The sequence below is a fragment of the Micromonospora sp. BL1 genome (assembly GCF_003667485.1).
GTDB lineage: Bacteria > Actinomycetota > Actinomycetes > Mycobacteriales > Micromonosporaceae > Micromonospora > Micromonospora tulbaghiae.
The window spans coordinates 1-57,140 of the sequence record NZ_RCVK01000351.1; the positions used below are offsets into that span (position 1 = coordinate 1).

Annotated in this window: 53 protein-coding genes and 1 pseudogene (1 of these 54 running past the window's edge); 38 read left to right on the top strand and 16 right to left on the bottom strand. The window is 74.7% G+C overall.

The genetic code is table 11. The annotated features are described in order from the left end of the window. Both EAD96_RS26290 and EAD96_RS26295 read left to right on the top strand, forming a co-directional pair. Positions 1–1,169 (top strand): ATPase (locus EAD96_RS26290; protein WP_121686150.1); only part of this gene is annotated, 1,169 nt, incomplete at its 5' end. Between the two features lie 48 nt (positions 1,170–1,217). Beyond that, a complete protein-coding gene (locus tag EAD96_RS26295) occupies positions 1,218–2,066 on the top strand; it encodes a DUF2567 domain-containing protein (RefSeq protein ID WP_121686151.1) in 849 nt (282 codons plus the stop codon). Here EAD96_RS26295 and EAD96_RS26300 read toward each other — a convergent pair. Continuing rightward, a complete protein-coding gene (locus tag EAD96_RS26300; RefSeq protein WP_120568837.1) occupies positions 2,032–2,736 on the bottom strand; it encodes an LON peptidase substrate-binding domain-containing protein in 705 nt (234 codons plus the stop codon). The two genes, EAD96_RS26295 and EAD96_RS26300, sit on opposite strands and share 35 nt — an antisense overlap. Before the next feature lie 108 nt (positions 2,737–2,844). Between EAD96_RS26300 and hisD the strand changes: the two genes are divergently transcribed. The 12 genes from hisD to hisF all read left to right on the top strand — a co-directional run bounded on the left by hisD (position 2,845) and on the right by hisF (position 10,980). Then, positions 2,845–4,170 carry a histidinol dehydrogenase gene (gene hisD / locus EAD96_RS26305; RefSeq protein ID WP_121686152.1) on the top strand — a complete coding sequence of 442 codons (1,326 nt, stop codon included), beginning with the start codon at positions 2,845–2,847 and terminating at the stop codon, positions 4,168–4,170. Beyond that, complete coding sequence (locus tag EAD96_RS26310; RefSeq protein ID WP_121686153.1) at positions 4,167–5,240, top strand: histidinol-phosphate transaminase; 1,074 nt, start codon at positions 4,167–4,169, stop codon at positions 5,238–5,240. The genes hisD and EAD96_RS26310 overlap by 4 nt, the downstream gene beginning before the upstream one ends. Further along, complete coding sequence (gene hisB, locus EAD96_RS26315; protein ID WP_013287582.1) at positions 5,237–5,848, top strand: imidazoleglycerol-phosphate dehydratase HisB; 612 nt, start codon at positions 5,237–5,239, stop codon at positions 5,846–5,848. Before EAD96_RS26310 ends, hisB begins: the two co-directional genes overlap by 4 nt. Then, a complete protein-coding gene (locus tag EAD96_RS31270) occupies positions 5,848–6,015 on the top strand; it encodes a hypothetical protein (protein WP_013287581.1) in 168 nt (55 codons plus the stop codon). Before hisB ends, EAD96_RS31270 begins: the two co-directional genes overlap by 1 nt. Further along, a complete protein-coding gene (hisH, locus tag EAD96_RS26320) occupies positions 6,015–6,635 on the top strand; it encodes an imidazole glycerol phosphate synthase subunit HisH (RefSeq protein WP_121686154.1) in 621 nt (206 codons plus the stop codon). The genes EAD96_RS31270 and hisH overlap by 1 nt, the downstream gene beginning before the upstream one ends. Positions 6,636–6,681: 46 nt before the next feature. Then, the gene (locus EAD96_RS26325) at positions 6,682–7,002 is read left to right on the top strand and encodes a hypothetical protein (protein WP_013475800.1); all 321 of its coding nucleotides are present in this window, start codon (positions 6,682–6,684) and stop codon (positions 7,000–7,002) included. A 19-nt stretch (positions 7,003–7,021) separates the two neighbouring features. Continuing rightward, positions 7,022–7,750, top strand: coding sequence for a bifunctional 1-(5-phosphoribosyl)-5-((5-phosphoribosylamino)methylideneamino)imidazole-4-carboxamide isomerase/phosphoribosylanthranilate isomerase PriA (priA, locus tag EAD96_RS26330; RefSeq protein ID WP_018785235.1), 729 nt, complete (start codon positions 7,022–7,024; stop codon positions 7,748–7,750). After that, the gene (locus tag EAD96_RS26335; protein WP_120568841.1) at positions 7,747–8,172 is read left to right on the top strand and encodes a RidA family protein; all 426 of its coding nucleotides are present in this window, start codon (positions 7,747–7,749) and stop codon (positions 8,170–8,172) included. Before priA ends, EAD96_RS26335 begins: the two co-directional genes overlap by 4 nt. A gap of 82 nt (positions 8,173–8,254) precedes the next feature. Then, on the top strand, positions 8,255–8,701 hold the full coding sequence (locus tag EAD96_RS26340; protein ID WP_120568842.1) for a MarR family winged helix-turn-helix transcriptional regulator: 447 nt from the start codon (positions 8,255–8,257) through the stop codon (positions 8,699–8,701). 1 nt (position 8,702) lies between these two features. Further along, on the top strand, positions 8,703–9,128 hold the full coding sequence (locus tag EAD96_RS26345) for an organic hydroperoxide resistance protein (RefSeq protein ID WP_121686155.1): 426 nt from the start codon (positions 8,703–8,705) through the stop codon (positions 9,126–9,128). A gap of 5 nt (positions 9,129–9,133) precedes the next feature. Next, positions 9,134–10,126, top strand: a complete 993-nt coding sequence (locus EAD96_RS26350; protein ID WP_199733310.1) for an NADP-dependent oxidoreductase — start codon at positions 9,134–9,136, stop codon at positions 10,124–10,126. 86 nt (positions 10,127–10,212) lie between these two features. Continuing rightward, positions 10,213–10,980, top strand: coding sequence for an imidazole glycerol phosphate synthase subunit HisF (gene hisF, locus EAD96_RS26355; RefSeq protein WP_120568843.1), 768 nt, complete (start codon positions 10,213–10,215; stop codon positions 10,978–10,980). A gap of 8 nt (positions 10,981–10,988) precedes the next feature. On the opposite strand, the gene EAD96_RS26360 is transcribed toward hisF, so the two are convergent. After that, positions 10,989–11,450, bottom strand: coding sequence for a hypothetical protein (locus tag EAD96_RS26360; protein WP_091420710.1), 462 nt, complete (start codon positions 11,448–11,450; stop codon positions 10,989–10,991). 115 nt (positions 11,451–11,565) lie between these two features. Beyond that, the gene (locus EAD96_RS26365; RefSeq protein ID WP_121686157.1) at positions 11,566–12,201 is read right to left on the bottom strand and encodes a YitT family protein; all 636 of its coding nucleotides are present in this window, start codon (positions 12,199–12,201) and stop codon (positions 11,566–11,568) included. Positions 12,202–12,260: 59 nt separating this feature from the next. Here EAD96_RS26365 and EAD96_RS26370 point away from each other — a divergent pair, with 59 nt between their 5' ends. Continuing rightward, on the top strand, positions 12,261–13,712 hold the full coding sequence (locus tag EAD96_RS26370) for a PLP-dependent aminotransferase family protein (protein ID WP_030271948.1): 1,452 nt from the start codon (positions 12,261–12,263) through the stop codon (positions 13,710–13,712). Between the two features lie 75 nt (positions 13,713–13,787). Further along, positions 13,788–15,095: a low temperature requirement protein A gene (locus EAD96_RS26375; protein WP_199733308.1), complete on the top strand. Its 1,308-nt coding sequence runs from the start codon at positions 13,788–13,790 to the stop codon at positions 15,093–15,095. Between the two features lie 63 nt (positions 15,096–15,158). Here EAD96_RS26375 and EAD96_RS26380 read toward each other — a convergent pair whose 3' ends face one another. The 3 genes from EAD96_RS26380 to EAD96_RS26390 form a co-directional block, all read right to left on the bottom strand. Continuing rightward, positions 15,159–16,985 (bottom strand): long-chain fatty acid--CoA ligase, encoded by a 1,827-nt coding sequence (locus EAD96_RS26380; RefSeq protein ID WP_121686159.1) that lies wholly within the window; start codon positions 16,983–16,985, stop codon positions 15,159–15,161. 137 nt (positions 16,986–17,122) lie between these two features. Continuing rightward, a complete protein-coding gene (locus EAD96_RS26385) occupies positions 17,123–18,070 on the bottom strand; it encodes a terpene synthase (protein ID WP_121686160.1) in 948 nt (315 codons plus the stop codon). Positions 18,071–18,199: 129 nt separating this feature from the next. Continuing rightward, on the bottom strand, positions 18,200–18,829 hold the full coding sequence (locus tag EAD96_RS26390) for a TIGR03085 family metal-binding protein (protein ID WP_120573669.1): 630 nt from the start codon (positions 18,827–18,829) through the stop codon (positions 18,200–18,202). Between the two features lie 217 nt (positions 18,830–19,046). Here EAD96_RS26390 and EAD96_RS26395 point away from each other — a divergent pair, with 217 nt between their 5' ends. Further along, the gene (locus EAD96_RS26395) at positions 19,047–20,891 is read left to right on the top strand and encodes an ABC transporter ATP-binding protein (protein ID WP_233586182.1); all 1,845 of its coding nucleotides are present in this window, start codon (positions 19,047–19,049) and stop codon (positions 20,889–20,891) included. 55 nt (positions 20,892–20,946) lie between these two features. Further along, complete coding sequence (locus EAD96_RS26400; protein WP_120568848.1) at positions 20,947–22,737, top strand: ABC transporter ATP-binding protein; 1,791 nt, start codon at positions 20,947–20,949, stop codon at positions 22,735–22,737. Between the two features lie 4 nt (positions 22,738–22,741). Here the strand turns inward: EAD96_RS26400 and rpsD are convergent, their stop codons facing one another. Next, positions 22,742–23,350 (bottom strand): 30S ribosomal protein S4, encoded by a 609-nt coding sequence (gene rpsD / locus EAD96_RS26405; RefSeq protein ID WP_047892216.1) that lies wholly within the window; start codon positions 23,348–23,350, stop codon positions 22,742–22,744. A 67-nt stretch (positions 23,351–23,417) separates the two neighbouring features. Between rpsD and EAD96_RS26410 the strand changes: the two genes are divergently transcribed. After that, positions 23,418–24,149: a DUF2470 domain-containing protein gene (locus tag EAD96_RS26410; protein WP_121686162.1), complete on the top strand. Its 732-nt coding sequence runs from the start codon at positions 23,418–23,420 to the stop codon at positions 24,147–24,149. 40 nt (positions 24,150–24,189) lie between these two features. Here the strand turns inward: EAD96_RS26410 and EAD96_RS26415 are convergent, their stop codons facing one another. From EAD96_RS26415 to EAD96_RS26425, 3 genes are read right to left on the bottom strand one after another with little or no spacing between them, the layout of a single operon-like run. Further along, a complete protein-coding gene (locus EAD96_RS26415) occupies positions 24,190–24,786 on the bottom strand; it encodes a TetR family transcriptional regulator (protein WP_120568850.1) in 597 nt (198 codons plus the stop codon). Continuing rightward, positions 24,783–25,538, bottom strand: coding sequence for an ABC transporter permease (locus EAD96_RS26420; protein ID WP_121686163.1), 756 nt, complete (start codon positions 25,536–25,538; stop codon positions 24,783–24,785). The genes EAD96_RS26415 and EAD96_RS26420 overlap by 4 nt, the downstream gene beginning before the upstream one ends. Beyond that, on the bottom strand, positions 25,535–26,257 hold the full coding sequence (locus tag EAD96_RS26425) for an ABC transporter ATP-binding protein (protein ID WP_121686164.1): 723 nt from the start codon (positions 26,255–26,257) through the stop codon (positions 25,535–25,537). The genes EAD96_RS26420 and EAD96_RS26425 overlap by 4 nt, the downstream gene beginning before the upstream one ends. A gap of 108 nt (positions 26,258–26,365) precedes the next feature. Between EAD96_RS26425 and EAD96_RS26430 the strand changes: the two genes are divergently transcribed. The 5 genes and pseudogenes from EAD96_RS26430 (at position 26,366) to EAD96_RS26445 (ending at position 30,266) form a co-directional block, all read left to right on the top strand. Next, positions 26,366–26,755, top strand: coding sequence for a MerR family transcriptional regulator (locus tag EAD96_RS26430; protein WP_121686165.1), 390 nt, complete (start codon positions 26,366–26,368; stop codon positions 26,753–26,755). Positions 26,756–26,917: 162 nt separating this feature from the next. Next, a pseudogene (locus EAD96_RS31675) lies at positions 26,918–27,568 on the top strand (phosphoribosyl-AMP cyclohydrolase); the annotation flags it as partial. Positions 27,569–27,748: 180 nt separating this feature from the next. Further along, a complete protein-coding gene (gene hisI, locus EAD96_RS31680; RefSeq protein ID WP_121686182.1) occupies positions 27,749–28,162 on the top strand; it encodes a phosphoribosyl-AMP cyclohydrolase in 414 nt (137 codons plus the stop codon). Continuing rightward, complete coding sequence (locus EAD96_RS26440; protein ID WP_121686166.1) at positions 28,159–29,712, top strand: anthranilate synthase component I; 1,554 nt, start codon at positions 28,159–28,161, stop codon at positions 29,710–29,712. The genes hisI and EAD96_RS26440 overlap by 4 nt, the downstream gene beginning before the upstream one ends. Continuing rightward, positions 29,709–30,266 (top strand): Trp biosynthesis-associated membrane protein, encoded by a 558-nt coding sequence (locus tag EAD96_RS26445; protein WP_121686167.1) that lies wholly within the window; start codon positions 29,709–29,711, stop codon positions 30,264–30,266. Before EAD96_RS26440 ends, EAD96_RS26445 begins: the two co-directional genes overlap by 4 nt. Here EAD96_RS26445 and EAD96_RS26450 read toward each other — a convergent pair. Then, on the bottom strand, positions 30,259–30,534 hold the full coding sequence (locus EAD96_RS26450) for a hypothetical protein (RefSeq protein ID WP_120573671.1): 276 nt from the start codon (positions 30,532–30,534) through the stop codon (positions 30,259–30,261). The genes EAD96_RS26445 and EAD96_RS26450 overlap by 8 nt on opposite strands. 445 nt (positions 30,535–30,979) lie before the next feature. On the opposite strand from EAD96_RS26450, the gene trpC reads away from it, so the two are divergent. The 3 genes from trpC to trpA are packed head-to-tail and all read left to right on the top strand — an operon-like array spanning position 30,980 to position 33,852. Further along, positions 30,980–31,783, top strand: coding sequence for an indole-3-glycerol phosphate synthase TrpC (trpC, locus tag EAD96_RS26455; protein WP_194801305.1), 804 nt, complete (start codon positions 30,980–30,982; stop codon positions 31,781–31,783). Positions 31,784–31,817: 34 nt separating this feature from the next. Continuing rightward, positions 31,818–33,044 carry a tryptophan synthase subunit beta gene (trpB, locus tag EAD96_RS26460; RefSeq protein ID WP_121686168.1) on the top strand — a complete coding sequence of 409 codons (1,227 nt, stop codon included), beginning with the start codon at positions 31,818–31,820 and terminating at the stop codon, positions 33,042–33,044. Between the two features lie 4 nt (positions 33,045–33,048). Next, the gene (gene trpA / locus EAD96_RS26465) at positions 33,049–33,852 is read left to right on the top strand and encodes a tryptophan synthase subunit alpha (protein WP_121686169.1); all 804 of its coding nucleotides are present in this window, start codon (positions 33,049–33,051) and stop codon (positions 33,850–33,852) included. 97 nt (positions 33,853–33,949) lie between these two features. Here trpA and EAD96_RS26470 read toward each other — a convergent pair whose 3' ends face one another. Then, complete coding sequence (locus EAD96_RS26470; protein WP_121686170.1) at positions 33,950–34,417, bottom strand: NUDIX hydrolase; 468 nt, start codon at positions 34,415–34,417, stop codon at positions 33,950–33,952. A gap of 102 nt (positions 34,418–34,519) precedes the next feature. Here EAD96_RS26470 and lgt point away from each other — a divergent pair, with 102 nt between their 5' ends. Both lgt and EAD96_RS26480 read left to right on the top strand, forming a co-directional pair. Then, positions 34,520–35,728: a prolipoprotein diacylglyceryl transferase gene (gene lgt / locus EAD96_RS26475; protein WP_121686171.1), complete on the top strand. Its 1,209-nt coding sequence runs from the start codon at positions 34,520–34,522 to the stop codon at positions 35,726–35,728. Between the two features lie 11 nt (positions 35,729–35,739). After that, on the top strand, positions 35,740–36,927 hold the full coding sequence (locus EAD96_RS26480) for an NAD(P)/FAD-dependent oxidoreductase (RefSeq protein ID WP_013287548.1): 1,188 nt from the start codon (positions 35,740–35,742) through the stop codon (positions 36,925–36,927). Positions 36,928–36,988: 61 nt separating this feature from the next. Here the strand turns inward: EAD96_RS26480 and EAD96_RS26485 are convergent, their stop codons facing one another. Beyond that, positions 36,989–37,831 carry a GNAT family N-acetyltransferase gene (locus tag EAD96_RS26485; protein ID WP_121686172.1) on the bottom strand — a complete coding sequence of 281 codons (843 nt, stop codon included), beginning with the start codon at positions 37,829–37,831 and terminating at the stop codon, positions 36,989–36,991. A 145-nt stretch (positions 37,832–37,976) separates the two neighbouring features. Between EAD96_RS26485 and gltB the strand changes: the two genes are divergently transcribed. Together gltB and EAD96_RS26495 are read left to right on the top strand one after the other, a co-directional pair. Then, positions 37,977–42,644, top strand: coding sequence for a glutamate synthase large subunit (gltB, locus tag EAD96_RS26490; protein WP_121686173.1), 4,668 nt, complete (start codon positions 37,977–37,979; stop codon positions 42,642–42,644). Then, complete coding sequence (locus EAD96_RS26495) at positions 42,637–44,142, top strand: glutamate synthase subunit beta (protein WP_121686174.1); 1,506 nt, start codon at positions 42,637–42,639, stop codon at positions 44,140–44,142. Before gltB ends, EAD96_RS26495 begins: the two co-directional genes overlap by 8 nt. 53 nt (positions 44,143–44,195) lie before the next feature. Here EAD96_RS26495 and EAD96_RS26500 read toward each other — a convergent pair whose 3' ends face one another. Further along, positions 44,196–45,731: a M1 family metallopeptidase gene (locus EAD96_RS26500; protein ID WP_121686175.1), complete on the bottom strand. Its 1,536-nt coding sequence runs from the start codon at positions 45,729–45,731 to the stop codon at positions 44,196–44,198. Between the two features lie 197 nt (positions 45,732–45,928). Here EAD96_RS26500 and EAD96_RS26505 point away from each other — a divergent pair, with 197 nt between their 5' ends. Together EAD96_RS26505 and EAD96_RS26510 are read left to right on the top strand one after the other, a co-directional pair. Continuing rightward, a complete protein-coding gene (locus EAD96_RS26505; RefSeq protein WP_121686176.1) occupies positions 45,929–46,714 on the top strand; it encodes an SGNH/GDSL hydrolase family protein in 786 nt (261 codons plus the stop codon). A gap of 115 nt (positions 46,715–46,829) precedes the next feature. Further along, complete coding sequence (locus EAD96_RS26510; RefSeq protein WP_121686183.1) at positions 46,830–49,508, top strand: hypothetical protein; 2,679 nt, start codon at positions 46,830–46,832, stop codon at positions 49,506–49,508. A gap of 172 nt (positions 49,509–49,680) precedes the next feature. Here the strand turns inward: EAD96_RS26510 and EAD96_RS26515 are convergent, their stop codons facing one another. Next, entirely contained in the window at positions 49,681–51,141 is a 1,461-nt protein-coding gene (locus EAD96_RS26515) for an MFS transporter (protein ID WP_121686177.1), read from the bottom strand. 172 nt (positions 51,142–51,313) lie between these two features. Here EAD96_RS26515 and EAD96_RS26520 point away from each other — a divergent pair, with 172 nt between their 5' ends. From EAD96_RS26520 to EAD96_RS26530, 3 genes are all read left to right on the top strand, one after another. Continuing rightward, positions 51,314–51,919 carry a TetR/AcrR family transcriptional regulator gene (locus EAD96_RS26520; RefSeq protein ID WP_121686178.1) on the top strand — a complete coding sequence of 202 codons (606 nt, stop codon included), beginning with the start codon at positions 51,314–51,316 and terminating at the stop codon, positions 51,917–51,919. Positions 51,920–52,002: 83 nt separating this feature from the next. Further along, the gene (locus EAD96_RS26525; RefSeq protein WP_121686184.1) at positions 52,003–52,314 is read left to right on the top strand and encodes a hypothetical protein; all 312 of its coding nucleotides are present in this window, start codon (positions 52,003–52,005) and stop codon (positions 52,312–52,314) included. Then, positions 52,311–52,712 carry a hypothetical protein gene (locus EAD96_RS26530; RefSeq protein ID WP_121686179.1) on the top strand — a complete coding sequence of 134 codons (402 nt, stop codon included), beginning with the start codon at positions 52,311–52,313 and terminating at the stop codon, positions 52,710–52,712. The genes EAD96_RS26525 and EAD96_RS26530 overlap by 4 nt, the downstream gene beginning before the upstream one ends. A 56-nt stretch (positions 52,713–52,768) precedes the next feature. Here the strand turns inward: EAD96_RS26530 and EAD96_RS26535 are convergent, their stop codons facing one another. Continuing rightward, positions 52,769–54,178, bottom strand: coding sequence for an alkaline phosphatase PhoX (locus EAD96_RS26535; RefSeq protein ID WP_121686180.1), 1,410 nt, complete (start codon positions 54,176–54,178; stop codon positions 52,769–52,771). 183 nt (positions 54,179–54,361) lie between these two features. On the opposite strand from EAD96_RS26535, the gene EAD96_RS26540 reads away from it, so the two are divergent. Then, positions 54,362–56,878, top strand: a complete 2,517-nt coding sequence (locus EAD96_RS26540; protein ID WP_121686181.1) for an FtsK/SpoIIIE domain-containing protein — start codon at positions 54,362–54,364, stop codon at positions 56,876–56,878. Then, positions 56,875–57,140: the 5' portion of a hypothetical protein gene (locus EAD96_RS26545; protein ID WP_120568869.1), read on the top strand. 514 nt of this gene lie beyond the right edge of the window; 266 of the gene's 780 nt are visible here — the first part of the coding sequence; it begins with the start codon at positions 56,875–56,877; the stop codon falls past the right edge of the window. The genes EAD96_RS26540 and EAD96_RS26545 overlap by 4 nt, the downstream gene beginning before the upstream one ends.

The following is a 57,140-nucleotide window of genomic DNA, read 5'->3' on the forward strand; positions in this document are numbered from 1 at the left end:
CGCCCGACCCGTCCTGGCGCGCCGACCCGTCGTTCGCGCCCGACCCGTCGTTCGCGCCCGAGCAGCCCTTCACCGCCGAGCCGCGCCCGGAGCCGTCCTGGCGGCCCGACCCGGCCCGTCCGGAGCCGCGCGGCCGGGCCGAGGCGCCGGCCGAGTCCCGGTACTCCCTTCTCGACGGCGGCTACCGGCCCGCGCCGCCCCCGCCGGAGTCCCGCTACGCGCTGCTCGACCGGGGCCGCTACCGGCCGGACACGCCGCCCGCACCGGAGCCGGTGGTGCCCGCGCCCCGCCGCCCGCTGGAGGGCCGCTCCGGCCGGGTCGACGCGGCCCAGGTGCAGTGGCGCGCCCCGGAGCCGGACCCGGAACTCGAACGGGCGACCAGCGTGCTGCGCCGCGAGCTGGGCACCCCCCGGGTGCTCGCGTTCGCCAACCCCAAGGGGGGAGTGCACAAGACCACCGCGACGGTGCTCGCCGCCGCGACCGTGGGCAGCGTACGCGGGCGCGGCGTGCTCGCCTGGGACGACAACGAGCTGCGCGGCACGCTCGGTCTGCGGGCCGGCAGCGCCCGGCACGCCCGCACCATCCGCCACCTGGTCCACGACCTGGCGCAGATCGAGATCCTCGAGGGCAGCACGCTGCTGTCGCACCTCGACGACTACCTGCGGCACGCCTCCGACGGCTCGTACGACGTGCTGGCCGGCGAGGAGAGCCCGCGCTTCGCCCAGCGGCTCGACCAGTTCACCGTCAAGCGGGTGCTGGAGCTGCTGCGCCGCACCCACGAGGTGGTCTGCGTGGACACCGGCAACAACGTGGAGAGCCCGAACTGGCGCACCGTCATGCAGGCCGCCGACCAGCTCGTGGTGACCACGGTGCCGCGCGAGGACGCGGCGTTCAGCGCGGACTGGATGCTCGACCTGCTGCACGAGGTGGGCATGGGCGAGCTGGCCGACAACGCGGTCACGCTGATCTCCTGCCCCACGCCGGGGCGTACCTCGTTGCAGGACGACCTGGAACGGCACTTCGCCACCCGGACCCGCGCGGTCGCCGTGGTGCCCTACGACCCGGCGCTGGAGACCGGCTCCTCGATCGAGTACCACCAGCTCCAGGCCGAGACCCGCAACGCCTGGCTCAAGGCGGCAGCGGTGATGCTGGAACCGTTCGCGCGCTAGGCGCCGACCACCGCCCCGCGCCGTGCCCGGGCCTGAGAGGATCAACGGGTGAGTCCGGACACCCCTGAGCCCGAGCGGGCGCGCGAGCGCACCGACGGCACCGACGCGCGTACCGGCGACGCCCCACGGCCCGGCGATGCGCCGCGTCCCGGCGGCGCGTGGCCCGCGCGCGAGCAGCCGCCCGGCTGGCCCGGTGGCCTGCCGGTGCCCGCCGGCACGCCGGTCACCGCGCCCGGCGCCGACCCGCTCGCCGGGCATCCCGGCGTGGTGGCGGAGCTGCCCGGCGCCACCCGGTCCGGCCGCCCGCTGCTCACCACCCTCGGCGTGGTCGCGCTGCTCACCGCGCTCGGCGTGCCGCTGGGGCTGCTGTGGGCGTGGGCGGCGCCCGAGACGCCGGTACGGCAGACCCCGGCCGGCGCGGTCTACGCGACCACGCAGCCGGAGCAGCCGATCGCCGCGGACGGCTGGTTCAGCCTCCTGACGCTCGGCTTCGGTGTGCTCGCCGCGATCGCCCTGTGGGTGCTGCTGCGCCGTCGGCGCGGCCCGGCCGGCCTGGTCGCGGTGACGCTCGGCGGTCTCGGCGCGGCGGTGGTGGCCTGGCAGGTCGGCCGTCGGATCGGGCTGTCGACGTTCCAGCGGCTGGTGGAGACCGCGCCGCCGGGCACCGCGTTCACCAAGCCGGTCGACCTGCGCGCCGGCGGCGTCGACTGGTACGGCCCGCTGCCGTTGCCGCACGGGAACCTGCTGCTCGCCGCGTTCGGCGCGGCAGTCACGTACACGCTGCTGGCGGGCTGGTCGCGGTGGCCGTCGCTGCGGCCGGAGCCGGAGCCCGACGCGGCCTGGCCGTCGCCTCCGCCCGGGTTCAGTTCGGCGCCGGGGGACCAGCCAGCTCGCTGAGCGGCACCGGCACCGCGCGCACCTGCCGCAGCAACGCCGTCTCCCGGTTGAGCAGGCGCAGCTCGGCGCGCAGCCGGCCGGCGGTGTCGTCGACGGCGAGCAGCCGCTGCCGGTCGGCGACGGTCAGCGCGGCGGTCGCGGCGACCAGGTGCGACAGGACCGTCGGGTCCTCCGGCAACTGCTCGGTGATCTCCTGCTGGTCCGGCCGGATCAGGCCCAGGTACTGCCGGAACACCGAGATCACCCGGGCCGCCAGCAGGTCGGAGACCTCGTCCGGGCCGTCCGGCTCCGGCAGCCACTCCACCTCGGCGGTGAGGTACGGCTCGGCGGAGTCGTCGACCTCGGCGACCCGGAACCGCCGCCGCCCGACGGTGACGATGTCGAAGCCGCCGTCGGCCAGCTCGGTGACCTGCCGCAGCTCGGCGGTGCAGCCGACCTCGTGCAGCGTCACCTCGCCGCCGGCCGGCCCGGAACGCCCCGGCGGCCCGGCCGGCGCGACCTCCCAGCCGGCCTGGATCGCCACCACGCCGAACTCGCGCGGCGCGCCCTCGGGCAGCCCCACGAGGTGGCGCACCAGCGCCTTGTAGCGCTCCTCGAAGATGTGCAGCGGAAGGACCAGCCCGGGGAAGAGGACGGTCCCGAGCGGGAACACCGGCAGCCGTGCGCTCACGTGATCGAGCGTATCGCCAACCCGCCCGCCCGCGCGTGTCCCGGCTCACCGTCCCGGCGTGCGGGCGGGCCCGGCCGGTGACACCGGCGGCGGCCTAGACTCGCAGGCGTGCTGAATCGGATCGACCTGCGCGGCGGGGCCCGTGACCCGCGCCGCCTGCTGCCCCGTGCCCAGCTCGACGTCTCCGTGGCGGTCGAGCGGATCCGCCCGCTCGTGGAGGCGGTCCGGGACCATGGGTACCCGGCGGTCCGGGAGGCGAGCGAACGGTTCGACGGCGTCTCCCCGGAGCGGCTGCGGGTGCCGGTCGAGACGATCCGCGCCGCCGAGGACGAGCTGGACCCGCAGGTCCGCGCCGCGCTGCTGGAGTCGATCACCCGGGCCCGCAAGGTCCACGCCGACCAGCGCCGCACCGACCACACCACGACCGTGGTGCCGGGCGGCACGGTGACCGAGCGGTGGGTGCCGGTCGACCGGGTCGGTCTGTACGTCCCCGGCGGCCTGGCCATGTACCCGTCGACGGTGGTGATGAACGTGGTCCCGGCCCAGGCGGCCGGGGTGCGCTCGCTGGTGGTGGTGAGCCCGCCGCAGAAGGACAACGACGGCCTGCCGGACCGCCGGGTCCTGGCGGCCTGCGCGCTGCTCGGCGTGGACGAGGTGTACGCCGTCGGCGGCGCCCAGGCGGTCGCCATGCTCGCGTACGGCGCGGCCGTCGACCCGGCCGGCGACGAGCGCTGCGAGCCGGTCGACATGATCACCGGTCCGGGCAACATCTGGGTCACCGCCGCGAAGCGGCTGCTGCGCGGCGTGGTCGGCATCGACGCCGAGGCCGGGCCGACCGAGATCGCGATCCTGGCCGACGACACCGCCGACCCGGCGCACGTGGCCGCCGACCTGATCAGCCAGGCCGAGCACGACCCCCTCGCGGCGAGCGTGCTGGTCACCCCGTCCACCGCGCTGGCCGACGCGGTCGACGCCGAGCTGGCCCGGCAGGCACCGGCGGCCAAGCACGCCGAGCGGATCGGCACCGCGCTGCGCGGCGAGCAGAGCGGCGTGGTCCTGGTCGACGACCTGGAGGCGGGGCTGCGGGTGGTCGACGCGTACGCGGCCGAGCACCTGGAGATCCAGACCGAGAACGCCCGAGAATGGGCGCTGCGGGTGCGCAACGCCGGTGCGGTGTTCGTGGGCGCCTGGTCGCCGGTGTCGCTCGGCGACTACTGCGCGGGCTCCAACCACGTGCTGCCCACCGGCGGCTGCGCCCGGCACTCCTCCGGGCTGTCCGTGCAGTCCTTCCTGCGCGGCGTCCACCTGGTCGAATACACGCAGGACGCGCTGCGCGAGGTGGCGCCGCACGTGGTCACGCTGGCGACGGTGGAGGACCTGCCCGCGCACGGCCAGGCGGTCAGCGTCCGGTTCCCCGAGGGCGGCGCGTCGTGACCACGCTCGACGATCTGCCGATCCGCGACGACCTGCGCGGGCGGACGCCGTACGGTGCGCCGCAGCTCGACGTGCCGGTGCGGCTGAACACCAACGAGAACTCCTACCCGGTGCCGGAGCCGGTGGTGGAGGCGATCGGCAAGGCGGTCGCCGCCGAGCTGCGCGACCTCAACCGCTACCCGGACCGGGACGCGGTGGCGCTGCGCGCCGACCTGGCCGCCTACCTCGGTCACGGTCTCACCGCCGACCACGTGTGGGCGGCGAACGGCTCCAACGAGATCCAGCAGCAGCTGCTCCAGGCGTTCGGCGGTCCCGGGCGCACGGCGCTCGGCTTCACGCCGGCGTACTCGATGCACCCGCTGCTGGCGCTCGGCACCGGCACCCGGTGGGTGCCCGCCCGGCGTGGCGAGGACTTCGGGCTCACCGCCGCCGACGCGGTGGCCCAGGTCCGGGAGCACCGGCCGGACGTGGTGTTCCTCTGCTCGCCGAACAACCCGACCGGCACCGCGCTCGACCCGGCCGTGGTCGCCGCCGTGCTGGACGAGGCGCCCGGGATGGTGGTCGTGGACGAGGCGTACGCCGAGTTCGCCCGGCCCGGCACGGTGAGCGCGCTCGCCGTGCTCCCCGGCCACCCGCGGCTGGTGGTGACCCGCACCATGAGCAAGGCGTTCGGGTTCGCCGGCGGGCGGCTCGGCTACCTGGCCGCCGACCCGGCGGTGGTGGACGCGGTGCAGCTGGTCCGGCTGCCGTACCACCTGTCCGCGCTCACCCAGGCCGCGGCCCGCGCGGCGCTGGCGCACCGGGACGCCCTGCTCGGCACCGTGGCCGCGATCATGCAGCAGCGGGACCGGATCGTCGCCGAGCTGCGCGCCCGGGGTCACCGGGTGGCCGACAGCGACGCCAACTTCGTGCTGTTCGCCGTCGAGGGGGACCAGGCGGTGGCCTGGCGTACCCTGCTCGATGCCGGCGTGCTGGTGCGCGACGTCGGCCTGCCCGGCTGGCTGCGCGTCACCGCGGGCACCCCGACCGAGACCGACGCCTTCCTCACCGCGATGGAGACAGTTTCATGAGCCGGATCGCCCGGATCGAGCGGGTCACCAACGAGACGAAGGTGCTCGTCGAGATCGACCTCGACGGCACCGGCAAGGCCGACATCGAGACCGGCGTCGGTTTCTACGACCACATGCTCAACCAGATCGCCCGGCACGGCGGCTTCGACCTGACCGTGCACACCGTCGGCGACCTGGAGATCGACGCGCACCACACGATGGAGGACACCGCGCTCGCGCTGGGCGCCGCGTTCGACCGGGCGCTGGGCGACAAGGCCGGCATCCGGCGGTACGGTTCGGCCACCGTCCCGATGGACGAGGTGCTGGTCCGGGCCGCCGTCGACCTGTCCGGCCGCCCGTACGTGGTGCACGACGAGCCGGCGCTGGCCCCGTACATCGGGCCGGTCTACCCGACGAGCATGACCCGGCACATCTGGGAGTCGTTCGGCCAGTCGGCCCGGATCACGCTGCACGTGGACGTGCTGCGCGCGGCCCGTCCCGGCGGCCACCCGGACGCCCACCACGTGGTCGAGGCGCAGTTCAAGGCCGTCTCCCGCGCGCTGCGCGAGGCCACCGCGATCGATCCGCGTAACGCGGGCGTGGTGCCGTCCACGAAGGGCGCGCTCTGATGAAGGTGCTGCCCACACTTCTGTTGATCCTGGCCGGCCTGCTGGTCGGCGGGACGTGGTCGCTGCTCAAGCAGGGCGCGCCCCGCGCCGCCGTGGTGATCACCGGCCTGCTGGCCGTGCTGGCCACCGTCGCCGGGGTGCTCTGGCTGCTGCCGGGGGAGAGCTGATGGCACGGGTGGTGGTGCTCGACTACGGCTCGGGCAACCTGCGCTCGGCCGAGCGCGCGGTGGCGCGGGCCGGCACCGAGGTGACTGTCACCGACGACCTGGACGCCGCCGCGTCGGCCGACGGTCTGGTGGTGCCGGGCGTGGGCGCGTTCGCCGCGTGCATGGCCGGGATCGAGGCGCTGGGCGCCGGGCCGGTCATCGCCGACCGGGTCGCCGCCGGGCGGCCGGTGCTGGGCATCTGCGTCGGCATGCAGATCCTGTTCGGGCACGGCGAGGAGCACGGCGTGGTCACCAAGGGGCTCGGGCTGCTGCCGGGCGGCGTGACCCGGCTGCCCGCGCGGCGGCTGCCGCACATGGGCTGGAACACCGTGCGGCCACCGGCCGGCTCGGCGCTGTTCGCCGGGCTGCCGGACGACACCCGGTTCTACTTCGTCCACTCCTACGGCGTGACCGACCCGGCGGCGCTGGCCGAGGCGGGTGCCGCGGTGACCACCTCGCACCACGGCGCGGACTTCGTCGCGGCGGTGGAGCGGGGGCCGCTGTCGGCCGCGCAGTTCCACCCGGAGAAGTCGGCCGACGCCGGTGCCGCGCTGCTGCGCAACTGGCTCGGCACGCTGTGACCGGACCGGTCCGGGTCACGCGGGCGGGGCGTCCGCGAGTGCTCGCGTGAGCAAGGAGCGGGCCCGCCGCCGCGCGGCGCGCGAGGCCGAGCAGGAGCGGGCGCGCGCCGTCCGCGCCCGCCGGGTGGCGCGCCGGGAGCGGCGTCGTTCTCTGGTACGCCGGCTGACGCCGTCGCTGCGGCGCGGCCGTACCGGCCGGCTGCGCCGGCACACCCGCCGCGAGCGGGCGACGATCCTGGTGCTCACCGTGGTGGCGGTGGTCGCCATCTGGAATCTGGTGGACGACCTCGCGCTGCGGCTGGTGCTGGTCGTGTTGTTGTTGCTGGTCCTGCCCGCGGTCGTGGTGATCGCGCTGGACCGTCGTTGAGGATCCGAGGAGAGAAGCGTTGAGCCTCACCCTGTTGCCCGCCGTGGACGTCGCCGACGGCCAGGCCGTCCGGCTCGTGCAGGGCGCCGCCGGTAGCGAGACCGCGTACGGCGACCCGCTGGACGCGGCTCTGGCCTGGCAGTCCGACGGCGCGGAGTGGATCCACCTGGTCGACCTGGACGCCGCGTTCGGGCGGGGCTCCAACGCCGCGCTGCTCGCCGAGGTGGTCGGCAAGCTGGACGTGAAGGTGGAGCTGTCCGGCGGCATCCGCGACGACGAGTCGCTGCGGGCGGCGCTCGGCACCGGGGCGGCCCGGGTCAACATCGGCACCGCCGCGCTGGAGGACCCGCAGTGGTGCGACCGGATCTGCGGCGAGTACGGCGACCGGGTGGCGATCGGGCTGGACGTGCGCGGCCGTACCCTGTCGGCGCGCGGCTGGACCCGCGACGGCGGTGACCTCTACGAGGTGCTGGCCCGGCTCGACGCCGCCGGGGCGGCGCGGTACGTGGTCACCGACATCACCAAGGACGGCACCATGCGCGGGCCCAACCTGGACCTGCTGCGCGAGGTGTGCGCCCGCACCGACGCCCCGGTGATCGCCTCCGGCGGCGTGTCCACGCTGGACGACCTGCGGGCGCTGGCCACGCTGGAGCCGGTGGGCGTGGAGGGTGTGATCGCCGGCAAGGCGCTCTACGCGGGCGCGTTCACCGTCGCCGAGGCGCTGGCGACGCTGCGGGCCGGCGCGTGACGGCCGAGCCGGTCCGGACGCCCGTGGACGCCGGGGTGGTGACCCGGCTCGGCTCGGGCGGCCCGTGGGAGGCGCTGTACGGCTACTCCCGGGTGGTCCGGGCCGGCTCGCTGGCGATCACCGCCGGCTGCACCTCCACCGTGGACGGCCGGGTGGCGCACGCGGGCGACGCGGCGGCGCAGACCGCGCAGGCGATCCGGATCGGCCTGGACGCGCTGGCCGAGGTCGGCGCCGGGCCGGGTGACGTGGTGCGGACGCGGATGTACGTGACGGACCGGATCTACGCCGACGAGGTGGGCCGGGCGCACAACGCGGTGTTCGGCCCGGTGCGTCCGGTCGCCACGATGGTGGTCGTGGCCGGGCTGATCGATCCGGATCTCCTGGTCGAGGTCGAGCTGGAGGCGTACCTGCCGGACCGCTGACCGGTCCCCGGCGCGGTCGGCGCCGGCCGTCTCGCGGCCCGATAAGTTGTGCACAACTTGATTGCACGCTACGGTTCAGGGTGTGACCGATGATCTGGTGCTGCGCCGGCAGGTGTGCTTCGCGCTCTACGCGGCGTCGCGCGCCCTGACCGACGTCTACCGGCCCATCCTCGACGAGCACGGACTGACCTACCCGCAGTACCTGGTGCTGCTGGTGCTCTGGGAGCACGACGACGACGCCCCCACGGTCTCCGAGCTCGGCGGTCAGCTCCGGCTCGACTCCGGCACGCTCTCCCCGCTGCTCAAGCGGCTGGAGGCGGCCGGTCTGGTGGTGCGTACCCGCTCGGCCGCCGACGAGCGCCGGGTCGAGGTGGGCCTCACCGACCGGGGCCGGGCGCTGCGGGAGCGGATGGGTGACGTGCCGCGCCGGGTGGCCACCGCGACCGGGCTCACCGAGACCGAACTGGTCTTCCTGCACGGCATCCTCACCCGGGTCACCGAGACGATCCACCGACAGAAGGAGCAGTGACATGCAGGTGCTCTACACCGCCTCCGCCCGCGCCACCGGCGACGGCCGCGACGGTCACGTCCGGACCTCCGACGGCACCGTCGAGCTGGATCTCGCCGTACCGAAGGAGATGGGTGGCGCCGGCGGCGCGGCCAACCCGGAGCAGCTCTTCGCGGCCGGCTACGCGGCCTGCTTCCACTCCGCGCTGCGCGTGGTGGCCCGCCACTCCAAGGCGGACGTCTCCGGCTCGGTCGTCGAGGCCGAGGTCGGCATCGGCCCGAACGGCAGCGGCGGCTACGGCCTGGCCGTGACGCTCGTGGTGGACCTGCCCGCTGTCGAGCGCGCCGCCGCCGAGCAGCTCGTGGACGCGGCCCACCAGGTCTGCCCCTACTCCAACGCGACCCGGGGCAACGTCGAGGTCACGCGCACGGTCCGCGAGGCCCGATGAGCGGGATGAGCCGGGAGATCCACCTGGCGTCCCGGCCGGAGGGCTGGCCGACCCCGGAGAACTTCCGGCTGGTCACCACCGAGGTGCCGACGCCGGGTCCGGGACAGGTAGTGGTCCGCAACCGGTTCATGTCCGTCGACCCGTACATGCGCGGACGGATGAACGACGTCAAGTCGTACGTGCCGCCGTTCGCGCTCGACGCACCGCTGGACGGCGGCGCGATCGGTGAGGTGGTGGCCGGCGAGGCCGGCGGCGTCAAGCCCGGCGACACGGTGCTGCACGGGCTCGGCTGGCGCGAGTACGCGCTGGTGGACGCCAAGGGCGTCCGCAAGGTCGATCCCGGCCTGGCACCGGTCACCGCGTACCTGGGCGTGCTCGGCATGACCGGGCTGACCGCGTACGCCGGGCTGCTCGACGTGGCGGCGATGAGGCCGGGGGAGACGGTGTTCGTCTCCGGCGCGGCCGGCGCGGTCGGCAGCATGGTCGGCCAGATCGCGAAGCTGCGCGGCGCCGGGCGGGTGATCGGCAGCGCCGGTTCCGCGGCGAAGGTGGAACGCCTCACCGCGCTCGGCTTCGACGCCGCCTTCGACTACCACGACGGCCCGGTGTACAAGCAGCTCCGGGCCGCCGCCCCGGACGGCGTCGACGTGTACTTCGACAACGTCGGCGGCGACCACCTGGAGGCCGCGATCGGGGCGATGAACCTGCACGGCCGGGCCGCGATCTGCGGCATGATCGCGCAGTACAACGCCACCGAGCCGCCGGCCGCGCCGCGCAACCTGGCGCTGGTGATCGGCAAGCGGCTGACGCTGCGCGGCTTCCTCGTCGGTGACCACGGTCACCTGCGGGAGCAGTTCGTGCAGGAGGTGGCGGGCTGGCTGCGCGAGGGCCGGCTGTCGTACGACGAGACGATCGTGGACGGCATCGAGCAGGCCCCCGAGGCGTTCCTCGGCCTGCTGCGCGGCGAGAACCTCGGCAAGATGCTGGTCCGTCTCTGACCGGCGCGAACGCACTCCACAGCGGGCGGTGGTGACCGGCCTCACCGGCGGGTCACCACCGCCCGCGCGTTCGTTAGGCTCGGGGCATGACGGTGGCGGTACGGGTCATCCCGTGTCTGGACGTGGACGCCGGGCGCGTGGTCAAGGGGGTCAACTTCCTCGACCTGCGCGACGCCGGCGACCCGGTGGAGCTGGCGGCGGCGTACGACCGGGCCGGCGCGGACGAGCTGACCTTCCTCGACGTCACCGCGTCGTCCAGCGACCGGGGCACCATGCTCGACGTGGTGCGGCGCACCGCCGAGTCGGTCTTCATCCCGCTCACCGTGGGCGGCGGCGTCCGCCGGGTCGCCGACGTCGACACGCTGCTGCGCGCCGGTGCGGACAAGGTGGGCGTGAACACCGCCGCCATCGCCCGGCCGGAGCTGATCGCCGAGATCGCCGACCGGTTCGGCCGCCAGGTCCTGGTGCTCTCGCTCGACGTGCGCCGCGCACCGGACGGCACGACGCCGAGCGGCTTCGAGGTGACCACGCACGGCGGCCGGCGGGGCACCGGGCTGGACGCGGTCGAGTGGGCGGCGCGCGGCGCCGAGCTGGGCGCGGGCGAGATCCTGCTCAACTCGATGGACGCCGACGGCACCAAGGCCGGGTTCGACCTGCCGCTGATCCAGGCGGTCCGCGAGGTGGTCGACGTGCCGGTGATCGCCAGCGGCGGTGCGGGCGAGGTGGCCCACTTCCCGCCGGCGATCGGCGCCGGGGCGGACGCGGTGCTCGCGGCGAGCGTCTTCCACTTCGGCGAACTCACGGTCGGCGAGGTCAAGGACGCGCTGCGCGGCGCCGGGCACCCGGTGCGCTGAGGCGGCGGTCACTGCCGGCCGGAGTGCCCCTCGGGGGAGCGGCGCGGCATCGGGATCGACCGGACCACGTACTCCTGCACGGCGGCGGCGTGGTCGTCCTCGTCGAGCTGCCACTCGGACTCGGCGGGCGGGTGCCGCCGGGTCAGCACGCCCTGCACCGTGTCGACAGTGGTGCCGAGCCCGGCGCTGGGCCGGGTGCGCCAGAGCCGCTCACCGTCCGGGGTGACCCGGAACCAGCCGTCGGCGACGCTGACCAGGCCCGCGCCGACGAGCCGCCGGACCGCCCCCTCCACCTCGTGCCGCTCCGGGATGGCCTGGTTGAGGTGGTCGGCGGTGGAGAGGACGTCGGCCAGCCGTACGCCTTCGGGGCGGCGTGTCGCGGCGGCCCGCCGGTGCCGGCCGGCGCCACTGGCGATGACCAACGCGACGAAGATCCAGGCGTCGCTCCAACGCCATCCGTTCTCCCCCATGCAGGAATGATGCCCGGCGGCGACGGCGGAGGAAACACCTGGTTTCCCGGTTCTGCGTCGTCGCAGCTCAGCGCGTTGCGGCTCGGGCCGGCCGTGGCGGTCGGCCCGGCCGTGGTCACGTAGCGTAGGCGCCGGCCGCCGGTCGTGCGGGCAGCGCGAAGACCGGGATGAAGAACTGGGCCAGCGGGCCGATGGTCAGCGCGTAGGCCACCGTGCCGAGGCCGACGGTGCCGCCGAGCAGCCAGCCGAGCGCCAGCACGGTGATCTCGATGACGGTGCGGACCAGCCGGACCGAGAACCGGGGGTGGCGGGCGACGAAGCCGGTCATCAGGCCGTCGCGCGGGCCGGGGCCGAGCCCGGCGCCGAGGTAGAGGCCGGTGGCGGCGCCGTTGGCGACGATCCCGGCGACGAGCAGCGCGACGCGCGCCGGCATGCCCTCCCCGGGCGGCAGCACGGCCAGGGTGGCGTCGACGACCAGTCCGATCACCACGACGTTGCTGACCGTGCCGAGGCCGGGCCGCTGCCGCAGCGGGATCCAGAGCAGCAGTACGAGGGCGCCGACGGCGATGGTGACGGTGCCGAAGGACAGGCCGGTCTGCCGGGCGAGCCCCTGGTGGAACACGTCCCACGGGTCCAGGCCCAGCTCCGACCGGATCATCAGCGCCATGCTGACGCCGTACAGGACCAGCCCGGCATAGAGCTGGGTGAGTCGTCGCGCGGGCCGGTGCCGGAGATTGCCAAGCGGTGCCATGCATGCCACCCTAGGGGCCAATCGCGGTCATCAAGGGTGCCAATTTCGGAGGTGTGGCCATGACCAGCCAGGTGCGCGGCGTCCAATTGGCGCGACTCCTCGGCCAGTGGCACGCCCTGCCGGGCCGTCGGCGCAGCCCCGACTACGCCGCGCTCGCCGGCGCCGTCCGCGGGTTGCTCGCCGACGGGCGGCTGCCACTCGGGGTACGCCTGCCGGCCGAGCGGGAACTGGCCGAGGCGCTGCGGATCAGCCGGACCACCGTCACCGCCGCGTACCGGGAACTGCGGGAGAGCGGCCACCTGGCCAGCCGCCGGGGCGCGGGGAGCTGGACCATGCTGCCCGGCGGGCACCGGGTGGCCAGCACCGGGCTGTGGACGCCGCTGGACGACCGCGACATGATCGACCTCGGCGTGGCCGCGCTGTCCGCGCCCCCGCAGCTCGTCCCGGCCGCCCGGGCCGCGGCCGAGGACCTGCCCCGCTACCTCGGCGGTGCCGGCTACCACCCGACCGGCATCATCGAGCTGCGCGAGGCGGTGGCCCGCGCCTACACCGAGCGCGGTCTGCCCACCAGCCCGGAACAGATCATGGTCACCAGCGGCACCCAGCACGCGCTGGACCTGGTGCTGCGGCTGGCCCTGTCGCCCGGCGGCGCGGTGCTCGTCGAGTCGCCCACCTACCCCAACGCGCTGGCCGCGCTGTCCGCCCGGCGGGCCCGGATCGCCACGCACGGCCTGTCCGACGAGGGCTGGGACGCCGAACTGCTGCTCGGCAGCCTCCGGCAGACCCGGCCGAAGCTCGCGTACGTGATCCCCGAGTTCCAGAACCCGACCGGCCACCTGATGGCCGCCGACCTGCGCGAGCGGCTCGTCGGGACGGCCCACGCGGCCGGCACCGACCTGGTGGTCGACGAGTCCTTCGTCGACCTGCCGCTGGACGACACCACGCTGCCGCCGCCGGTGGCCGTCTTCGACCGGCACTCCCGGGTGATCAGCATCGGCGGCATGAGCAAGCCCTACTGGGGCGGGCTGCGGATCGGCTGGGTACGCGCCTCCGCGCCCCAGGTGCAGCGGCTCGCAGCGGCCCGGGTCGGAGTGGACATGGCCAGCCCGGTGCTCGACCAGCTCGTCGCCGTGCACCTGCTCACCGAGGCGCCGGCCATCGTGGCCGCCCGCCGGGCGCAGCTCGTCGCCCAGCGGGACGCCCTGGTCGCCGCGCTCGCCGACCGGCTGCCCGACTGGCGGGTACGGGTACCGAGCGGCGGCGTCACGCTCTGGGCCGAGCTGGACGGCCCGATCTCCAGCGCGCTGGCCCGCGCGGCCGAGGAGGTCGGCGTACGGCTGGCGCCCGGCCCACGGTTCGGCCTGGACGGGACGCTGGAACGCTTCCTGCGGCTGCCCTTCACGCTGCCCGCCGACGAGCTGGTGGAGGCGGTCGGGCGCCTCGCCGCGGTCCGCTACGACCTGGACCGCACCAGCCGGCCACAGTGGCGGGAGCCGAGCGTCATCGCCTGAGCGGGCGGTGCCCGTTCCGGTGGTGAATGCGCCGAACGGCGGCTGCGGGACGGGTGGTGCCCGCAGACTGCCCGAGTGGGGAACGGGAGCGGTGTCCGGCGGTCGTGGACCGTGCGGTCCGCCGCCCCGGGTTCCCGCACCACCCGGCTTGAGCTCTTCTACGACCTGGTCTTCGTCTTCGCGTTCCTGAACGTCACCACGCTCACCGCCTCGGAGCTCACGCCGGCCAACCTGTACCGCTTCCTGCTGGTGCTGGCGCTGCTCTGGTGGTCGTGGACCGGCTTCGCCCGGATGGGCAACTTCTTCCGTGCCGACCAGGGCGTGCTGCCGCTGGTCGGCTTCGTCACCGTGGCGGCGACGTTCATGCTGGTTCTCAGCGAGCCCAGCGCGTTCGAGGACCTCCCCGGCGGGCTGCCCGGCCCGCTGGTCTTCGCCGGCTGCTACTTCGTGATCCGGATGGCCCAGCTCACGGTCTTCGGCTGGGTGGACCGCGCCGACCCGGTCCGGCGCCGCCGGCTGCTCCTGCGCGCCGTGTTCCCGACCGTCGCCACGGTGCTGCTGGTCATCGCCGGAACCGTGCCGACGCGGCTGCCGCAGGAACGGTTCTCGATCCCGCTGCAACTGGCGCTCTGGACGCTGGCGCTGCTCGTCGAGTACGTCGGCGGGGTGACGCTCGCCCGCCAGTGGTGGGTGGTGGTCTCCGCCGGGCACTGGGCGGAACGGCACGCGCTGATCGTGCTGGTCGCACTCGGCGAGTCGATCATCGCGCTCGGCTTCGGCCCGAAGCACGGGCTGCCGCTGACCGGGCCGGTGGCGGTGTCGGCGCTGCTCGGCATCGTGGTCGTCGCGGCGCTGTGGTGGGCGTACTTCGACACGCTCGCCTTCGCGATGGAGCAGGCGCTGCACCACGCCCGGGACGAGGCCACCCGGGTCCGGATGACGCGCGACGTGTACACGTTCATGCACCTGCCGATGGTGGCCGGAATCATCCTCTACGCGCTCGGCCTCAAGGACCTGCTGGCCGAGGCCGCCGACCCGAACACGCCTTCCTGGGGACTGCCGCTGGGCGGCTTCTGGGGCGCGATCCTGTTCGGCGGGGTGGCGTTGCACCTGCTCAGCCTCGCCGGGTGCTGGTGGCTCGCGCTGCGCGAGGTGCACCGGCCGCTGCTGCTCACGGTGGTGGCGCTGGCGGTCGTCGGCCCGTTCGTGTTCCGCATCCCGGAGCTGATCGCGCTCGGTGTGCTCGGGGTGATCACCGGCGCGGGCGTCGCCTGGGAGACCCGCTCCGAGGACGGCCACCGGCGCCGGGTACGCGAGCTCGCGCTGGAGGAGCAGATCGCCGCCGAGGCCGAGCAGAGCCACTGGCGGCAGCGGCACCTGTGAACGGCGCGCGGCCGTGCCCCGGGACGGTGGGGCACGGCCGGCGCGACGGTACGGCGATGCGGACTACAGCTCGGCGAGCGTGCCCTCGTACATCTTGTCGATCTCGGAGGCGAAGTTCGTCTCCACGCTGCGGCGCTTGATCTTCAGCGACGGCGTGACCTCGCCGTCCTCGATGGTGAGGTCACGGGGGAGGATCGACACCTTCTTGATCGTCTCCCAGCGGTTGAGCTTGGCGTTCAGCTCGGCCACGTACCCCTCGACCATCTCCCGCGCCTGCGGGGAGGTGACGATCGTGGTGTAGTCGCTGCCCTCCAGCGCGGTGCCGGCGGCCCAGCCCTTGATCGCGTCCGGGTCCAGCGTGACGAGCATGGTGCAGTAGTTGCGCGCCTGCCCGATCACCACCGCCTGCGAGGTGTACGGGCACACCGCCTTGAACATGCCCTCGATGTGCGACGGCGCGACGTACTTGCCGCCGGACGTCTTGACCAGATCCTTCTTCCGGTCGGTGATGCGCAGGTAGCCGTCGGCGTCGAGCGTGCCGATGTCGCCGGTGCGGAAGAAGCCGTCCTCGGTGAACGCGGCGGCGGTCTCCTCGGGCAGGTTGTGGTAGCCGCGCATGACCGGCTTGCCGCGCAGCAGGACCTCGCCGTCGGTGTCGATCCGGCACTCCAGGTCGCCCATGGCGCGGCCCACGCTGCCGATCTTCAGCCCGTCCGGCGGGTTCACGAACGCGCCCGCGCTGGTCTCGGTCAGGCCGTAGCCCTCCGAGATGGGCAGGTTGGCGGCGGCGAAGAAGGTGGCGATCTCCTTGCTCAGCGGTGCCGCGCCGGAGACCAGCACCCGCATCCGGCCGCCGAGCCGGGCCTGGAGCTTGCTGAACACGAGCTTCTCGGCCACCGCGTACTTCATCCGCAGGCCGGCCGGGACCGGCTTGCCGGCCTGCTCCAGCGCGACCTTCTCCTTGCCGACCGCGACGCCCCAGGCGAAGATCTTGGCCTTGGCGCCGCCCGCGCCCTGCGCGGTGGTGACCGCCTTGTTGTAGACCTTCTCGAAGACCCGGGGCGCGCCGCACATGAGCGTCGGCTGCACCACGCCCAGCAGGTCGACGAGCTTGTCCACCCGGCCGTCGACATACGTGGGCAGGCCGACGTGCGTGGCGCCGCAGAGCAGCGTCTTGCCGAACGAGTGCGACAACGGCAGCCACAGGTACTGCAGGTCGTCGACGCGCAGCAGGCCCAGCTCGGCCTGCGCCACGCCCTCCCAGCACCAGCCGCCGTGCAGCAGCTCCACGCCCTTCGGGCGGCCGGTGGTGCCCGAGGTGTAGATCAGCGTGGCCAGGTGGTCCGGGCCGATGCCGGCGACCAGCATGTCGATCAGGTCCGGTTCGGCGCTCAGCGCGGCGCCGCCGCGCTCCTCCAGCTCGGCCAGGGTGAGCTGCGGGACGGCCGCCGCCGGGTCGGGCGTGCCGTCGAAGAGCACGACGTGGGTCAGCGCGGGCAGGTCCGCCCCGGCGATCTTCGCCGCCTGGGCCGGGTTCTCCGCGAAGAGCACCTTCGAACCGGAGTCGGCGATGATGTAGACCGCGTCGTCGGGTTCGGTGGTGGGGTAGACGGTGGTGGTCGCCCCACCGGCGCACATGATGCCGAAGTCGGCGAGCACCCAGTCCAGGCGCGTGTTGGCCAGGATCGCGACCGGGTTCTCCAGGCCGACACCGAGCCCGTGCAACCCGGCGGCGATCGCCTTGGCGCGCTGCCCGACCTGCTCCCACGTCAGCCAGACCGGGCCCGAGTCGTCGGGTGCGGGGTGGGCGAAGGCGTGCCGGTCGGGGGAATCCGCCACGCGCTTGAGGAACATGTCCGGTACGGAACGGTACGGTACATCGAGAGCCATCGCTGTAGCCGCCTTCAGGGGTGGAGGGACGTGACGGGGGTCACGCCGGTCTGCGGTTACCGAAGGGTATTGCCTGCACCCGGCCAGCGGCTAGCCCCGATCGGTCGAGTCGCCACCGGTCCGCCTGCTGGAACCGCTCAGGCGTACCGGCTGGCCGCGCGGGACCAGTCGTAGGTGGCCCTGATCCAGTCCCGGCGGGTGTCCAGGAAGACCCGCATCCCCTCGTCGGCCACGACGCTCAGCGCCGCGTCCCGCTCCGCGTACGTGGCGAGGGCCTTGTTGAACCGGTCCGCCGCCGCGTACAGCGCCGCCGACTCGTCCTGCCCGGTCTCACCCGCGATCGTGGTGACCAGGTTGTGCGCCTCCGGGGCGGTGCCGCGCTCCTTGCCGTAGGAGAACAGGTCGTTGCACCAGCAGACCAGGTCGGTGGCGAGGGTGTCCAGGACGGTGAGCGCCGGCGCGACCCGCTGGTCGGCGCGGGGCGCGGACGGGCGGGCCAGGTCGGTCACCGTGAAGCTGGGACGCACCCCGCCGGTGTGGCGGCGCATCTGCGTGTACTCGGCCACCCCCGGCACCCGCCGGCGCTCCCGGTTGGCGGCCTCCCAGAGCAGCGCCAGCAGGTACTCCCGCAACTGGCTGACCAGGCGCAGCAGGTGGGCCGGCCGGCCCCGGTCGCGGGCCCGCCGGCACAGGTCGTGCAGCGCCAGGGCGATCGGTCCGTCGGCGGGCGCCGGCGCGTCCGGGTCGCCGTGCCGGTCGAGCACCCCCAGCAGCGCGGCGAGCGTCGGCGCCAGCAGCGTGGGCGTCGCTCCGAGCCCGTCGTCGTCGCAGGCGTCGTCCACCACGAACAGCCAGTTGATCAGGTCGGTGAGCAGGCGCAGCCCGTGCGGCGACGCCTCGGGGCAGGCGCGAGCGGCCAGCTCCGCCGCGTGCGCCCCGGCCAGCCGCCGGCGGCCGGCCTGGTCCTCCACCAGGCCGAAGTCACGTACCCAGGCGGCGCTCTCCGCGGCCGCCTGGTCGACGGCTGGGTGACGCCGGGAGGGAAAGGGCGGTTCGTGCAGTGCCGAGAGGGCGAAGTCGCGCATCGTCGTCCCCCTGTCCGCCGCCCCGCGGGGTCGGGCCGGTGCGCAGGAGCGTACGGGAGGACGTAACCGTTATCGACGTTCGGGTGTCCACTGTCCACTGTCAGCCGGCGATCGGCTGCACACCCTCGGTCACAAGCCCAGTTCGGCGGTACGCAGACGTTCGGCGCGCTCGGCCGGACCGTCCACCTGGACCCGGGCCACCCGCTGCCGTCCGGTGAGGAACAGCACCAGCTCGCCCGGCGCGCCCACCACCCGCAGCCGTTCGCCGCCTGCGCCGGCCCGCAGCTCGCCGTGCCCCGGGGCCTGCACCAGCACCTCGGCCGGGAACCGCCGCAGCGCCATCCGGGCCAGCAGGGACGCCCGCTTCCACAGCACCGCCTGCTGCCCGGCGGGCAGGTCGCGCGGGTGCCAGCCCGGCCGGGCGCGCCGCACGTCCTCGTGGTGGATGAAGAACTCCATCCCGTTGGCCAGCTCGTCGGTGAGCGGGTTGCTGACCGGGCTCCACACCGGGGGACGGCGTACCCGGGCGATCAGGTCGGCGTACGGCCCGGCGGCGATGCGCCGGCGGACCGACTCGCCGTAGCCGCGCAGCGGCGGCAGCAGGATCCCGCCCGCCGCGTCCGGCCGGCGCTCCCGCACCAGCAGGTGCGCCGCCAGGTCACGGGTGGTCCACCCCTCGTTGACAGTCGGTGCGTCCGGTCCCAGTTCCAGCATCAGGTCGGCGAGCGCCTCGCGCTCCGTTCGGGCGTACCGCGGCATGGTCCGATCGTAGGCCCGTTCCGGCCGATCGGCGCGCCACGCCCGGCGGGACCGCGCCGCCGGACCGGTTCCGGCCGCCCTCCACCCAGGTCCGGCGGGAACGTGACGGCGGACATATCCCGGCCGGGTCGGCGGGACCGGCGGCGAGCGGTAAGGATGGGGGAGAAAACTGCGGCTTACGGCGGGGGAGAGCGTGGCGAGCGGGACAAGTCGGGACGTGCTCGGCAGAGGGCTACGGGTGCTCGGCCGGGCCATCCGGGAACAGCCGCGGATCTTCGCGGTCGCGGTGAGCGGCAGCGTGCTGTTCGGCCTCCTGGTGATCGCCAGCGCGTACGTGGTCGGGGCGGTGGTCGGCGACGTGGTGGTGCCGGCCGTGGAGCGCGGCGAGGTGGCGGAAGGGGCGCTGGCGCTGGCCGCGACGGCGCTGTTCGGCATCAGCGTGCTGCGCGTCGTCGGCATCTTCGGCCGCCGGCTCGGCGCCGGTTACATGCAGTACCGGCTCCAGGCCGCCTACCGTCGCCGGGTCACCCGCCGCTACCTGGAACTGCCGCTAGCCTGGCACCACCGCAACTCCACCGGCACGCTGCTGTCCAACGCCAACTCCGACGTGGAGGCGGCCTGGTACCCGATCGCGCCGCTGCCGTTCGCGGTCGGCACGCTGGTGATGCTCGTCGGCGCGGTGGCCTCGCTGTTCTTCACCGACTGGGCGCTGGCCCTGGTCGGCCTCGCCGTGTTCCCCGCGCTGTTCGCGCTCAACGTGGTCTACTCCCGCCGGATGGCGCCCCGGCAGGCCCGGGCACAGCGGCTGCGGGCCGAGGTCAGCGGCATCGCGCACGAGAGCTTCGACGGCGCGCTGGTGGTCAAGACGATGGGCCGCGAGGCGCAGGAGACGGCCCGCTTCGCCTCCCGCGCCGGTGAGCTGCGCGACGCGCTGATCTCGGTCGGCCGGCTGCGCGGCGTGTTCGACCCGCTGCTGGAGACGCTGCCCAGCCTCGGCACGCTCGCCGTGCTGGTGGTCGGCGCGATCCGGCTGCGGCAGGGCGCGATCAGCGTGACCGAACTGGTCAGCGTCGCGTTCCTGTTCACCGTGCTGGCCTTCCCGGTCCGCGCGATCGGCTGGGTGCTGGCCGAACTGCCGCGCAGCGTCGCCGGCTGGGACCGGGTCCGCCGGGTGCTGGACGCCACCGGCGAGATGCCGTACGGCACGAGGACGCTCGACCCGGCCACCCGCGAGCCCGCCACGCTCGCCTTCGACGACGTGCACTTCGCGTACGAGCCGGCCGAGGCGCACCTGCCCGGCGCCCAGGTGCTCGGCGAGGTGACGTTCACCGTGCCGGCCGGGAAGACCGTCGCCCTGGTCGGCCCCACCGGTGCGGGCAAGTCGACGATCGCGTCGCTGGCCGTGCGGCTGGTCGACCCGGGCGCCGGACGGGTCACGCTGGACGGCGTGGACGTGCGGGAGCTGACCGCCGCCTCGCTCGCCGGCACGGTGGCGCTCGTGGCGCAGGTGCCGTTCGTCTTCGACGACACGGTCCGGGCCAACATCGCGCTCGACCGCGCCGGCATCGGCGACGACGAGGTGTGGGCGGCGCTGCGGCTGGCCGAGGCGGACGGCTTCGTGGCCGCGCTGCCGGACGGGCTGGACACCATGGTCGGCGAGCGGGGCACGTCGCTGTCCGGTGGGCAGCGCCAGCGGCTCACGCTCGCCCGGGCGCTCGCCGGCCGCCCCCGGCTGCTGGTGCTCGACGACGCCACGAGCGCCGTCGACCCGCGCGTCGAGGCGGCCATCCTGGCCGGGCTGCGCGCGCCGACCGACGGCGGCGCCCCGGCGTCGATCCTGGTGGTGGCGTACCGCCGGGCCACCATCGCGCTCGCCGACGAGGTGATCTACGTGGAGCAGGGCCGGGTGGTCGCCCGCGGCACCCACACCGAGCTGCTGGCCACCGTGCCCGGCTACGCCGACCTGGTCACCGCGTACGAGCAGGCCGAGCAGGAACGCGAGCAGAATCGGACGTACGACGAGGTCACGCCGCTGACCTCGGGCCTGGAGGTGGACCGGTGAGCGCGAGGAGTGCAGCGGAGCGGAGCCCCGCAGTCGCGAATGAACGGCGGGCCCGGTGAGCGCGACCACGGCGGAGGCGGACCGGAACACCGAGACCACCGAGTCGACCTGGCGGACGCTGCGGCGCGGGCTGGCGCTCTCCCCGGAGCTGCGCACCGGCCTCGCCGGCACGCTGGCGCTGGCGCTGGTCTACATGGTCGGCCGGGTCGCGGTGCCGGTGGCGGTGCAGCGCGGCATCGACCACGGAATCGTCGGCGGGCTCGACCTGAACGTCATCTCGCTCACCGTGGCGATCACCGCCGGGGTGCTGGTGGTCACCACCATCTGCGGCTACCTGATGATGCGCCGGCTGTTCACCGTCAGCGAGACCGCGCTGGCCGGGGTGCGCACCCGGGCGTTCCGGCACGTGCACGACCTGTCCATGCTGCACCAGCAGTCCGAGCGGCGCGGCTCGCTCGTCTCCCGGGTCACCAGCGACGTCGACCAGATCACCCAGTTCCTCCAGTGGGGCGGCGTGATCCTCATCGTCAACCTGGGCCAGCTGCTGGTCACCACAGCCGTGATGCTCGCGTACTCCTGGCAGTTGACGCTCGTGGTGCTCGTCGCGTTCGCGCCGGCGGTGCTGGTGATCCGGCAGTTGCAGCGCCGCCTCGCCGGGGCGTACGGGCTGGTGCGGCAGCGCACCGGCACGCTGCTCGGGGCGATCGGCGAGAGCGTGGTGGGCGCGCCGGTGATCCGGGCGTACGGCATCGCCGGGCGCACCGCGCGGCGGCTCGACACGGCCATCGACGGGCAGCGGGTGGCCCAGCAGCGGGCGATCCGGATCAGCATCATGGGCAGCTCGGTGGGGGAGCTGGCCGCCGGGCTGGCGCTGGCCGGCGTGGTGGTGGTCGGGGTCAGCCTGGGCGTCGACGGCACGCTGTCGATCGGTCAGCTCACCGCGTTCCTGTTCCTGGTCACGCTGTTCATCCAGCCGGTGCAGATCGCCACCGAGGTGCTCAACGAGGCGCAGAACGCGATCGCCGGCTGGCGCCGGGTGCTGGACGTGCTGGACGTCTCCCCGGACGTGGCCGACCCGGGCGAGCAGGGGCGGGAGCTGCCGCCGGGGCCGCTGGACGCCCGGTTCGCCGGCGTGACGTTCGCCTACCCCGGCGGGCCGCCGGTGCTGCACGACGTGACGCTGGACATTCCGGCCAAGAGCCGGGTGGCGGTGGTGGGCGAGACCGGAAGCGGCAAGACCACGTTCGCCAAGCTGCTCACCCGCCTGATGGATCCGACCGAGGGCGCGGTGCTGCTCTCCGGGGTCGACCTGCGGCAGGTGCGCTTCGACTCGCTGCGCTCCCGGGTGGTGATGGTGCCGCAGGACGGCTTCCTGTTCGACGCCACGGTCGGGGAGAACGTCCGCTTCGCCCGCCCCGACCTGACCGACGAGCGGCTCACCGCCGCCTTCGGCGAGCTGGGCCTGTCCGACTGGCTGGACGGGCTGCCGTCCGGGCTGGACACGCCGGTCGGCGAGCGCGGGGAGGCGCTGAGCGTCGGCGAGCGGCAGCTCGTGGCGCTGGCCCGGGCGTACGTCGCGGACCCGGACCTGCTGGTGCTGGACGAGGCGACGAGCGCTGTCGACCCGGCCACCGAGGTCCGCCTGCAACGGACGCTCGACGCGGTGACCCGGGGCCGGACCACGCTCGCCATCGCGCACCGGCTGTCCACCGCGCAGGCGGCGGACGAGGTGATCGTGGTGGACCGGGGCCGGATCGTGCAGCGCGGCCCGCACGAGGAGCTGGTCCGCGACACCGACTCGGTCTACGCCCTGCTGTACGCCTCCTGGCTGGAGCAGACCCGGTAACCGGTCAGCGGGAGTAGAACTCCACCACGAGCTGCTCGTCGCACACCACCGGCACCTCGTGCCGGGCCGGTTCGCGCACCAGCGTGGCGCGCAGCTCGGCCGGCTGCGCCGACAGGTACGGCCGGGGCTGCGCGTCGGCGTGCGCGCCGGCGGCGGCGAGCTGGAACGGCGGCAGCGCGCGGCTGCGCTCGCGTACGCCGACCACCTGGCCGGGCCGCAGCCGGTAGGACGGCCGGTCGACCTTGCGCCCGTCGACTGTGATGTGGCCGTGCGCGACGAGCTGGCGGGCCTGGTAGATGCTGCGCGCCAGCCCGGCCCGCAGCACCACCGCGTCGAGGCGCCGCTCCAGCAGCGCGACGAGCGTCTCGCCGGTCTTGCCGGCGCCCCGGGCGGCCTCGTCGAACAGCCGGCGCAGCTGGGCCTCGCTGACGTTGTACTGGTGGCGCAGCCGCTGCTTCTCCAGCAGCCGCACCTGGTAGTCGGAGGTGGTGCGGCGGGACCGGCCGTGCACGCCCGGGGGATAGGGGCGCCGCTCGAAGTACCGCACGCACTTGCGGGTCAGCGGGATACCGAGGGCGCGGGAGAGCCGGGCCTTGGGCCGGGGGTGGTTCACGTCGACGTCTCCGATCGTCTAGCCTGCTTCTTAGGTAAGCCTAACCTATATTGAGGAGGTCGGGATCATGCGGCCCAGCCCGGTGGAGATCGTGCGAACCCTGGTCGCGGGCCGGTTGCCCGCCCTCGTTCACCTGGCCCGGCATCCCGGCCCGCACCAGGTCCGGCACGCCGTCGACCCGGACGGGCGGGTGCTGCTGCTCGTACCCGTGGTCAGTGACCTCGCCGCGGCGCTCGTGCCGCCGGCGGGCGACACCGACGTGGCCACCGTGCTCGACGTGCTCGACCTGCCGCCGGCCGCCGGTGCGCCCTCGCTCGGCCGGGCCTGGGTTTCCGGCTGGGCCGCCCGGCTGGACGGGGACGAGGCACGCGACGCGGCGGTCGACTTCGCCGCCACCGATCCGGTCGGCGACCTGCTCGACGTGGGCCGCCGGTTCCACCTGCACCGCTTCGAGGTGGCCGAGGCCCGCTGGGAGCGCGCCGGGCGCGTGTGCCGGGTCGACCCGGAGGCGTTCGCGGAGGCCGAGCCGGACCCGCTGCACCCGGTCGAGGCCGACCTGCTGGCCGACCTGGCCGACCACCACGCCGAGCAGGTCGGCGACTACCTGCGGCGGCGGCTCGCCCTGCCCGGCGACCAGGTTCCCCGGGTGGTCCGGATCGACAGGTACGGGCTGCTGGTCGCGCACGGACGGCCCGGCGCGACCCGGCGGGCCCGGCTCGCCTTCCCCCGACCCGTCGCCGACGTGGCGGAGTTGTCCCGCCTGCTGCACCCGATGCTCTGCCCCCGGGCCGCGGCCTGAGCGGCGCCGTCCCGGCTGCCGGAGCCGGCGGCCGGGAGGCTCAGGTGATGTCGCCGGTCAGATACCGCTGGACCGTCGGGCCGATGGCGGCCACCAGCGTCGCCGGCTCGGCGGTGGCGACCGCGTCGAGACGGAGCACGTACCGCATCATGGCCAGCCCGGCGAGCTGGGTGGCGACCAGCCCACCGCGCAGCGCGCGCTGCGCCGGGTCGACGCCGAGGTGGTCGAGCACCCGGCGCAGCACCTGCGTGACCAGGAACTCGCGCAGCAGGCGCGCGGTCCAGTCGTTGCTGACGGCCGAGCGCAGCAGCGCCACCGCCGCCGTGCCGGTGGGGGAGTCCCAGACCTCCAGGAACACCCGGACCATCCGCTCGCCGGCCGCGTCCGGGCCGCCGGCGAGCACCGCCGGCAGCAGCCGCCCCGGGTCGGCCGGGAACGCCGTGGCGGCCCGGAACAGCTCCTCCTTGCCGCCGAAGTAGTGGTGCACGAGCGCGGGGTCCACGCCGGCCGCCGCGGCGATGGCCCGGATCGACGCGGCGTCGAAGCCGCGCTCGGCGAACGCCTCCCGCGCCGCGGCGAGGATGGCCTCACGGGTGTCCGGGCTGCCGGGCCGCCGCCCGGTGCGCCGCGCGTTCACCCGCTGCGCCGGCGCAGCGTCGCGGCGGCCAGCACCAGCGCCGCCACCGCCGCCCCGGCCACGATCGCCACGTCCCGCCACATCGTCCCGGTCGGCTCGGCGTGCGCGCCGACTTCCTGGAGCGCCTCGACCGCGTACGACAGCGGCAGCGCGTCGCTGACCGCCTGGAGCCAGCCGGCCATCTGGTCGCGCGGCACGAACAGGCCGCACAGCAGCAGTTGCGGGGCCACCACCACCGGCATGAACTGGACCGCCTGGAACTCGGTGCGGGCGAACGCCGAGCAGAACAGCCCGAGCGCCACCGCGAGCACCGCGTTCACCCCGGCGATCAGCACGACCAGCCACCCGCTGCCCGCGGTCTCCAGCCCGAACACCCGGTACGCGACGACCGAGGCGACAGTGGACTGGAGCACCCCGGCCAGGCCGAACGCGATGCCGTACCCGAACAGCAGGTCGAGCTTGCCCAGCGGCGTGGTGAGCAGGCGCTCCAGCGTGCCGGTGGTGCGCTCGCGGAGCATGGCGATGCTGGTCACGAGGAACATGATGATGAACGGGAAGAAGCCCAGCATGATCAGGGCCACCCGGTCGAACGTGCTCGGCGCGCCGGGCGGGGCGGGCTGGTCGACGTACATGAAGTAGACGAGCGTGAGCAGCACCGACGGCACCACCACGAGCAGCGCCACGGTCCGCCGGTCGTGCCGGAGCTGGCGCAGGATGCGCCCGGTGGTGGCGGCCAGGATCCGTCCGTTCATCGCGCCTCTCCCTCGGCGTCGCGGATCAGGCGCAGGAACGCCTCCTCCAGGTCGTCGGTCCCGGTTGCGGCGCGGACCGCGGCCGGGGTGTCGTCGGCGACCAGCCGGCCCTCGCGGATGAGCAGCAGCCGGTCGCAGCGGGCCGCCTCGTCCATCACGTGGCTGGAGACCAGCAGCGTGGTGCCGTTCGCGGCCATGGCGTGGAACCGGGCCCACAGGTCGGCCCGCAGCACCGGGTCCTGGCCGACGGTGGGTTCGTCGAGGACCACCAGCTCCGGTTCGCCGACGAGCGCGCAGGCGAGCGAGGCGCGGCTGCGCTGGCCGCCGGAGAGCGTGCCGACGAGCTGGTCGGCCGCGTTCGCCAGGCCGACGTCGGCCACCGCGCGGTCGGCCTCGGCGCGGCCCCGGCCCTGGAGCACCGCGAAGTAGCGGGCGTTCTCCCGCACCGTCAGGTCGGCGTACACGCTCGGCGCCTGGGTCAGGTAACCCACCCGGCGGCGCAGGTCGGCCGAGCCGGCGGGGCGGCCGAGCACGTCCACCGCGCCGGAGCCGACCGTCTGCACGCCGACCACCGCGCGCATCAGGGTGGTCTTGCCGCTGCCGCTGGGCCCGAGCAGCCCGGTCACTGTGCCCCGGGGCACCCCGCAGGTGATGCCGTGCAGCACCCGCCGACCGCCCCGGTCGACCACCAGCTCGCGGACCGACACCGCGTCGTCCATGCTCGCCTCCGTCAATTCATCACCCGTTGAACTCAACGGTAGGTGAATTCCTCCTCGCGGGCAACGGGACTTGACTTCGAGTGCGCTCGAACTGGAAGCCTGGGGGGCGTGGACATCAGCACGCGGGAGATGAGCCTCACCGTGGGTGAGGCGGCGGAACGGGTCGGCCTGACCACCTACACGCTGCGCTGGTACGAGCAGGAGGGCCTGGTGGGCCGCGTCGGGCGGGACTCGTCCGGCCGCCGGCGCTACACCGAGTCCGACGTCAACTGGCTGTTCCTGCTCACCCGGCTGCGGCGCACCGGGATGCCGGTGCGAGACATGCGCCGCTACGCCGAACTGGCCCGGCACGGGGACGGCACGCTCGGCGCGCGGCGGGCGCTGTTCGAGGCGCACCGGGCCCGCGTCCTGGCCCGGATGGCCGAGCTGGAGGAGGACCTGAAGGTCCTCGAACACAAGATCGACGCGTACCGCCGGGCGGAGGAGGAATCCGGCTGAACGCCCCAGTGGCGGACACGGGGTCCGGCAACGGTCATTGCGGTGAAGATCGGATTTCGGCACCATGGCGCCGTGGGTCCAGCGCAGTTGCCCGACACCGCGTTCCTCGACGACTGGGCCGCCCGCCTGCGGCAGGCCGCCGACCGGCCGGTCGTCGGGATCATGCTGCGCGGCAGCCACGCCCGGCGGGCCGCCACCGAGCACAGCGACGTGGACGTGGACGTGCTCGTGGCCGCCGACGACGGACGGCCCGCCGGTGCGGGCGCCCGGCAGGCCACGTCCCGCCGCGGCACGCCGTACGCGGCCCGGCGGGCGTACCTGACCGAGTTCGCCGGTCGCCTCGTGCACGTGTCGGTGGCCGCCCGCGACGTCCGCTCCTGGGTACGCCGCCTCGGCCAGCCCGCCGACTGGGCGTTCGGGCTCCCGGTCACCGCGCCCGCCCGGCTGCTGTGGGCCGTACCGGAATGGCGCCGCCTGATCGACCTGCCGGTGCTCTGCCAGCCCGCCGACGAGCCGCGACTGGAGGAGCTGATCGCGACGCTGGGCAAGGTCGCCGCGGCCCGCGTGGCCGACGACCCGGTCGGGGTCCGGCTCGCCGCGGCCGACCTGGCCCGGCTCTGCCCCTCGGTGCTGCGGCCGGCCAACCCGACCGTGCGCGTGGTGTCCCGCCGGGCCGCCCTGACCGCCGCGCTGGACCTGCCGGTCGCCCCGCCCGGCTACCGCCACGACATGCTGCTCTGCCTCGGCCTGCGCGCCGGTGACCCGGCCGAGGTCGGCGCCGCCGCCGGACGGCTGGTCACCGGCATCCTCCCGCTGATCCGCCCGTACGCCGGCGAGATCGCCGCCACCCACGGCGCGGACCTGGCCGAGGCGCTGGTCGACGGCCGGGTGGACCGCTACCTCGCCCGGCTGGGCCGGGCGCTGGGCACGGTGACGACCGCCTCCCGGGACACGTCGGCGGTGCCCGGACCGCGTGCGGGAGAATGGTCAACCGTGCCCGCCCCTGACGCGCCGCTGACCGGCGCCCCCGCTCCCGGACCGGCCCGCCCGTCCCGGCTCGACCCGGCCATCGCGGTGAAGCTCCGCCGCACCCCGGACGGCCTGGTCGCCGCCGTGGTCCGCGCCCACGACTCGGGCGAGGTGCTGATGGTTGCCTGGATGGACGACGAGGCGCTGCACCGCACGCTCACCACCGGCCGGGCCACCTACTGGTCGCGCAGCCGCGGCGAGTACTGGGTCAAGGGCGCCACGTCGGGCAACCACCAGTACGTGCGCTCGGTGGCGCTCGACTGCGACGGCGACGCGCTGCTGGTCAGCGTCGAGCAGGTCGGCGCGGCCTGCCACACCGGGCAGCGCACCTGCTTCTTCACCGAACTGCCGGTCAGCTCCCCGGAGGCGACCCCGTGACCGACGGCACGGTCAGCCCGGACCGGTCCACCTTCGCCGACCTGGCCGCCCGCTGGCGGGTCGTGCCGGTGACCCGGCGGCTGCTCGCCGACGCGGAGACGCCGGTCGGGGTCTACCGCAAGCTGGCCGGCGGTCCCGGCACGTTCCTGCTGGAGTCCGCCGAACAGGGCGTCGGCTCGGCCGGCACGGCCTGGTCGCGCTACTCGTTCATCGGCGTCCGCAGCAGCGCCACGCTCACCGAGCGCGACGGCGCGGCGAGCTGGACCGGCACGCCACCGGCGGGCGTGCCCACCGGTGGCGACCCGGTCACCGTGCTGCGCGAGACGGTCGCCGCGCTCGCCGGGCCGGGCTGGGACCCGGCCGGTGACATGCCGCCGCTGACCGGCGGCCTGGTCGGCTACCTCGGGTACGACCTGGTCCGCCGCTTCGAGCGCCTGCCCGAGCTGACCGAGGACGAGCTGGACGTGCCCGAGCTGGGCATGATGCTCGCGACCGACCTGGTGGTCCTCGACCACTACGAGGGCTCCGCGATCCTGGTCGCCAACGCGGTGCTGCCGCCGCTGGACGACCCCGACCGGGCCGGGCGGGTCGAGGCCGCGTACCACCACGCCGTGGGCCGCCTCGACGCGATGACCAGCGCGTTGTCCCGGCCGATCCCGCCCATGGTCTCGACTGTGGGCCGGCCCGGCGTCGGCGAGGTGGTCAGCCGCACCCCCGAGGGCGGCTACCCGCAGGCGGTGGAGGCGGCCAAGGAGGCGATCCGGGCCGGCGAGTGCTTCCAGATCGTGCTCAGCCAGCGCTTCGAGCGCCCCACCGACGCCGACCCGCTCGACGTCTACCGGGTGCTGCGCACCACGAACCCCAGCCCGTACATGTACCTGCTGCGCTTCGACGGCTTCGACATCGTCGGCTCGTCGCCGGAGGCGCACCTCAAGGTCAGCGCCGGCCCGGACGGGCGGCGCCGGGCGCTGCTGCACCCGATCGCCGGCACCCGGCCGCGCGGCGGCTCCCCGGAAGGCGACGCCAAGCTCGCCGCCGAACTGCTCGCCGACCCCAAGGAACGCGCCGAGCACGTGATGCTCGTCGACCTGGGCCGCAACGACCTGGGCCGGGTGTGCCGCCCGGGCACCGTCGAGGTGCCCGAGTTCGCCACCATCGAGCGCTACAGCCACGTCATGCACATCGTCTCCACAGTCGTCGGCGAGCTGCGCGACGACCGCACGGCGTTCGACGCGCTGGCCGCGACGTTCCCGGCCGGGACGCTCAGCGGCGCGCCCAAGGTGCGTGCCATGGAGATCATCGAGGAGCTGGAGCCGGTGCGGCGCGGCGTCTACGGCGGCACCGTCGGCTACTTCGCCTTCGGCGGCGACCTGGACATGGCCATCGCCATCCGTACCGCGCTGATTCGCCACGGCCGCGCCTACGTGCAGGCCGGTGCCGGGATCGTGGCCGATTCGGACCCCGCCGCCGAGGACCAGGAGACGCGCAGCAAGGCCGCCGCGGTCCTCGCCGCCATCGCGGCCGCCGAGACGCTGCGGGCCGCCCGGTGAGCGCGCCCGGCACCACCGCGCCGACCGCCCGCGGCCGGCGCGAACTCGCGTACGCGGTGCTGCTCTGCCTGGCCGGTGCGGGCCTGGCCTGCTGGGCGGTGACCCGGACCTGGGCGGTCGAGGTGACCGCCCGGGGGTCGCTGCCGTCCGGCCGGGCCGGGCGCACCGGTACGGAGCTGCTGCCCTGGGTGCTGGCGCTGACGTACGTGGGACTCGCCGGCGGCGGCGCGGTGCTCGCCACCCGGGGCCGGCTGCGCCGGCTGCTGGGTGTGCTGCTGGCCGGCGTCGGCCTGGCGGTGGCGGTCGGCGGCGGGATCGGCCTGACCGAGATCGGCGTGAGCCGGCAGTGGCCGGCGCTGGTGCTGGCCGGCGGCGTTGCTCTGGCGGCCGGCGGCGCGTTCACCGCGCTGCGCGGCGACGGCTGGCCGGCGATGGGCGCCCGGTACGAGCGGCGGTCCGCCCCGGCGGACGAGCCCGGCCGGCCGGCGGTCGAACGCGGCACCCGGGACGCGTGGGACGCGCTCGACCGGGGCGAGGACCCGACGGTCAGCTGACCGGCTGCGCCTCGCGGGCGTCGCGCCGCTGCCGGGCCGCGGCCCGCGCGGCGGCCAGCTCGGCCACCAGCCGCTCCAGCTCGCGGCGCTGGGCGGCGCGGGCCCGGTCGGCGCAGACCGCCTCCCAGGCGTTGCCCCGGGCGGTACGCATCCGGCCCTCACCGGCCACCGCGCGTTCGAGCGTGTGCACCACGCCGACGGCGAGCGAGGCGACGGTACGGGAGATGGTGGTCAAGCCGATGGTCTGGGTCGGCCCGTTGGCGCTCATGGTCACCCCATACGAGATCGTTGGCGACGGTCGGCAGCCGCCGGCGTCGAGTGTGCCCGACGACGATGCTTCCGGGTGGACGTTTCGCCGCCGTGAAGCACAGGTCAACGCTGTCGCACCGGGGTCGACCTGGGCAGGGCCGGAGGTCCTTGAGCTTGGTCACAGCCCACCGCCGGAACCCGTCCTGCGGGCCCGGAACGATCGTGGTGAGATAGGGGATGGGTGACGGTCGATGCCAGCGGTGGCGCTGCGTGACATGGCGTTCACCGGAAGTCGGCCATCATGCCACAGCCCATGTCGTGAGGTGCGCCATACCCCCCGGCACTCGTCGCCAGGTGGCGCCCCCTAGCATCGGCCCATGACGCCCGGAGAGGGGAGTCCGTTGGTGACTGCTGAGCATGCGCACGCGGAGGGGGACGACGCCGGAGCGGCGCCGTCCGCAGGGGTGCTCGACGAGATCCTGGCCGGCGTGCGCGAGGACGTGGCCCGGCGCCAGGAGCAGGTTCCGCTGGAGCGGATCCGGGAACTGGCCGCCGCCGCGCCGCCACCGCTGGACGCGTACGCGGCGCTGCGCCGCCCCGGCGTGGCCGTGATCGCCGAGGTGAAGCGTTCGTCGCCGTCCAAGGGGCGGCTGGCCGAGATCGCCGACCCGGCCGACCTGGCCGGGGACTACGCCGCCGGTGGCGCGCGGGCGATCAGCGTGCTGACCGAGGGCCGCTGGTTCGGCGGGTCGCTCGACGACCTGGCGGCGGTGCGGGCCGCGGTGAACGTGCCGGTGCTGCGCAAGGACTTCGTGGTCTCCAGCTACCAGGTGCACGAGGCCCGCGCGCACGGCGCCGACCTGGTGCTGCTGATCGTCGCCGCGCTGGAGCAGAACGCGCTGGTCGGGCTGCTGGAGCGGATCGAGTCGCTCGGCATGACCGCGCTGGTCGAGGTGCACACCGAGGAGGAGGCGGACCGTGCCCTGGAGGCCGGTGCGCAGGTGATCGGCGTGAACGCCCGCGACCTGCGTACCCTGGAGGTCGACCGCTCGGTGTTCGAGCGGATCGCTCCCGGCCTGCCGAGCAGCGTCGTCAAGATCGCCGAGTCCGGGGTGCGCGGTCCGCACGACCTGATCCGGTACGCCTCCGCCGGCGCCGACGCCGTGCTGGTGGGCGAGGGCCTGGTCACCCAGAAGAGTCCGCGCGAAGCGGTCGCCGAGCTGGTCAACGCCGGTAACCACCCGGCCACGCCCCGCCCGGTGCGCTGAGCCGCCGGGCACCCGATCCGAGAGGACGCCCGCGATGAGCGCCGCACCCGCAGCCGGCCAGGTCCCCGACGCCGCCGGTCACTTCGGCCGGTTCGGCGGCCGGTTCGTCCCCGAGGCGCTGGTCGCCGCGCTGGACGAGCTGGACGCGGCGTACCGGAAGGCGATGGGCGACGAGGACTTCCTCGCCGAGTTCGACGCGTTGCTGCGCGACTACGCCGGCACGCCCTCGCTGCTCTACGAGGCCCGGCGGTTCTCCGCGCAGATCGGCGCGCGGGTCCTGCTCAAGCGCGAGGACCTCAACCACACCGGCGCCCACAAGGTCCGCAACGTGCTGGGCCAGGCGCTGCTCACCAAGCGGATGGGCAAGCGGCGGGTCATCGCGGAGACCGGCGCCGGCCAGCACGGCGTCGCCACCGCCACCGCCGCCGCTCTGTTCGACCTGGAATGCGTCGTCTACATGGGGCAGGTGGACACCGAGCGGCAGGCGCTGAACGTGGCGCGGATGCGGATGCTCGGTGCCACCGTCGTCCCGGTGACCACCGGCTCGCGCACGCTCAAGGACGCGATGAACGAGGCGATGCGGGACTGGGTCGCCAACGTCGAGGACACCCACTACCTGATCGGCACCGCCGCCGGCCCGCACCCGTTCCCGGAGATGGTCCGGGACTTCGTGCGCGGCATCGGCGAGGAGGCCCGCCGGCAGTGCCTGGACCTGACCGGCGCGCTGCCGGACGCGGTCGCGGCCTGCGTCGGCGGCGGCTCCAACGCGCTCGGCATCTTCCACGCGTTCGTGCCGGACACCGGGGTCCGGCTCTACGGCTTCGAGGCCGGCGGCGAGGGCGTCGACACCGGCCGGCACGCCGCCAGCATCACCGGTGGCTCGTCCGGCGTGCTGCACGGCACCCGCACGTACGTCCTGCAGGACGCCGACGGGCAGACCATCGAGTCGCACTCGATCTCGGCCGGCCTGGACTACCCGGGCGTCGGCCCGGAGCACGCCTGGCTGCACGACACCGGCCGGGCCACCTACCTGCCGGTCGACGACGCGGACGCGATGGCCGCGTTCGAGCTGCTCTGCCGCACCGAGGGCGTGATCCCGGCGATCGAGAGCGCGCACGCGCTGGCCGGTGCCCGCGCGATCGCCCCCCGGCTCGCCGAGGAACTGGGCCGGGAGCCGGTGATCGTGGTCAACCTGTCCGGCCGGGGCGACAAGGACGTGCACACCGCCGGCGCGTACTTCGGCATCCTCGACAAGGAGTGACAGCGTGAGCCGCATCGGGGTCGCCTTCGACAAGGCGCGGGCGGACGGGCGGGCGGTGCTGGTCGGCTGCATGCCGGCGGGCTTCCCGACCGTCGAGGGCAGCATCGCCGCCATGAAGGCCATGGTCGAGGCGGGCGTGGACGTCATCGAGGTGGAGATCCCGTACTCCGACCCGGTGATGGACGGCCCGGTCATCCAGAAGGCGAGCGACATCGCGCTCGCCGGCGGTGTCCGCGTCGCGGACGCGCTGCGCGTCGTCGAGGCGGTCGCCGCGACCGGGGCCAGCGTGGTCACCATGACCTACTGGAACCCCATCGAGCAGTACGGCGTGGACGCGTTCGCCCGCGACATGGCCGCCGCCGGTGGCACCGGCCTGATCACGCCGGACCTGATCCCGGACGAGGCCGCCGAGTGGCTGGCCGCCTCCGACGCGCACGGCCTGGACCGTACGTTCCTGGTGTCCCCGTCCTCGACCGACGCGCGGCTGCGGATGACCGTCGAGCACTGCCGCGGGTTCGTCTACGCCACCGCGATCATGGGCGTCACCGGCGCTCGCGCGCAGACCTCCGAGGCGGCCCCGGTCCTGGTGTCCCGGCTGCGCGAGGTCACCGACATCCCGGTCGGCGTCGGGCTGGGCGTGGGCACGGGCGCGCAGGCCGCCACCGTCGCCGGGTACGCCGACGCGGTGATCGTGGGCAGCGCGCTGGTCCGCTGCGTGCTGGACGCCCCGGACCAGGCCGCCGGCCTGACCGCGCTGCGCAAGCTCAGCTCCGAACTGGCCGAAGGCGTCCGCAACCCGGCCCGCTGACCGCTCCTGGCCGCCCACCTGCTTGATCGACTCCGTTCCGCCGAGGTGGCGTGGTCGGGGCCGCCGGGATACCGCCACTTCGCCGATCTGGTGTCGATCATGCGCGAGCGCGCTGGCCGGTCGTGTGCCGCAGCACGCCGGCGCGGCCGGCGAGCGCGTCCGCGATCGCCGCGCGCGTGGTGGGGGTCAGCACGTCGGGTAGCTCCTGCGGCGGCCACCACCGCGGCAGGCACCCGGCCACCGGCTCGCCCGCCGGTTCGACGTCGGCCGACCCGGCGCGGAACACGTGCACCAGCACGTCGGGGCGCGCGCCGCACCGCCCGGCCGGTGGGGCGGGCGCCGGTGGACCGGTGACCCGGTAGAGGCCGACCAGGTCGGTCAGCTCCACCGCCCAGCCGGTCTCCGCGCGGACCGCCCGGACGGCGGCGTCCGCCGGGCTCTCGTCGTGACGCAGCCGCCCGCCCGGCAACCCCCAGCGGCGGGCCCCCTCGGTCCGGCGGCAGAGCAGCAGCCGGCCGGACCCGTCGGTGACGACAGCGGCGACCGCCCAGGTGAGCGGGCTCATGGACAAAGAGCGTACGACCGTGCAAACCAGAAGTCATCCGACCCGCGCGGCAGGCGGCCCGGGGTGCCGCACACACGGTCCGCACCGGTACCGTGTGCACCCGTGACCCTCGCCCCGATGACCCCACTGGCGGCCATGCCCAGCCCCAGCACCGCCGTCTGGCAGCTCGGTCCGGTTCCGATCCGGGCGTACGCGCTCTGCATCATCCTCGGCATCGTGGTGGCCTGCGTGGTCACCGAGTACCGGCTGCGCCGCCGCGGCGTGGCGCCGGGCGCGGTGCTCGACATCGCCGTCTGGGCCGTGCCCGCGGGCATCATCGGCGCGCGGATCTACCACGTGATCACCTCGCCGGAGAAATACTTCGGCGCCGGTGGTGAGCCGATCAAGGCGCTCTACATCTGGGAGGGCGGTCTCGGCATCTGGGGCGCGGTGGCCGGTGGCGCGGTCGGCGCGTGGCTCGCCGCCCGGCAGCTCGGCATCCCGTTCGCCGTCGTCGCCGACGCGCTGGCTCCGGGGCTGCCCCTGGCGCAGGCCGTCGGCCGCCTGGGCAACTGGTTCAACAACGAGCTGTACGGCGGGCGGACCACGCTGCCCTGGGGCCTCGAGGTGCACGTGATGGACCCGGACAACCCGGGTCACGCGCTGCGCGACGACGCCGGCAACCCGGTGCTCCAGCCGGGGCTCTACCACCCGACGTTCCTCTACGAGGCGCTCTGGAACATCGGCGTCGCCGCGCTGGTGCTGTTCCTCGACCGCAAGCTGCGGCTCGGTCGCGGCCGGGCGTTCGCGCTCTACGTGATGGGCTACACGGCGGGCCGGTTCTGGATCGAGCTGATGCGCACCGACGAGGCGAACCTGATCCTCGGCGTACGCCTCAACGTCTGGACCGCCGCGCTGGTCTTCCTCGGCGCGCTGGCCTACTTCATCCGGGTGCGCGGTCCCCGCGAATACCTGGTGCCGGTGGGCGAGCCGGCTCCCGTGGCCGGTCCGGCCGGCGACGTGTCGCAGGTCGACCTGTCCGCCCGGGAGGCCGCCGCCCGGCCGGTCGCGCCCGAGGGCTACCGGGTGGTGAGCGAGGAACAGTTCGACGCGTACCGGGAGACCGGTGTGCTGCCCCCGGAGCCGGACGACGAACCGGCACGGGCCGAGTCCGCCGCCGACGACGCCGCGACGGGCGGCACGGACGGCGACGACAGCGCGGACGCCGACCGGGCGGACGGCAACGACACGGATCCGGAGCGGGCGGACGCCGAGCGCACGAACGCCGGCCGGGCCGAGGGCGGCGGGCGCCCGGCGGACCGGGACAGCTGAGCGGGGGAGTCATGCGCAGCGCGGTGGTGGTCGGCGCCGGCCTCGGCGGAATGGCGGCGGCCGGTGTGCTGGCCCGTTCGGGCTGGCAGGTCACGCTGCTGGAACGCGCCGACCGGGTCCGCCCGGAGGCGACCGCCGTGGTGCTCTGGCCCAACGGGGTACGCGCGCTGCGCGCCCTCGGGCTGGGCGACGGGCTGGACGCGATCGCCACCCCGCTGCCTGACGGGGGCGTGCGCCGGCCGGACGGGCACTGGCTGGTGCAGGCCCGGTCCACGCCGGCCGAGCGGATGCCGGTGGTGGTGCACCGGGAGGACCTGCACGACGCGCTGATCGCCGGCCTCGGCGACCGGGTCGAGCTGCGTACCGGCGTCACCGTGCGGACGGTGCGCGCGGCGTCGGGCGAGCGCCCGGCGGTGGGCGACGGCCGGCACACCTACGAGGCGGACCTGGTGGTGGCCGCCGACGGCACGGACAGCGAGATCCGCCGGCACCTCGCACCGGAGACCGCGGTGGTCAGCTCCGGGTGCGCGGCCTGGCGTGCGGTCATCCCCTGGTACCGGGCCCCGCAACTGCCGGACGACCAGCCGGTGCACGGCGAGACGCTCGGCGCCGGATACCGCTTCCTGGCCGCCTCGCTCGGCGAGCGGGGCACCGCGGGTGCGTCCCGCCGGGGCGGCGTCTACTGGGTCGCCACCGCCGCGGGCGCGCCCCGTCCGGAGCCGCCGGAGATCCAGCTCGCGCTGCTCAAGCGCTGGTTCGCGGGCTGGCCCGCCCCGATCGGCACGCTGCTGGAGGCGACCGACCCGGAGGACGTGGTCCAGCAGGAGATCCGCGAGCTGCGCCCGCTGCCCAAGGCGTACGGCTTCCCGGCCGGCCCGGGCGGCGTGGTGCTGCTCGGCGACGCCGCGCACGCCATGCCGCCGCACCTCGGGCAGGGCGCCTGCCTGGCGTTCGAGGACGCGGCGACGCTGGCCGGGCTGCTGCGGGAGTCGCGACTGCCGGACGCGGTGACCGCGTACGACAGGTTGCGCCGCCCCCGCGCGGCCACGATGGTCCGGCAGACCCGGCGGATGTCGGCGGTCCTGCAGGCCCGGGGCCGGCTGGCGCTGCGCGCCCGGGACGCCGCCCTGGGCACGATCAGCCCGCGGCTGCGCAACACCGCCGCCGCGGCCGCCGCCGCCTGGCAGCCGCCGTCCTGACCGTCCCGACGCCGCCCTCGGCGACGCGGTCCCCGTGCGGGCGGACGGCCCGCACCGGTGGTCAGATGACGGCGGCGGGCTCGGCGATGCAGGCGGTGCCCACCCGGCGGAACCCGACCCGCAGGTAGACGCGGGCGATGTCCTCGCTGCCGGCGCTCAGGAAGATCAGGTCGGTGCCGGCGGCGCGCAGCTCCCGCGCGAGCGTGGCGGTCACCGCCGCGCCCAGCCCGCGCTGCCGGGCGGACGGCAGCGTGGCCACGCCGGCGATCTCCGCCACGTCGTCGACCCGCATCGCCATCCCGCTGGCGAGCGCGCCCTCGCCGGGCGTTCCGGCGAGCACCGAGATGCGCCGCCCCTCGGCGACCCGGGTCGCCTCCTCCTCCAGCGCGGCCACGTCCAGCTGGGCGAGGGCGGCGTCCCGCTCGGCCGGTCCGGCGTCGCCGCGCGCGGTGCCGCCGTTGGCGAAGCCGACCGCCGCGACGGCCCGCCGCAGCGCGATGTCCGCCGCGAAGCCGGGTTCGGCGGGGTCCAGCACCCGCACCGGTACGTCGCTGAACGTCCCCGGGTCGGGCAGCCGCTGGGGTTCCAGCAGCATCAGCGGCGCCTCCAGCACGCTGAGCCCGGCCGAGCGGGCCACCGCGAGCAGGTCCGGCTGGTGCTCGTGCACCCACTCGAACGCCTCCGGCAGGCCCAGTTCCCGCTGCCGGGCGCGGACGGCTGTGACGTCGGCGAGCGTGGGCGCCTCGTCGGCGCCGAGCCGGGGCCGGGCGTAGAACGGCCATCCGGCGCCGTCCCGGACGAACAGCACCAGGGCGCCGTACTCCTCGGTCCGGGCCCCGTCGCGGGGCACCGCGTCGTAGAACCGCTCCAACCGGTCGAGTACGTCAGCGCGTGCGAGATCCACCGCGCGAGACTACACGTCCCAGCATCTGGAAGTGTGATCAATCTGAACTGGCCTTGCGCCGGAAGCCCTAACGTAGACTCAATAAACCGCAGAGGGCCGACGTCGTCCCCATCATGATCCATCCTGAGTGACGACAGGAGGCCCGGTGGCCTTTCCGTACCCTCACAGCCCGCAGTCGGCCCCACCCGCGACCGGGCTCTACGACCCCGCGTACGAGCACGACGCCTGCGGTGTGGCCTTCGTGGCCGACCTGCACGGGCGGCGCTCGCACCAGGTCGTCGCGAACGGCCTCGGGGCGCTGTGCCGGCTGGACCACCGGGGCGCCCGGGGCGCGGAGCACAACACCGGGGACGGCGCCGGCATCATGATCCAGGTGCCGGACGCGTTCCTGCGCGCCACCGTCGACTTCCCGCTGCCCCCGGCCGGCCAGTACGCCACCGGCCTGGTGTTCCTGCCCGACGACGACGCGGCCGAGGCCCGTGCCCGCCAGGTGGTCGACAAGTACGCGCTGGTCGAGGGCGCCGACGTGCTCGGCTGGCGGGAGGTGCCGACCGACCCGTCCGGCCTGGGTGAGACCGCGCTCGCGGCGATGCCCCGGGTCCGGCAGCTGTTCGTGGCCGCGCACCGGCTGACCGGCTCGCCGGACGGCCCGGCCGGGTCCCCGCTGACCGGGCTCGACCTGGACCGGGTGGCGTTCTGCCTGCGCAAGCAGGTCGAGCGGGAGACCGCCGAGCGGGGCGTGCCGGCGTACTTCCCGTCGCTGTCCGGCCGCACGATGGTGTGGAAGGGCATGCTCACCCCGGACCAGCTCCCCGCGTTCTACCCGGAGCTGACCGACGAGCGGGTGGTGAGCGCCATCGCGCTGGTGCACTCGCGCTTCTCCACGAACACGTTCCCCTCCTGGCCGCTGGCGCACCCGTACCGGTTCATCGCGCACAACGGCGAGATCAACACGATCCGCGGCAACCGGAACTGGATGCAGGCCCGGGAGGCGCTGTTGCGCAGCCCGAGCATCCCGGGCAACATCCGCCGCGTCTTCCCGGTCTGCACCCCCGCGGCGTCCGACTCGGCCAACTTCGACGAGGTGCTCGAACTGCTGCACCTGGCCGGGCGGAGCCTGCCGCACGCGGTGCTCATGATGATCCCCGAGGCGTGGGAGAACGACCCGGACATGCGTGCCGACAAGCGCGCGTTCTACCGCTTCCACGCCAGCCTGATGGAGCCGTGGGACGGCCCGGCGTCGGTCGCGTTCACCGACGGCGAGATCGTCGGCGCGGTGCTGGACCGCAACGGCCTGCGCCCGGGCCGCTGGTGGCACACCGCCGACGGCCTGGTGGTGCTGGGCAGCGAGGCGGGCGTGCTCGACCTCGACCCGGCCACCGTCGTCGCCAAGGGCCGGCTCCAGCCGGGCAAGATGTTCCTCGTCGACACCGTCAACGGCCGGATCGTCTCCGACGACGAGATCAAGACCGAGCTGGCCGCCGAGCAGCCGTACCAGGAGTGGCTGCACGCCGGCCTGATCGAGCTGGACGACCTGCCGCCGCGCGAGCACACCGTCTACACCCACGACTCGGTACGCCGCCGCCAGCAGACGTTCGGCTACACCGAGGAGGAGCTGAAGATCCTGCTCGGCCCGATGGCCCGCAGCGGCGCGGAGCCGATCGGCTCGATGGGCACCGACACCCCGATCGCGCCGCTGTCCACCCGGCCGCGGCTGCTCTACGACTACTTCCATCAGCTCTTCGCGCAGGTCACCAACCCGCCGCTGGACGCCATCCGGGAGGAGCTGGTGACCAGCCTGGCGTCCACGATCGGGCCGGAGGGCAACCTGCTCGACCCCGGCCCGGCGAGCTGCCGGCAGATCGTGCTGCCGTACCCGGTGATCGACAACGACGAGCTGGCCAAGATCCTGTCCATCGACGAGGACGGCGACCTGCCCGGTTTCAAGGCGGTCCGGGTCTCCGGCCTGTACCGGATCCGCGACGGCGGCGCCGGCATCAAGGCCCGGCTGACCGAGATCTGCCGGCACGTCTCCGAGGCGATCGAGGACGGCGTGCGCATCCTGGTGCTCTCCGACCGGGACTCCAACGCCGACCTGGCCCCGATCCCGTCGCTGCTGCTCACCGCCGCGGTGCACCAGCACCTGGTCCGCGAGCAGACCCGTACCCAGGTGGCGCTGGTCGTCGAGTCCGGCGACTGCCGCGAGGTGCACCACGCGGCGGTGCTGATCGGGTACGGCGCGGCGGCGGTCAACCCGTACCTGGCCTTCGAGTCGGTGGAGGACATGATCTCCACGGGCGTGCTGACCGGCGTCGACCGGGTGAAGGCCGTCCGCAACTACGTCAAGGCGCTCGGCAAGGGCGTCCTGAAGATCATGTCCAAGATGGGCATCTCGACCGTGTCCTCGTACTGCGGCGCGCAGGTGTTCGAGGCGGTCGGCTTGGACACCCGCCTGGTCCACAGGTACTTCCGCGGCACCCCGAGCACCATCGGCGGCATCGGCCTGAACGAGATCCACGCCGAGGTGGCGGCCCGGCACTCGCTGGCCTGGCCGGCACCGGGCGCGCAGGCCAGCGACCGGCTGGAGGTCGGCGGCGAGTACCAGTGGCGCCGCGAGGGTGAGCTGCACCTGTTCAACCCGGAGACCGTCTTCCTGCTCCAGCACGCCACCCGCAGCCGCCAGTACGACGTGTTCCGGCAGTACACCGCGAAGGTCGACGAGCTGGCCGCCCAGGCGGGCTCGCTGCGCGGGCTGTTCACGCTGCGCACCGGCGTACGCCCGGTGGTGCCGCTGGACGAGGTCGAGCCGGCCGGTGAGATCGTCAAGCGCTTCGCCACCGGCGCCATGTCGTACGGGTCGATCTCGGCGGAGGCGCACGAGACGCTGGCCATCGCGATGAACCGGCTCGGCGGCAAGTCCAACACCGGCGAGGGCGGCGAGGACGTCGAGCGGCTGCACGACCCGGCCCGGCGCTCCGCGGTCAAGCAGATCGCCAGCGGCCGGTTCGGTGTGACCAGCGAATATCTCGTCAACGCCGACGACCTCCAGATCAAGATGGCGCAGGGCGCGAAGCCCGGCGAGGGCGGGCAGCTACCCGGCAACAAGGTCTGGCCGTGGATCGCCCGGACCCGGCACGCCACCCCCGGCGTCGGCCTGATCTCCCCGCCACCGCACCACGACATCTACTCCATCGAGGACCTGGCCCAGCTCGTCCACGACCTCAAGTGCGTCAACCCGGCCGCCCGGGTGCACGTCAAGCTGGTCAGCGAGGTGGGCGTGGGCACCGTCGCGGCGGGCGTGGCCAAGCTCAAGGCCGACGTCATCCTGATCTCCGGGCACGACGGCGGCACCGGCGCGTCCCCGCTCAACTCGCTCAAGCACGCCGGCACCCCGTGGGAGCTGGGCCTGGCCGAGGCGCAGCAGACGCTGCTGCTCAACAAGCTGCGCGACCGGGTCACCGTGCAGGTCGACGGCCAGCTCAAGACCGGCCGGGACGTGCTGATCGCGGCGCTGCTCGGCGCCGAGGAGTTCGGCTTCGCCACCGCGCCGCTGATCGTCGAGGGCTGCGTGATGATGCGGGTGTGCCACCTGGACACCTGTCCGGTCGGCATCGCCACCCAGAACCCGGTGCTGCGCGAGCGCTTCACCGGCAAGCCGGAGTTCGTGGAGAACTTCTTCCTCTTCCTCGCCGAGGAGGTCCGCGGCTACCTGGCCGAGCTGGGCTTCCGCAGCATCGACGAGGCGATCGGCCACACCGAGCTGCTCGACGTGGCCGGCGCGATCGACCACTGGAAGGGCCACGGGCTCGACCTGAGCCGCGTGCTGCACCTGCCCGAGCTGCCCGCGGGCGCGGCCCGCCGGGGCGTACGCGCCCAGGACCACGGCCTCGACGCGGCGCTGGACAACCGGCTCATCGAGCTGGCCGGGCCGGCGTTGCGCGACCGTACCCCGGTCCGGGTAGAGGTCGAGGTCCGCAACGAGCACCGCAGCGTCGGCGCGATGCTCGGCGGCGAGGTGACCCGCCGCTTCGGCGGCGCCGGCCTGCCCGACGACACGATCGAGTTCCGGCTGCGCGGCACCGCCGGTCAGTCGTTCGGCGCGTTCCTGCCGCGCGGGGTCACGCTGCGCCTGTACGGCGACGCCAACGACTACGTCGGCAAGGGACTGTCCGGCGGCCGGATCGTGGTCCGGCCGGACGCCGACGCGCCGTTCGTCGGCGTGGACGCCGCGCCGGGCGGTCGCGCCGAGGACCAGATCATCGCCGGCAACACCATCCTGTACGGCGCCACCGGCGGCGAGGTGTTCCTGCGCGGCCGGGTGGGGGAGCGGTTCGCGGTCCGCAACTCCGGGGCGGTGGCGGTGGTCGAGGGCCTCGGCGACCACGGTTGCGAGTACATGACCGGCGGCACCGTCGTGGTGCTCGGGCCGACCGGGCGCAACTTCGCCGCCGGCATGTCCGGTGGCACCGCGTTCGTGCACCGGCTCGACCGGCGGCTGGTCAACGCCGAGCTGGTCGACCTGTCGCCGCTGCGCGACGAGGAGCGCGACCGGCTGCACGAGCTGGTCCAGCGGCACTTCGCCGAGACGGACTCGGCGGTCGCCGAGGATCTGCTCAAGCGGTGGCCGCAGGCGGTGGAGGAGTTCACCGCGGTGGTGCCCCGGGACTACCGCCGGGTCATGGAGATCATGCGGGCCGCCGAAGCCGCCGGCCGAGACGTCGACGACGCGGTGATGAGCGCGCTCAGCGTGCCGTCGGCCGCGCCGGTACCGCCCGCGCCCCGGGCGGTCGCCCAGGAGGTGGCTCGTGCCTGACCCGAACGGTTTCCTGCGCTACGACCGGCGGCTGCCGGCCCGCCGTCCGGTGCCGGTGCGCATCTCCGACTGGCGCGAGGTGTACCCGCCGGCCGGCGAGGAGCTGATCCGCGAGCAGGCCACCCGGTGCATGGACTGCGGCATCCCGTTCTGCCACGACGGCTGCCCGCTGGGCAACCGCATCCCGGACTGGAACGACCTGGTCCGCACCGGCAACTGGGACGCCGCTGTGGAGTCGCTGCACGCCACGAACAACTTCCCCGAGTTCACCGGGCGGCTCTGTCCGGCGCCGTGCGAGGCGGCCTGCGTGCTCGGCCTCGGCGGCCAGCAGCCGGTCACCATCAAGCAGGTCGAGGTGGAGATCGCCGACGCGGCGGTGGCCCGCGACGGCCTGCGGCCCCGGCCCGCCTCCGCCCCGACCGGCCGGTCGGTCGCGGTGGTCGGCTCCGGCCCGGCCGGGCTGGCCGCCGCGCAGCAGCTCGCGCGCGCCGGTCACACGGTCACCGTGTACGAGCGCGACGACGCGATCGGCGGCCTGCTCCGCTACGGCATCCCCGACTTCAAGCTGGAGAAGCAGCACATCGACAAGCGGCTGGCCCAGCTCACCGCCGAGGGCGTGCGCTTCCGGACCGGCGTCGAGGTCGGCGTCGACGTGACCGCCGAGCGGCTGCGCGCCGAGCACGACGCGGTGCTGCTGGCCTGCGGCGCGTTGCAGGGCCGGGACACCCCGGAGACGCCCGGCCGGGCGCTGCGCGGCGTGCACCAGGCGATGGCGCACCTGGTGGCCGCGAACCGGGTCGTGGCCGCCGCCGGGAACGGGCGGCCCGCGCTCGCGACGCTGCCCGACGGTACGCCGATCGACGCCGCCGGCAAGCACGTGGTGATCATCGGTGGTGGCGACACCGCGGCGGACTGCCTCGGTGTGGCGCACCGGCAGGGCGCGGCCGGCGTACACCAGCTCGACCTCTACCCGCAGCCGCCCACGGAGCGCGACGTGGCCCGCGACCCGTGGCCGACCTGGCCGTGGCTGCTGCGCAGCTACCCGGCGCACGAGGAGGGCGGCGAGCGCGTGTTCGCCGTCGCCGTGCAGGAGTTCGTGGACGACGGCACCGGCCAGGTACGCGCGGTCCGGATCGCCGAGGTGACTGTGGAGAAGGTGGACGGCCGCCGCATCGTCACCCCGCTGCCCGGCTCCGAGCGGGAGATCCCGGCCGACCTGGTGCTGCTCGCCATCGGCTTCGAGGGCACCGAGGAACAGCCGCTGCTGGCCCAGTTCGGGGTGACCCGCAACGCCCGCGGCGCTGTCGACTCAGCCCCGGACTGGCAGGCCGCCGACGGCGTCTTCGTCGCCGGCGACATGCACCGGGGCGCCTCGCTGATCGTCTGGGCGATCGCCGAGGGACGCGCCGCCGCGGCGGCGATCCACGCGTACCTGGGCGGGGTGGGCGAGCTGCCCGCCCCGGTCGACCCGGCCCGCCAGCCGCTCGCCGCGCGCTGATCCCGCACCGGCCGGGCCGCCCCCGTAGTAGGGAGTGGCCCGGCCGGCGCCGTTCAGCGGCCGAGCAGGTCGTGCGCTGCCCGGATCTTCGCCCACGAGGCGGGCTGCGCCGGTGCGGCGGTCGTCCGCGCGGCGGTGGCCACGTCGGGCCGGCCGGGCGTGAACAGCCAGGTGGTGAACACCGCGTCGAGATCCCGCCCGGAGATCCGCTCGGCGAGCGCCTGGAACTGCCCGACGGTGCCGGTGCCGTACTGCCGCTTGGCGGTCCAGGTGCGCAGGATGCGGAAGAACGCCGCGTCGCCGACGGCGAGCCGGATCTGGTGCAGCGCCATCGCGCCCCGGTCGTAGACGGCGTCGTCGAAGATCCCGCTCGGGCCCGGATCGCCGGGGCGCACCTGCCAGAACTCGGAGTCGGCCGGATAGCTGTCGTAGGTGAAGTCGAACAGCTCCTGCGCGGTGCCCTCGCCCTGCTCCTCCGACCAGAGCCACTCGGCGTACGAGGCGAAGCCCTCGTTGAGCCAGATGTGCCGCCAGTCGGCCACCGACACCGAGTCGCCGAACCACTGGTGGGCGTTCTCGTGCACCACCACGTACGTGTTGGCGCCGCGCCGCCAGAAGCCGGGGCCGTACACCGGGCGGGTCTGCGTCTCCAGCGCGAAGCCGATGCCGTCGACCGGCCCGGCCACGCCGCCCTGCGCCTCGAACGGGTACGGGCCGAACAGCCCGCTCTCCCAGTCGACGATCTCGGCGGTGCGTTCGATGCTGGCCCGCGCGGCCGGCAGGCGCTCGCCGAGCGTGGTGCTGTAGGCGTTCACCACCGGCTGCCCGTTCGGCGCGACGTCGGTGACGATGTCGTACTGCCCGATGGCCAGGAACGCCTGGTAGGTGGCGCCGGGCTTGACGCTGCGCCAGCTCCACCGGGTGCGGTTGCCGGCCTCGGGCAGCGGGTCGCGCGGCTGCACGCCGTTGCTGATCACCTCGACACCGGTGGGCACGGACACCGAGACGTCCCAGGTGGCCTTGTCCTTCGGGTGGTCGTTGCTCGGGTACCACCACCAGGCCGACTCGGGCTCGTTGACGGCGAGCGCCCCGTCTGCGGTACGCGTCCACGCGGTGTAGCCGTAGACGGTGGTCTGCGACGGCACGCCGGCGTACTTCACCACGACGGTGAGCTGCTGCCCCTTGGTCGGCGGCCGGGCCGGGGTGATCACCAGCTCGTGGTCGCCGGCCCGGGCGAAGCCGGCGACCCACCCGTTGACCCGCACCGACTCGACGTCGAGTGCGAAGTCCAGGTTGAACCGGGACAGGTCCTTGGTGGCGGTGGCGAGGATCGTGGTGGTGCCGCTGAGCCGGTCGGTGGCCGGCTCGTAGCGCAGCCGGATGTCGTAGTGGCCGACGTCGTAGCCGCCGTTGCCGTAGTCGGGGAAGTAGCTGTCGCCCAGCCCTGGACTGCCCGGCGTCGGGGTGGCCGCGGCGGGTTGCGGCCGGCCCCATCCGCCGGGGACGGCCTGGGCGGGCGCGCCGGTCACTGTGGTGCCGGCCGCGGTGAGGGTCAGGGCGGCGATGGCCGCCGTGAGTGCGCGTCGCACGGTGGGACTCCCTCCGTCGGGTGTCGTCACCGTCAAGCTAATCGACACATGTGAACATATCTGTCCCGTCCGGCCGATCTCGGCTATTCAATTCTTGCGAATGTTTCGATAGCATTACCGACCAGTAACAGCACCGATCCCTCGGCCACGCGCGCGGTCAACGGGCTCCACCACCCCTGCCCCGTGGAGGCTCTGTCATGTCCCGTCGCGTCCGTACCGCGTTCGCCGCCGTCCTGGCGGCCGTCCTCGGCGCCGTGCTCCTGCCCGGCGCCGCCCGGGCGGCCACAGTCAACTACGTCGCCCTCGGCGACTCCTACTCCTCCGGGGTCGGCGCCGCGCCGTACGACCTGTCCACCTGCCTGCGCAGCCAGAAGTCGTACGCCCCGCTCTGGGCCGCGGCCCATTCGGTCACCAGCTTCAAGTTCCCGGCCTGCGGCGGCGCGGTCACCGCCGACGTGCTGAACAACCAGGTCGGCCAGCTCAGCAGCAGCACCACGCTGGTCACCATCACCATCGGCGGCAACGACGCCGGTTTCGCCGACGTGATGACCAGTTGCCGCTTCGGCAGCACGTCGAGCTGCGAGAGCGCGGTCAACGAGTCCAAGGCGTTCGCCACCGCGACGCTGCCGGGCCGGCTCGACGCCACGTACACCGCGATCCGCAACCGGGCCCCGAACGCCCGGCTGGTGGTGCTCGGCTACCCGCGGCTGTTCGAGACCGGCTCCTGCGGACTGCTCGCCATGAGCAGCTACAAGCGCACCATCCTCAACCAGGCCGCCGACACGCTCAACGGCGTCATCGCCGGCCGGGCCACCGCCGCCGGGGGCACCTTCGTCGACGCGCGGCCGTTCTTCGCCGGGCACGGCGTGTGCGCCGCCGACCCGTGGATCCGCGACGTCAGCGGCGTCATCGAGGCGTACCACCCGAACGCCAGCGGCTACCGCTACGGCTACCTGGCCGCGCTGACCGCCGCGATCGGCTGATCCGTACGCGAGGAGGGGCCCCGCTCGACACCCGTCCGTCGAGCGGGGCCCCGCCGTGCCGGGTTGCATCGAACGTCGACAATGGTGCGACACCGCATGTGGCCCGGAGGTGACCATGCGTGAACCGGCGACCCGGCCGCGGCCGGTCCGCGAGCAACTCCCGGCGGGTGGCCCGGAACTGCTCACCCTGCTGGCCCGGCTGCTGCGGCGTCCACGCCGCGGTGACCGCCGGCTCCCGCTGCTCTGGCTGGTCCGGCCCACCGGGGACGGCGCGATCGCGGCCCTGCTACGGCGTTTCGCGGCGCGCCGGGCCGGGCGGCGGGTACCGCACGTCGTGCTGGACCTGACCGGCCGGCCGGCCGGCGACGACGTCGCGGCCGTGCTGCGCGAACTGCACCGGCAACTCTCCGTGGAGGCGTTCGGCGCGCCCCGGCTGCGGTTCCGGCACTACCCGCTGGCCGACTGGCTGATGCACCAGACGCTCGCCGTGGACCTGGACGCCGCCGACAGCGGCCGGGCCGCGCTGGTCCGCCGGCTGCGGGACTGGCGGGGACGGCGGACCGGTGACGACCCCCAGGTCGGCGGCGACTCCGGCCTCGGCGCCGCGCTGCACCTGCTGCTCTGGCTGCTGTGGCGGGCCGTGCCCGGCGTCGTGTTCCGGATCGCCGTCTCCGGCCGGGTGCCGCTCGTCGGACGGCAGTACCGCTGGTTCATGCGCCAGCAGTACCTGGCGCCCCGGCAGTCGGTGACGTTCCTCGGCTTCGCCGAGCGGCTCACCGCCGGCTGGCGCGACGGCGAACACCCGGCCCAGGTGGAGAAGCTGCTGCTGCACGCGTTCCTGGAGGACCTGCGCCTGGCGTACCGGCGGCGGTTCTGGCGGCCCGGGGACTGGCGCCGCACCGCCTATCCGGTGCTGGTGCTCGACGGCGCGCGGCCGGACAACGTCGGGCACACGCTGGTCCGGCTCGTCGACGAGGTGCGCAACGAGACCGGCCGCAACGACCCGCTGCTCGTCGTCGCGGTCGCCGCCGACCCGCCGCCGGAACCGGCCGCGGCCCGGCCGCTGGACCAGGCCGAGGAGGCGTACGAGGAGTGGGCCGAGGCGCTGCCGGAGAACCGCCGGCTGCGCCGCCCCGGCGCCTGGCTGATGCTGCTGGAGGCGGACGATCGGGACGTCGACGCCCCGGTGGGAGGCGTCCCGCCCGCCCTGGTCGCGCCCGACCCGCCCTGGTGGGCACGGCGGTTCCTGCCCGCAGCGGTGGCCCTGGCGCTCGTCGCCGGGCTGGGTGTGTGGGCGCACGGGCGGTGGGCGCCGGACTGCCGCCCCTGGCCCACCGACCGGGTCACTGTCCGGCTCGTCGGCGGGGAGTGCGTCGGCTACAGCGACACCGCCGGGCAGGTCTTCAACAGCGAACCCGGGCAGGACCGGCTGCGCGCCGTGCAGCGGCGCATCTTCGCCCAGAACCGGGCCGCCGAGGAGGTGTGGCGGCGCAGCGAGCACCGCCGTCCCTACCTGACGCTGGTCTACCTGGGCAGCCTCACCGGCAACCGGACCCGCGCGGACGAGGAGTCCTACGTCTCCGAGCGGGAGGAGCTGGAGGGCATGGCCACCGCCCAGTACGCCCTGCTCCAGGAGTCGGCGGCGGCGGACGACGCGGCGCTGCTGCACATCGTGGTGGCGAACGCCGGGCGGCAGATGCGGCACGCCGACGACGCGGTACGGATGCTGGAGGGGCTGGCCCGCGACGACCCCACAGTGCTCGGCGTGGTCGGGCTGGTGGACAGCCGCACCAGTACGGCGGCGGCGCTGCGCGAACTCAACCGGGTCGGCCTGCCGGTGCTCGCCCCGACGCTGTCGGCCGACCGGATGGACGCCAACTCCAGCCTCTACCTGGCCATGTCCGCGCCGAACCGGGACCAGGCCCGGATGGTCGAGGCGTACGCCCGGCAGGTGCTGCGGGTGGGGGAGGCGCACGTCTACTGGACCACCGGCGAGGGCAGCTCGCTCGCCGACGACCTGTACGTCGCCACCCTCGTCGACGGCCTGCGGGAACGCTTCGGCGACCGGATCACCCGGCTCGACGAGTGGCGCAGCGGGCGGCGGCTCACCCAGGAGTGCGGCTACCCGGGGATGCTCTTCTTCGCCGGCCGCTGGTCGGAGTTCGACGGGTTCATGCGCGCGCTCAAGGAGTGCGGCGGGAACCCGCCCCGGCACCTGGTCGCCGACGACTCGGTGAACCGCTACATGGCCAACCCGGGGCTGCGCGCCAGCGCGCCGGGCAACCTGCCGGTCACGTACGTGTCCAAGGCCGCCCTGGCCACCTGTGCGTCGCTGCGGGCCGCGCAGGCCGGGCGCGACGACGCCCGGGGCAGCTTCCTCACCTGGATCGGCGCGGACGGCCTGCTCGACCCGCCCCGATGCCGCGCCGGGACCGGCCCGCCGGTCGGCGAGCGGGTCAGCCTGGCATACGACGCCACCATGATGACGGTACGCGCGCTGGAGAGCCTCGCCGCCCGCCTGCGCCACGCCGACACCGGCCGCCGCTGGGAGCCCCGCTCGGTCAACCCGGTCGGGGTGCACGCCGAGGTGCTGCGGCAGAACGCCGCCGGCGGTTACCCGGGGGTCAGCGGCCTCATCCGGTACGCCCCGGACTCCGGCGAGCCGGTGGCGAAGCGGCTGGCGCTGCTCACCGTGGCGAAGGTGCCCGACGTGGACGCCGCCCCGGTCGAGGTGTTCCACTGCGGCGTGGCCGACACCGGCCCCGACCCCGGCTGCCGCGTCGCCCCACGCTAGTGCGCAGCCGCCATTCGTGATCATGGTTGGAGTTCGAGGTCGCCGTGCCAGGCAGCCTGGCAGGCAAGGATCATTTCTCGCGCCGCTCGGACCGTAGCCGCGAAGGCGGCCGGCACCGTGGAGCCCCGCCCGGCACGCGCCGGGCGGGGCTGGTCTGCTCGTACCCCCGGGGTCAGCGGGCCGGGGCCAGCTCCGCGGCCGGCGCCGGCGTCAGGTCCGGCACCGCCGGGCCGATGCGCCGCCGGGGCCACCGGCGGCGGCCCGAGGGTACGGCGAGCGCGGCCAGCGCCGCGGCCACCGAGATGCCGGTGAGCAGCAGGAATCCCGCCGTGAAGCCGGCCTCCCGGGGCAGCCCGCTCGGCTGCGGGTTCGCGGTGATCACGGCACTGGCGAGCGCCGCGCCGATCGCGCCGCCGATGGTACGGATGTTGGCGTTCATGCCGGTCGCCGCGCCGGTCTGCCCGGCCGGCACGTTCGCCACGATCAGGTTGGCCATCGAGGCGAACGCCAGCCCGATGCCGAGGCCCACCAGGCCGCCGGCGATCCCGACCTGCCAGCGGGTGTCGTGCGCGACGGTCAGCATGGCGGCGGCCGCCACGTTGAACACCGCGCCGGTGCTCAGCTGCGCCTTGGCGCTGAACCGGGACTCCAGCCGCCCGGCCAGCAGGCCGGCCACGAACATGCCGACGAGCATCGGCAGCATCAGCAGTCCGGCCTGGGTGACGCTGGCGCCGAAGCCGTAGCCGGCGCTGGTCGGGATCTGCGCGAACTGCGGCAGGAACGCGTAGACGGCGAACATCGAGGCGCCGTAGAGCAACCCGACGAGGTTCGTGGTCCAGACCGCCGGCAGGCGCATCATCCGCAGGTCGATCAGCGGGTTGGCGGCACGGGCCTCGGTCGCCAGCCAGGCGACCGCGAGCACCGCCGCCAGCGCCAGCAGCCCGACCACGCGGCCGGAGCCCCAGCCCCACGCGGCGCCCTTGCTGACCGGCAGCAGCAGCGCCACCAGCCAGCCGGACAGGAGTACGGCGCTGAGCCAGTTGATCCGGCCCGGGGTGCGTACCGGTGAGCGCGGCACGAACCGGTGTGCGGCGAGCGCGGTCAGCCCGACCACCACCAGCGGGATCCAGAACAGCCACCGGTAGCCCAGGGTGGCCACGATCGGCCCGGCCAGCACCACACCCAGCCCGCCGCCGACGGCCACGACCGCGGAGATCGAGGCCACCGCCGAGCTGACCCGGGCGGCCGGGAACTCGTCGCGGATGATGCCGAACGACAGCGGGAAGACGGCGCCGCCGATGCCCTGCACCACACGGGCGGCGATCAGCACGCCGATGCTGGGTGCCACGGCCGCCAGCAGGCAGCCCAGCGCCAGCGCGGCGAGCGAGAAGACGAGTGTCTTCTCCTTGCCGACCATGTCGCCGATGCGGCCGACGATCGGCGTGAAGACGGACGCGGAGAGCAGGTACGCGGTGAGCACCCAGGTCACCGTGTTGGGCGAGGTGTGCAGGTCGTGCTGGATGGTGGGCAGCACCGGCGTGATCAGCGACTGGAGCATCGCGAAGAATCCGGTGCCGGCGGCCAGCACGAGGAAGGTGATCCGGCGCGAGCCGCGCCGGGATGAGTGGATCATGTGGGACGACTCCCCGTTCTCGGTACGAGAGTGGTGGCCGCTCGCGCGGTCCTGCGGCGGTGGCGGCCGGACGTCCGGAGTACGCTATCCGGAGGGGTGGCTCCGGTCAGTAACCGGAGGCTTGCCTCCATTAACTTAGCGGAGGGGTGCCTCCGGTTGCAAGGCGGAAGGGGTGACGCGCGTCATGGCCGACGCCGACGTGTCCGGTGAGGTCTTCGCGCGCCGCCCGAAACGGGCCGACGCCCGCCGCAACTACGACGCGCTGATCGCCGCCGCCCGCGAGGTCTTCGGCGAGCACGGCGCGGGCGCGTCGCTGGAGGAGATCGCCCGCCGGGCGGGCGTGGGCATCGGCACGCTCTACCGCAACTTCCCGCAGCGGCGGGACCTGTTCGAGGCGGTCTACGTCGAGGAGGTGCGGGCGCTCAGCGCCTCCGCCGACGACCTGGCCGACGAGCCGCCCTGGGACGCCCTGGTCGGCTGGCTGCACCGGTTCGTCGCCTACGTGGCCACCAAACGGGCGCTGGCCGAGGAGCTGGTGCACGACTCCGAGGTGTTCCGCAGCTGCCGCACCGAGATCTACGCGACCGGCGAGCCGCTGCTGCGCCGCGCCCAGGCCGCCGGGGAAGCCCGGCCGGACGCCGGCTTCGACGACGTGATCCGGCTGATCAGCGGCCTCGCCGCGTACCAGTTCCCGGACCCGGCCCAGCGCGAACGTGTCCTGGCCATCGCGCTGGACGGCCTGCGTGCGAGCGCCGGAGCGGAATCGACGCGGGCCTAGCCGAGGCGGAGGATACCGGCTTCCGTCGAGACGATCCCGCGTGGCGCAGCCCTCGGCCGGTGCGATCCGATAGCATCCTGAGTGTGACCGGACCGGTGAGCAAGAAGTCGTTCTCGCTGCCTGCGGATGTCGCGGAGCGTTTGGAGCGCGAGCCGAACGCCAGCGCCTACGTCGTCGACGCCGTGCGGGCACGAATGCGCGCCGAGGACCTCGATGCCGAGTTCGCCCGACGCGGGATGACCGTTTCCGCCCAGGGTCGTGCACGAGCCCGGGTGCAGCGCGCGCAGGTGGAGCAGGAGTGGTCGCCCGGTCGCCGCCAGGCTCTGCGAGAGCGTTCGCGCCGGGCGGCACGGGAGATGGCCGGCGAGACCGACCCCCAGGCGCCGGCGGCATGACCACTGAGGAGCCGCCGGTTCGCCTGGTGCTGGACCGGTCGGCGTTGGTCGGCTACGTGGCCGGTTCGATGCACGTGGCCGAGCCGCTGCACGAGGTCGCGCACGACGGGGTGCGCTTCGGCGTGCCGGCGGTCGTCGTGGCCGAGGCCTTGGCAGTGATCGACGAACCGGGTGACCGCGCGGTGCTGCACCGGCTGTTGGAGCGTCCCGCCTGCGCGGTCCTGCCGACCTGGGGCGAGGACTGGCAGGAATTGGCCTACTGGCGCAGGATCACCGGCCGGGTCGACCTCGCGGCAGCGGTGATGGCCGTTCTCGACCACGACGCAAGTGTGCTGACCAGCGAGGGCAAGGCCTACGGCGACGGGGGAGACCTTCCCGTCATCGCCTTTCCCGGCTGACCGGATGTGCCGGCCGGCGGCTCCCACGCGAGAACCGCCGGCCGCTCGCTGTCCCGTCAGCGATGCGCGTTACTCGGCCGCCCCCACGGACCGGTGATCGCGAACACGTACCCCGGCGACTGGATGTTGGCGAACAGCGTCCTCCCGTCCGCGCTGAACGTCGGCCCGGTGAACTCGCTGTCGTTGAGTTCGTTGCGGGCCAGCGGGTACGCCTTGCCCTGCTCGGTGACGCCGACCAGGTGCGACACGCCCTCGCCGTCCTCGGCCAGGATCACCCCGCCGTACGGCGAGACGGTGATGTTGTCCGGCCCGTCGTAGTTGCCGTGGTCGGCCTCCGGGTCGGTGTTCACCCCGAAGATGGTCTTCAGCGTGACCGTCTGCCGGCGCGGGTCGTAGAACCACACCTGCCCGTCGTGCTCGTTGGCGCTGCCGTCGTCGTGGCGGGCGTAGCTGGCCACGAAGTACGCGCCCCCGTCGCCCCACCAGGCGCCCTCCAGCTTGCGGCTGCGGGTGACCTCCGCATCGGTGAACTGCTTGCGTACCGACACGGTTCGGGCGTCGCGGTCGGGCACCTCGACCCACTCCACCCGGTAGCGGGTGCCGGGGGTGGTGGCCTCGGACAGGTCGGCCACGTGGCCGTCACCGTGCAGGCAGCGCATCGCGGCGAGGCTGCCGGCGGTGCCGCCGTCGGGGCGCTGGGCCAGCGCCCGCAGCGCGCCCTTGCCGCCCCGGAAGCCGGTCGGCGGCGTCCACCGGAAGTACAGGCCGTTGGGCCCGCTCGCGTCCTCGGTCAGGTAGATCGAGTGGCTGTACGGGTCGACGGCGACGGCCTCGTGGGAGTACCGCCCGAGGAACGTCAGCGGCACCGGGTCGGTGTTGGCGGACCGGTCGTGCGGGTCGACCTCGAAGACGTACCCGTGGTCCTTCAGATACCGCCCACCGGCCCGCTGCTCGGTCTCCTCGCAGGTCAGCCACGTGCCCCACGGGGTGATGCCACCGGCGCAGTTGTTGTGCGTGCCGGCCACGCTGACGTACTCGCGCAGCCGCCGCCCGTGCCGGTCCACCTCGATGGTGGTGGTGCCGCCGCGGGCGCCCGGGTCGTAGGTGAGGCCGGGCAGCGCCGGCACCGGGTACGGCTCGTCGCCGCCGATCTCGTGGTTGTTCACCAGCACGGAGCCGTGCGGGCCGCGGAAGCAGCCGGTGCCGTCCGCGTCGCTCGGGGTGGGCTGCCCGGACTCCAGCAGCGTCGCACCGGCCTGCGCGACGACTGTGTACGAGAAGCCGGGCGGCAGCGCCAGCAGGCCGGCCGGGTCCGGCACCAGGTCGCCGTAGCCGGCTGCCGGGCGGCACGCGGGCCGGGCCGCGGCGGGTCCGGCGATGGCCTCCAGGCTGCCGGCCACCACGATGCCGAGTCCGCCGGCCGCGCCGCCGCGCAGCAGGGACCGCCGGGAAAGAGGTGAGGTCACGTCGTCGCCTTCCTGTGCGCACGATTTGCTGACCGAAGGCAAGCCGGGCCGGGGGAACGGCGGGCGGCGCGCCCGTCCGACGCCGGGTGAACAGTGGACGAATCCCCGGTGCGGAGCGCCCCGTGCCGGTGCGGCGCGCGTCCGTTAGGGTTCCCCTCGATCGCAAACGTCGGAGGGCGGACGGTGGGCAGACTCGCGGCGGCGTACCGGCAGGCGGTCGATCGGCATCGACGGGCGGTGCGGCACTGGGAGACGGCCCGGCGTCTGCTGGGCGCCGCCGGCCCGGCGCCGGTGGGCAGCCCCGAGCTGGTCGCGCGGCTGGCCCGCCTCGGCGGTGAGCTGGCCGCCGCGGTGCCCGGCACGGCCCGCGTCGCGACCCACCCCGTTCCGGTACGCCTCGGCGCCGCGACCACAGTCGACGGCGCGTTCCCGGTGCTCGTGCCGGTGGGCGCGGGCGCGCACCTGGCGGTCGACGCGGACGCCCGCGACCCGCGCGTCGGCGAGCTGCTGCGGGCGGTGGTGGTGCGGCTGCTGACCGCCGCACCGGCCGGCGCGATCCGGGTGGCGGGCATCGACCAGGCCGCCTTCGGCGCGGCGTTCCTGCCGCTGCGTCCGCTGCACGACGCCGGGGTGCTCGCCGCGACGGCGACCACCGAGGCGGAGACGACGGCCCTGCTCGACCTGGCCGAGCGGCACGCCCGTACCGCCCAGCGGTCCGCGCCGGAGGACCGCGAGCTGCTGGTGGTGGTCGCCGCGTCCGCGCCGCCGCCCCGGGAGCTGGCCCGCCTGGCCGCGCTCACCCACGCCGGCCCGGCCGCTGCGGTCTGCGTGCTGCTGGCCGGCCACCCACCGGCCGGGCCGGCCGCCGCGCCGCCGCTGGGTGCCACCACCCAGCTGCGCGTCACCGAGCGGTACACCCTCGTCGGCGACCCGCCCGGGCGCCCGTTCAGCACCGACGGCAGCGGGCTGGCCGCGCCCGTGGTGCTCGACGGCGACCCGTCGCACGCCACTGTGACCGCGCTGGCCCGCCGGTACGCCGAGGCCGCCGGCCAGGACGGCGTCACGTTCGCCGATCTGCTGCCCGCGCAGCGCTGGGCCGGGTCCGCCGCCTCCGGGCTGCGTACCGTGCTCGGCCGGGCCGGCCGCCGGCCGCTGAGCGTCGCGTTCGACGACGCCACCCCGCACTGGCTGGTCGGCGGGCGGACCGGCGCCGGCAAGACCGTCCTGCTGCTCGACGTGCTCTACGGGCTGGCCGCCCGTTACTCCCCGGCCGAGCTGCGGTTGATGCTGCTCGACTTCAAGGAGGGCGTCAGCTTCACCGAGTTCGTGCCCACCGACCGTGACCCGTCCTGGCTGCCGCACGCCGACGCGGTGGGCATCGAGTCCGACCGCGAGTACGGCGTGGCGGTGCTGCGCGAGCTGCGCGCCGAACTGGGCCGCCGCGCCGACCTGCTCAAGCGGCACGGGGTCAGCCGCCTCGCGGATCTGCCGCCGAACGCCCGGCCACCCCGGATCGTCACGGTCGTCGACGAGTTCCACGTGCTGTTCGCCGGCAACGACGCGCTGGCCCGGCAGGCCGTCGACCTGATCGAGGAACTGGCCCGCAAGGGCCGCTCGTACGGCCTGCACCTGGTGCTGGCGAGCCAGAGCACCACCGGGATCGAGGCGCTCTACGGCCGGGCCGAGGCCATCTTCGGGCAGTTCCCGCTGCGGATCGCGCTACCCGGCGGCGACGCCGTGCTGGACCCGCGCAACGACGCCGCGCGCGGGCTCACAGTCGGCACGGCAGTGGTGAACACCGGCGCGGGCGCGCCCGGCGCGGACGTGGAGGTGCGGTTCCCCGACGCGCACGCCGCCTCGGCCGACCTCGCCGCGCTGCGCCACGAGCTGCACGCGGCCCGCTCCGCCGGGGCGCGCCCGCCGGCCGTCTTCCGGGGACACGAGACGCCCCGGCTCACCGACGACCCCGCCTGGACGGCGCTGACGCCGGGCGCCGGCCCGCCGTACGCGCTCGTCGGCCGCGTGGTCGACGTCCCCGGCAGCCCGGCCGGCTTCGCGCTCGACGCCAGCCCCGGCCGGCACCTGGCAGTGGTCGGCACCTCGGCGGCCGGCGCGGACGTGCTCCGGTCGGCCACCCTGTCGCTGGCCCGCCAGCACGCACCCGGCGCCGCCCGGTTCCTGTTCGCGCCGCTGGCGCCCGGCACCACCGACGCCGCCGACGACCTGGCCATGACGCTCGCCGCCGCCGGGCACCAGGTCCGGCGCCTGGACGCCGCCGCGCTGCGCGCCCAGCTCGCCGAGGCCGCGACCGGCGACGCCCCGGAATCCGGGCGCACCTACCTGGTGGTGTTCGGGATGGACGCCGCCGCCACGACGCTGGCCGCCTCCGACCCGGCGACGTTCCGCTCCGGGTACGACGACCTGCGCGCCGTGCTGCGCCAGGGCCCCGCGCGCGGGGTGCACGTGCTCGGCTGGTGGCGCGGGCTGCGCCGGCTCGCCGACGACCTCGGCGGCAGCGGGCACCGCGACGACGTGACCGGCCTGGTCGCGCTCAACGTGCCCGCCGCCGACCTGGGCCTGCACCTCGGCGTGCACGACCTCGCGTACGTCCCGCGCGACGGCCGTGCCCTGCTCGTCGACCGGCACGAGCACCGCACCGCGCTGATCGTGCCGTTCGCGGCCGGGGGGGACAGCACATGAGTGGGTTCGACGAGTACGCGGCGCTGCTGCGGGAGCTGTCCACCCGGCAGCGGGGTGGGGAGCGGGAGATCGCCGCCGAGGCGGAGCGCCGCCGCGGCCTTCAGTCCGCCGTCGACACGCTCGGGCAGCGGCTCACCGCCCAGGGCCAGCACCTCGACCGGCTCGGGCAGGCGATCGGCGTGCCGATGACGTCGGTCCCGGCGGAGGCGCCGGCACCGGCGATGGTGGCCGGTGGGGGCGCGCCCGGTCCCGCGCCCGGACC

Coding starts and splice junctions, on each gene's coding strand:
- hisB (WP_013287582.1), top strand. CDS start 5,237: ATGAGCCGGATCGCCCGGATCGAGCGGGTCACCAACGAGACGAAGGTG.
- EAD96_RS31270 (WP_013287581.1), top strand. CDS start 5,848: ATGAAGGTGCTGCCCACACTTCTGTTGATCCTGGCCGGCCTGCTGGTC.
- hisH (WP_121686154.1), top strand. CDS start 6,015: ATGGCACGGGTGGTGGTGCTCGACTACGGCTCGGGCAACCTGCGCTCG.
- EAD96_RS26345 (WP_121686155.1), top strand. CDS start 8,703: ATGCAGGTGCTCTACACCGCCTCCGCCCGCGCCACCGGCGACGGCCGC.
- EAD96_RS26350 (WP_199733310.1), top strand. CDS start 9,134: ATGAGCCGGGAGATCCACCTGGCGTCCCGGCCGGAGGGCTGGCCGACC.
- hisF (WP_120568843.1), top strand. CDS start 10,213: ATGACGGTGGCGGTACGGGTCATCCCGTGTCTGGACGTGGACGCCGGG.
- EAD96_RS26360 (WP_091420710.1), bottom strand. CDS start 11,450: ATGGGGGAGAACGGATGGCGTTGGAGCGACGCCTGGATCTTCGTCGCG.
- EAD96_RS26365 (WP_121686157.1), bottom strand. CDS start 12,201: ATGGCACCGCTTGGCAATCTCCGGCACCGGCCCGCGCGACGACTCACC.
- EAD96_RS26370 (WP_030271948.1), top strand. CDS start 12,261: ATGACCAGCCAGGTGCGCGGCGTCCAATTGGCGCGACTCCTCGGCCAG.
- EAD96_RS26380 (WP_121686159.1), bottom strand. CDS start 16,985: ATGGCTCTCGATGTACCGTACCGTTCCGTACCGGACATGTTCCTCAAG.
- EAD96_RS26385 (WP_121686160.1), bottom strand. CDS start 18,070: ATGCGCGACTTCGCCCTCTCGGCACTGCACGAACCGCCCTTTCCCTCC.
- EAD96_RS26390 (WP_120573669.1), bottom strand. CDS start 18,829: ATGCCGCGGTACGCCCGAACGGAGCGCGAGGCGCTCGCCGACCTGATG.
- EAD96_RS26410 (WP_121686162.1), top strand. CDS start 23,418: ATGCGGCCCAGCCCGGTGGAGATCGTGCGAACCCTGGTCGCGGGCCGG.
- EAD96_RS26420 (WP_121686163.1), bottom strand. CDS start 25,538: ATGAACGGACGGATCCTGGCCGCCACCACCGGGCGCATCCTGCGCCAG.
- EAD96_RS26425 (WP_121686164.1), bottom strand. CDS start 26,257: ATGGACGACGCGGTGTCGGTCCGCGAGCTGGTGGTCGACCGGGGCGGT.
- EAD96_RS26450 (WP_120573671.1), bottom strand. CDS start 30,534: ATGAGCGCCAACGGGCCGACCCAGACCATCGGCTTGACCACCATCTCC.
- trpB (WP_121686168.1), top strand. CDS start 31,818: ATGAGCGCCGCACCCGCAGCCGGCCAGGTCCCCGACGCCGCCGGTCAC.
- EAD96_RS26470 (WP_121686170.1), bottom strand. CDS start 34,417: ATGAGCCCGCTCACCTGGGCGGTCGCCGCTGTCGTCACCGACGGGTCC.
- EAD96_RS26480 (WP_013287548.1), top strand. CDS start 35,740: ATGCGCAGCGCGGTGGTGGTCGGCGCCGGCCTCGGCGGAATGGCGGCG.
- EAD96_RS26505 (WP_121686176.1), top strand. CDS start 45,929: ATGTCCCGTCGCGTCCGTACCGCGTTCGCCGCCGTCCTGGCGGCCGTC.
- EAD96_RS26510 (WP_121686183.1), top strand. CDS start 46,830: ATGCGTGAACCGGCGACCCGGCCGCGGCCGGTCCGCGAGCAACTCCCG.
- EAD96_RS26515 (WP_121686177.1), bottom strand. CDS start 51,141: ATGATCCACTCATCCCGGCGCGGCTCGCGCCGGATCACCTTCCTCGTG.
- EAD96_RS26530 (WP_121686179.1), top strand. CDS start 52,311: ATGACCACTGAGGAGCCGCCGGTTCGCCTGGTGCTGGACCGGTCGGCG.